Here is a 56,756-nt window from a genome sequence, read left to right as displayed (position 1 = left end):
ACGCAGAAGCACAGGCCAGCGTGCCGCCGATACGCGGGAGGGCCTACGCTTCACGCTCGATCCCGGTGTCGGCAAGCGCCGTGGCCAGGGGTGTAGCGCAACTCCATATCGGCACGGCGCGGCAGAACTTTAGGCGAAGTTGGCGTAGGACGCAAACCGGCCCGCGCGAGGACACGGAGCGCCCTGCCGCTCGTAGTGCGCACGTTGCTGTCGCTTCGTCCTTCAGGTCGTCGTCCTTCAGGTCGTCGTCCCTCAGTTCGGCGCGCCGAAGGCGGCCGGCTGCTCCATGGGCGCTTCGTGCAGGCAGACGCGGTCGCGCCCGCCGAGCTTCGCCGCGTACAGCGCGCGGTCCGCGCGCGTGGTCAGGCGGTCCAGCGTCTCGCCCTGTTCGCGCAACGCGAGCCCGCCGCTGATGCTGTAACGGCACGGGCCGGCCTCCGTGCTCACCGCGTGCCGGCTCGCTTCGCTGCGCAGACGTTCGGCCACGCGCAGGGCGTCCGGAAGCGCCGTGCGCGGCAGCAGGATGGCGAACTCTTCGCCGCCCAGCCGCGCGAGCGCATCGTCGCGGCGCAGATGAACGCGCGTAAGCGCCGCGAACTCGCGCAGCACGGTGTCGCCCACGGCATGGCCGAAGGTGTCGTTGATTGCCTTGAAGCGGTCCAGATCGACGATCAGGAGCGACAGCGGCACGCCGTGCTGGTCCGCCTCGGCGAAACGCCGGCGCGCCATTGCCTGGAAGCCCGTTCGCGACAGCGCGCCCGTGAGGAAGTCGTGGTTCACGGCCTTGCGCGCATCGGCGAGCAGCGCGTCGTGCACCATCAGCATCGCGCACATCGACATCACCGGCATGATGGCGGCGCCCACGCACAGCAGGATGACGTTGACGTTGGTAGTGAACATGAGCGGGCTCGACACGCCCGGCAGCGTGCTGAAGTAGAGCCCGCGCGCGAGTTCGCAGAGCCCGAAGACGGTGGCGAGCGAGGCGGCGGCCACGTACGGATAGCGGGCGCGGTCGGCGCCACGGTTGCGCGCCACGAGAACGGCGGTCGCAAAGCAGATGGCGGCGGCGAAGAACGTGGCGATCATCACGCGCGCCGGGATACTGTCCACGACGTAGCGCCAGTACGCCAGCGCGGGAATGTTCGCGAGCGTGAGGAGCAGCAGCCACGGCCAATGCACGGAGCGGCCCAGAAACCGCGCGAAGCCGGCGTACAGCATCGAACCGGCCAACGCCACGAGGAAGTTGGCCACCACGACGGAAATCCCATCCGGAATGTGGCCGCGGGCGAGCAGCAGCGGCAATGCGGCCGTGAGCACGACGTTCGCGCCAAACCATTCGAGCACGCCCGGCACACCCGAGCGCAACAGCGAGCCGAGCAACACGAGCATCAGCAGGCCGAAAAGCGCGGTGGTGGCGAGAGCGACTGAAACGGCGGCCATAGCGGGAAACAGACAAAAGGCAGATGCCGGCCTGCACATGCAGGAATCCCCTGAAGTTTACGGCTTTTGGCGAGCAAACTTGAGGCGGGGTCGCGCGCGGGCGCGCCGCCACGGTGACGTGCGGGCAATGCCTGGCGGGCTCGGCAAAAAAAACGCCGGCAGCGCCGGCGTAAAGAATTCTGACCCGGGGTGGTCAGTATTCCGAGGAAACATTCCGAAGAACGTTGATGACACGATACCCTGCCGGGTCCCTGGGCAATACCTCGAAGTAGCGGGGTTCTCTGGCCGATTTCGCCCTTTCGGCGGCGGACTGTGCGGTGCCGGACGGTGAGGGGCTGGTCAGACGATTAGGGGTTCGTATGGCGACGGGTTGGCCGGATCAATGCCCCGGCAGCGCTCTACCGCCGGCCCACGGCGGCCGCGAGCCACTCGCCCATCTGGCCGAGCCGCATCTGCTCGCGTCTTGCGAGCAAGGCGTAGGCGTCGCGCAGCGCATCGATGGCGGGTTGCGGCTGGCAGAGGCGCGCAAGCGCCCGTTCGCCGCCGTCCGGGTCCGTGCAGCGCGCGAACCAGCCGGGAAACCCGCCTTCGGTCAGCAGCCGGTCGATGCGCGCGTCCATCGAAAGACCGAACACCGGCACGCGGCTCGCAATCGCCACCACGGCCGCGTGGTAGCGCGTCGTCACCACGCGCGCGGCATGGGCCACGGTGCCCGCGACGTCGTCCAGCGTCGCGGTGCCCCGCGCCATGATCGGCACGTCGAAGGGCACGCGCGCCGCGATGTCCTCGCAGGCGGCCCGGTCGAGCCGCTCCATGGCCACCAGCACGGGCGGAAAGCCTTGCTTGCGAAAGCGTTCGGCCAGTCCGGCGAAGCGTTCGACATAGGCGTCGTACGCCGCCTCCCGCGCGTCGTCCCACGTGTGGAAGTGAAACGGGCCGTAGCGCAGCGGGGAGCTTGCGCGCTGGGTGTCGAGCGCCTTCGCCCGCGCCACGTCCGCGGTGACGGGCCACCAGAACGGATTGTTCGGACACAGCGCCACATAGTTCGCCGGCAACGCCGCCACGCGCGCGGTGCGCACCGGCGTCCAGCTCCAGGCGCAGTCCGCGCCCGGCAGCGAGGCGATGTCGAGCGACGCCAGATGCTCGCGCGCCGCGTCGTTGCGGCAGAAGATGTGCGCGCCTGTTGCCGCCGCCCGCGCGAAGCGGGCCAGGGCGTCCGTCATCTCGCCGCTGTCGATGCCCCATGCCACGCCTCTGACCTGCGCATCGCCGTTCGCTGCGCCGGGCACCCCCGCCGCCCCGGCCGGCCCCACCGCCCCCGCCGCGCTCGCCAGCGCGACGCCGCCGATCAGCATGCCCGAGAGCGAGTCCGAGAATTTCGACGTGTAGGTGGACCCTTCCACGTTGAGCACGAGGTCGTAGTCGGGTATGGCGGCGGCGAACGCATCGGGCACGTAGGGCAACTGCACGGGCATGCGCGGGGTGGCGGCCAGCACCGGGTGATCGAAGAGATCGCCCAGTGCAAAGAGTTCGATCCTCAAGCCCTCGTCGCGCTCGCCGCGCTCGCCGAACAGACGTTGCAGGTGGCGGATGGTTTGGATGGTCCGCAGATCCGCGCCCGTGTTGCCCGCGCCCGCGTAGCTCAACAGCAGCACGCGCAGCGCGCGGCCGGTGCGCGGTCGCGGGGGACAAGGCCGACGGCGGGCGGCCTCGATGCGCTCCAGCATGTCGTCCAGAAATACCGCGTCGGGGTCCGGCGCGTTGACATAGCGTTGCAGCGCGGCCATGGACCGCGTGGCGTCGTCGGCGAGAAACGAACTGAGCGTGGCCGTCATGCGGGCTCGTGGCTAGGCAAGGTTGAGCATCTTCCAGAACGCCGCGGCGGGGTCGTCGGAATGGGCCGGATCGTTTGGGCCTTGCGAGGTCGCGTGGTTGGCCGGCGAGTCCGGCTGTGAGTTCGGCTGTGAGTTCGGCTGTGAGTTCGGCTGTGAAGCGGACTGTGAAGCGGGCTGCTGTGGAGCGCCCTGCGCAGCAGGCCGTTGACCGGCCAACGACGCGTCGGCATCCGCAGCCCCAGCCGCGCCCTCCCCGCCCGCCGCTTCGCGTGCAAGCTTCGCTTCCATGATTCGGCGCGCGCGCACGGCGCCCTTGTCGATGGGCAGCATCGCCGGCCGCATCGACCAGAAGTCGCAATCGCCAATCGCACGCTGCTGCGCTTCCAGCATCGGCAGGTCTTCGTTCCTGAAGGGCTCCATGATTCCTTCGATCGCTTGATCGACGATCGCCTGACCCTCTTCGCCCATTTCGCGCGGCAGCCCGAACGAGAAGAAGTAGTGCGTGGTCGCGGCCGTTTCCGGCGTGAGCCAGTGGGCCGACGGCGAGACCCGCGCGTTTTCCGGTGGCGCGCCCGTTTCGTTGAGGCCCACCGCGATGGCGAGCAGCCCCGGCGCGTTCCAGCGCACGTCGAACCAGCGGTCGACGCTCGCGCCCTCCGCTACGCCGAACGAGCGCGCCATGAATGGCTGCACGATCTCGCGGTGCGCTTCGCGCCTGACCCAGACGGTCTCGTCGTCGCTCGCGAACTGGACGTTGCCGCGCGCCATGGCGTCGCTGCCTAGCGTACCGGGGTGCAGGAACTGGAAATGACTGAGGTCGAGCAGGTTGTCGACGCTCAGCTGATAGTGCGCCTGCGTGCGCAGATAGCCTTCGCTCGTGTAGCGATGTGCCGGATCCAGAAAGCTGAAGTCGGGCAGCGCGCTCGCCTCGGCGCGCGCGGGGTCGCCCGGCCAGATCCAGAGCGCGCCGTAGCGCTCGCGCAGCGGGTAGCTGCGCACCTTCGCGCCCGCGGGCACGCGCCCGTCGCCGTGCGGATTGAGCGTGCATTCGCCCGCCGCGCCGAAGCGCAGCCCGTGATACGGACACTCGATCGAACCGTCCACGCACCGCCCGCGCGAAAGCGGGGCGAAGCGATGCGGGCAGCGGTCGTCGAGCGCAACGGGCGCGCCGCCGGCATCGCGAAAGAACACGATGGGCTGCTCGAGCAGCGTGCGCGCAAGGGGCGCGTCCGGTTTCACCTCGCTGCTGAAAGCGGCCACGTACCAGGCGTTGCGAAGGAATGGCATCGGCTTGTATCGGCAAAAGACGGGATGCTCCCGATGGTACGAACGCGTCCGCTCGGGCATTCTGAAAAAAGCTCAACAGCGCGCGGGCCGTTGCGTTTGGCGAGCCGCCATTGCGCATCGGCGCACCAGCAGGCATGACGCCTTTTCGGAGGCGGCGTTTTCGGATGTCCCTTTTTGCGCGGTTGCGAACCAGGTTGCGAACCGGGCCGCAAACCAGGCCACGAAGGCCGGACGCGAAGCGCGAGACGGGGGCAGCGCAAAAAACCTGCGTGCTATGCTGTTGCAGCGCTACCCCGTGGCGTCACCGGCTGTTGCATGACGGCGAAGCACGCGGACAGCAACATCGGCAATCGAGGCGAACGCCGCAACGATTCCCCAGGGCAAGCGGCCTTCGCGGCCATTGCCAGGGTGAAGCAGCCAGCGGCAGCACGCCCCCATCTGGACACCATGGACTACCGGCATCTTCAGAACCGCAAGAGCATGCATGCACGCATCGTGCAGGAGCTCGGCATCGAAATCGTCAGCGGCAAGCTCAAACCCGGCGAACGGCTGCCCGCCGAACCGATGCTCTGCGAGACCTATGGCGTGAGCCGGCCCGTGCTGCGCGAAGCCACGCGCGTACTGGTGGCGAAGGGGCTGGTGGTGTCGAAGCCGCGCGTGGGCAGCATAGTGCGGCCGCGCGAAGAGTGGCACATGCTTGACCCGGACGTGCTCTACTGGACCATCAGCAGCGTGCCGGAAAGCGCGTTCTTCCATTCGCTGCTGGCCGTGCGACGCATCATCGAGCCGGCCGCCGCGGCGCTCGCCGCCACGGCCGCCACGGAAGAAGACCTCAAGCGCATCGGCTCCGCCTTCGAACGCATGGAGCACGCGCCCACGGCGGGCGACCTGCTCGCGCCCGACCTCGAATTTCATCGCGCCATCATGGCGGCCACGCACAACGACATGCTGGCCTACATCGGCAACATGCTGTCGCTCGCGTTATCGGAGTCCATCAAGCTGACGAGCCGCCACCCGGATACGCATGCGCTTTCGCTGCCGCGTCACAAGGCGATTCTCACGGCGCTGCAAAACCGCGACCCGCTCGGCGCGCGCCATGCAAGCCTCGTGCAGCTCGAAAACGCCCGCGCGGATGCCGACAGCGTGCTCGGCCCGGTCCACATCTAGTGCGAATGGCGGGGCACTTCCGCCCCGCGGCACCCCACGAGGAAATCGAAGTCGCAGCCTTCGTCGGCCTGCAGAACGTGCTCGACGTAGAGCTTGCGGTAGCCGCTCGTATCCGCGGGCAGCGTCTGTTGCGCCGCTTTCCATTGCGCGAGGCGCGCGGCCATGTCGGCGTCCGTGATGTCGAGATGCAGGCGGCCGGTCTCGCAGTCCAGTTCGATCCAGTCGCCGTCGCGCACGACGGCAAGCGGGCCGCCCGCACGTGCTTCCGGCGCCACGTGCAATACCACGGTGCCGTACGCGGTGCCGCTCATGCGCGCATCCGAAATGCGCACCATGTCTTTCACGCCTTCGCGCAAGAGCTTCGGCGGCAGGCCCATGTTGCCGACCTCGGCCATGCCGGGGTACCCCTTCGGACCGCAGTTCTTCATGACGAGCACGGAAGTCGCGTCCACGTCGAGCGCCGGGTCGGCGATGCGAGCCTTGTAGTCCTCCAGGTTTTCGAACACCACGGCGCGGCCGCGATGCTTGAGCAGTTCGGGCGTGGCCGCCGAGGGCTTCAGTACCGCGCCGTTCGGCGCGAGATTGCCGCGCAGCACGCACAGGCCGCCGTCCGCGACGAGCGGGTTGTCGAGCGGTCGAATCACTTCGTCGTTGTAGTTCGGCGCCGCGCGCACGTTGTCCCACAGCGTCTTGCCGTTCGCGGTAAGCGCGTCGGGATGCGGCAGGAGTCCCGCTTCGCCCATGCGCCTCAGCACGGCCGGTAGGCCGCCCGCGTAATAGAACTCTTCCATCAGAAAACGCCCTGACGGTTGCAGGTCGACGAGGGTGGGCGTGTGGCGGCCGATGCGCGTCCAGTCGTCCAGTTCGAGCGGCACGCCCACGCGGCCCGCTATCGCCTTCAAGTGAATGGCCGCGTTGGTGGAACCGCCAATCGCCGCGTTCACACGAATCGCGTTTTCGAACGCGGCGCGCGTGAGCAGCTTCGAGAGTCGCAGATCGTCCCACACCATCTCGACGATGCGCATGCCCGAGAGATGCGCCATCACGTAGCGGCGCGCGTCCACAGCCGGAATGGCGGCGTTGTGCGGCAGCGTGACACCGAGCGCCTCGGCCATGCACGCCATCGTGGACGCCGTGCCCATCGTGTTGCACGTGCCCGCCGAGCGCGACATGCCCGCCTCCGCGGACATGAATTCGTCGAGCGAAATGCGCCCCGCCTTCACGGCCTCGCTCAACTGCCAGACGACGGTGCCCGAGCCGATGTCGTGACCTTCGTGCTTGCCGTTGAGCATCGGTCCACCCGTGACGAGAATGGCCGGCACGTCGCAGCTCGCCGCGCCCATCAGCAGCGCGGGCGTGGTCTTGTCGCAGCCGGCGAGCAGCACGACGGCGTCGATCGGATTGCCGCGAATCGACTCCTCCACGTCCATGCTCGCGAGGTTGCGCGTGAACATCGCCGTGGGCCGCAGATTCGATTCACCGTTCGAAAAGACCGGGAACTCCACCGGGAAACCGCCGGCCTCGTAAATGCCGCGCTTCACGTGCTCCGCGAGTTTGCGGAAATGCGCGTTGCACGGCGTGAGTTCCGACCACGTATTGCAGATGCCGATGATCGGCTTGCCTGCGAATTCGTGGTCCGGAATGCCCTGGTTTTTCATCCAGCTGCGGTACATGAAGCCGTTTTTGTCGGCGCTGCCGAACCATTCGGCCGAACGCAGCTTGCGGGTTTGGTCTGTCATGGAATAGGTCCGTTTTTCCGATGCTGCATTGCGGGGCGCAAATGGTGGGACGATCGCAGTTAATCGCTGTCCTTATCAACAAATAGCATGACTATTTATTCGCGCTAGGTGGGGAAAACACGGATCACGTGCGGCTGTTTCGGTGAATATAGTATGTCTATTAATCGTCCTGGCCATGCCACATTTCGGGACGAAAAAGAGAAAGAAGCAGAAGAAAAAACGCCGGAGAAAAGCGCAGAACAAAGCCGGAATCCGGCAGGCAATCACGCAGCACACCACGCAAGACCCGAGCAACACCCAGGGCAACAACGAAGCAACTGGCAACACAGCAGTCACAGCAGGGCCTGCAGGAACCGGTGCTTGCCGCTGTCGGGCACATAGACCCGACTCAGGACGCGAACGGCGGTGCCGGATACCAACGACACGAACCGGAGACACACCCCATGGAACCCACGAAACGCATGACGCTTCGCGTGCTGCTTGCCGCCGCATTCGCGCTGACCGCCGTCACCAGCCATGCGGACGAGAAAAAGATCACGCTCGGCTTTGCGCAGGTCGGCGCCGAGAGCGCATGGCGTACCGCCAACACGGTCTCGATCAAGAGCGCCGCGAAGGAAGCGGGCATCAACCTGAAGTTCTCGGATGCCCAGCAGAAGCAGGAAAACCAGATCAAGGCGATTCGCTCGTACATCGCGCAAAAGGTGGACGTGATCGCGTTTTCGCCGGTGGTGGAATCGGGCTGGGAGCCGGTGCTGACCGAAGCGAAAGCGGCCGGCATTCCGGTGATCCTCACCGACCGCTCCATCGACGTGAAAGACCAGTCGCTCTACACCACGATGATCGGCTCGGACTTCCTCGAAGAAGGCCGGCGCGCAGGCAAGTGGCTGGAAGACCGTTATCGCAACGATGCCGGTCCCATCAACATCGTCGAGCTGCAGGGCACGGTGGGCTCCGCGCCCGCGAACGACCGCCACGCGGGCCTGATGGAAGTGATCAAGAACGATCCGAAGTTCAAGATCATCGCGTCGCAGAGCGGCGACTTCACGCTGGCCGGCGGCAAGCAGGTCATGGAAGCGTTCGTGAAGACCTACGGCAAGCAGATGAACGTGGTCTACGCGCATAACGACGACATGGCGCTGGGCGCGATCCAGGCCATGGAAGAAGCCGGCATGAAGCCGGGCAAGGACGTGAGCGTCGTGTCCTTCGACGCCACGCACGGCGGCTTCCAGGCCATGGTGGCGGGCAAGATCAACGTGGACGTGGAATGCAGCCCGCTGCTCGGACCGCAGCTCATGACCGCGGTGAAGGACCTCGTGGCCGGCAAGCAGTTGCCCAAGCGCATCGTGACGAACGAAACGGTGTTCCCGCAGAGCGTCGCGGCGCAGATCATGCCGCAGCGCAAGTACTAAGCCACGGCACCCCTATGGCGGCTCACGCGATACTCGAGACGACGGGCGTCAGCAAGTCCTTTCCGGGCGTGCGGGCGCTCAACCAGGTCGACTTCCGGCTCTTTCCCGGCGAGATCCACACGTTGATGGGCCAGAACGGCGCCGGCAAATCGACGCTCATCAACGTGCTCACCGGCGTGCATGCCCACGACGCCGGCGAGATCCGGCTGGACGGCAAGCCCGTGAGTTTCGCGACGCCGCTCGAAGCGGAAGCGGCCGGCATTCGCACGCTCTACCAGGAAATCAACCTGTGCCCCAACCTCTCGGTAGCGGAGAACGTGTTTGCCGGCCGCCAGCCGAAACGGCGCGGCGCGATCGACTGGAAGACCATCAACGCGCGCGCCGCCGACGCGCTGGCTGCCCTCAACGTCACGCTCGACGTGACGCGTTCGCTGGACGCGTATCCCGTCGCCGTGCAGCAGATGGTGGCCATCGCGCGCGCCGTGTCCGTAGACGCGCGCGTGCTGATTCTCGACGAACCCACTTCGAGTCTCGACGACAGCGAGGTGGCGCGTCTCTTCGCGGTGCTGCGCAAGCTGCGCGAGTCGGGCATCGCGATCCTGTTCGTCACACACTTTCTGGAACAGACCTACGCCGTGTCGGACCGCATCACCGTGATGCGCAACGGCGAACGCGAAGGCGAATACCTCGCGAAAGACCTGCCCATGACGCAGCTCGTCGCGAAGATGGTGGGTCATGAAGGCATGAGCGAGCGGCTGGAGCGCGACGTGGCCGAAAGAAAAGCGGCGCCCACGGGCGACGCGCGGCCTTTCGTGGAAATGCGCGGCGTGTCGCGACGCGGGCTCATGAATCCCGTGGATCTCGACATCGCGCAAGGCCAGATCGTCGGGCTCGCGGGGCTGCTCGGCTCGGGCCGTACCGAAACGGCGCGGCTGCTGTTCGGCGCGGAGAAGGCCGACGGCGGCGAAGTGAGCATCGGCGGACGCCGTGTGAAGCTGCGCTCGCCGCACGACGCGGTGCGCCACGGCATTGGCTATTGCCCCGAAGACCGCAAGAAGGAAGGCATCATCGCGGACCTGCCGCTGCGCGAGAACATCGTGCTCGCGTTGCAGGCGCGGCGCGGCTGGTGGCGCGTCATTGGCCGCGCGAAGCAGCGCGAGATGGCGGACCGCTACATCAAGCTGCTCGGCATCAAGGCGCGCGACGCCGAACAACCCATTGGTCTGCTGTCGGGCGGCAACCAGCAAAAGGCGCTGCTCGCGCGCTGGCTCGCCACCGAACCGAAGATGCTGATCCTCGACGAACCCACGCGCGGCATCGACGTGGCCGCGAAATTCGAAATCATGGACCGCGTGCTGTCGTTCTGCGCGAAGGGGCTCGCCATTCTGTTCATCTCGTCGGAAGTAAGCGAGGTGGTGCGCGTGAGCGACCGCATCGCCGTGCTGCGCGACCGTCGCAAGGTGGCCGAGGTCACGTCCGACGCAGCCTCCGAAGATCACGTCTACCGGCTCATTGCGGGAGGCGAACGATGAAACTCGTCAGAACGGCGCTCGCGCATCCGCTCGTGTGGCCGGTGGTCACGCTCGTGCTGCTCACGCTGCTCGATCTCGCGCACAACAGCGCGTTTCTTTCCATCCGTATGCTGGACGGTCACCTGTTCGGCGCGCCCATCGACATTCTCAATCGCGCGGCGCCGCTCGTGATCGTGTCGCTCGGCACGACGCTCGTGATCGCGACGCGCGGCATCGACATCTCGGTGGGCGCAGTCGTGGCAATTGCAGGCGCCGCAGCGGCAACGGTGCTTGCGGACGACCCGTCGCAAGTCGGACTCGCGCTTGCCGCAGCGCTCGGCACCGGCATCGCGGCCGGCGTGTGGAACGGGCTGCTCGTTGCGTTCGTGGGCATGCAGCCCATCATCGCCACGCTGATCCTGATGGTGGCGGGCCGCGGCATCGCGCAATTGCTCACAGGCGGCCAGATCATTCCGATCGGCGCGCCGGGCTACCTCGTTCTTGGCGACGGCTACCTCGCGAGCGTGCCGTGTTCGGTGTGGATCGCGCTGGCCGCCATCGCGGCGACGGCGCTGCTCGTGAACCGCACGGCGCTCGGGCTCTTCATTCGCGCCATCGGCATCAATCCGGTTGCGACGCGTCTGGCAGGCCTGCGCTCGGCCTCCATCGTGTTCGGCGTCTATGTGTTCTGCGGCGTGGCTTCCGCGGTGGCGGGCATTCTCGCCAGTTCGAACGTGCGCAGCGCGGACGGCAACAACGCGGGCCTGCTGCTCGAACTCGACGCGATTCTCGCCGTGACGCTGGGCGGCACGTCGCTCGCGGGCGGGCGCTTCAGCCTGGCGGGCACGGTGCTGGGCGCGCTCATCATCCAGACGCTCACGTACACGACCTACTCCATCGGCGTGCCGCCCGAAGCCACGCTCGTCGTGAAGGCCGCCGTCGTGCTCGTGGTGAGCGTGATCCAGTCGGCCACCATCCGCGCGCTGCTCGCGCGCCATCTCCAACGTGTCCTGCCTTCCGCGCGGACCCGGCCTATCGTCGAGGCATCCGAATGAGCGCCCTCCCTTCCGGCCAGCGCCGCCCGCTGCGCGAGCGCTGGCTGCGTCCGCTGATCGACCCGCGCACGCTGCCCATCGCCGTCACCGTCATGCTGTTCGCCGTGCTGTTCGGCTTCGGGTCGGTGATGTACACGGGCTTCTTCTCGCTGCAGGTGCTGCTCGGCCTGCTCGTGGACAACTCGTTTTTGCTCATCATCGCGATCGGCATGACGTTCGTGATCGTGTCGGGCGGCATCGACCTTTCCGTGGGCGCCGTGCTCGCGCTCACCACGATTCTCTGCGCGGTGGGGTCCGAGCGGCTGCACTGGCCGGTGTGGGCCATCGTGGCCGTGGTGCTCGCGTTCGGCGCGCTCTACGGCGCCGCGATGGGCGCGCTGATCCACTTCCTCAAGCTGCAACCGTTCATCGTGACGCTGGCGGGCATGTTCCTCGCACGCGGCACGTGCTTTCTCATCACGACGCAGTCCATCACGATCAACGACCCGGCCTTTCACGCCATTGCGGGCTTCAGCGTGCGTGCCGGCAGCGGGTCGCTGAACGCGGGCGCGCTGGTCGCGATCGTCACGCTCTTCGTCGCCATCTATATCGCGCACTACACGCGCTTCGGGCGCAACGTCTACGCGGTGGGCGGCAACGAACGTTCGGCGCTGCTGATGGGCCTGCCCGTGGCACGCACGAAGGTGCTCGTCTATGCGTTCAGCGGTTTTTGCTCCGCGCTGGGCGGGCTCGTGTTCACGCTCTACGTGCTCTCGGGCTACGGCTTGCAGGGCCAGGGCATGGAGCTGGACGCGATTGCGGCCACGGTGATTGGCGGCACGCTGCTGACGGGCGGCGTGGGCTACGTGATCGGGTCCGTGTTCGGCGTGGGCATTCTGGGCACCATCCAGACGCTCATCACCTTCGACGGCACGCTCAGTTCGTGGTGGACGCGCATCGTGATCGGCGCCCTGCTCTGCGCGTTCTGCCTGCTGCAACGCGTGATCGAACGGCAGGCGACGCGCCGCAAGTCGGACGGCACGGGTGCCGGCGCGGGCGCGAAGGCGAGCCGCAAGCGGCGCACGGAGCCCGACGGCGGCGCGCTGGCGACCCAAGGCGGGACGGGGGAGCAGTTGGCGGGTTAGGGTTCGGTTCACGCGGTTCGGTTCACGCGGTTCGGTCCACCTCCAATCAGGGCGGCCGCGTTGAATGCGGCGCACCGAAAGCGCTCGCCGTTCATGACGGCTCCAGCCGCAGCAGGAGCCACCATGTGCGCCACGCCAGCAACACGATGTGCAGCGCAAGACCCATCGAAAACACCACGATCAGACACACGGCGGTCTTGCGCGAATCGTAGTGCAGCGCCGCCAGGCGCTCGTGCAAAACGAGCGACACTGCCTCGCGCGCGATGGCGAGCGCATCCGGCACGAACACCAGCGCCACGCACACCGAGAGCACCATGAGCGGCACGACGCGGGCGCGCAGCACCATCCTCACCTGATGCCGCCGCGGCCCCGCGTCGACGGCGCGCGCCGGCACGGGCATTTCCAGCGCCCGCGCGATCTCGGGATACCACAAGCCATACAGCACGGTGACAGCCGCGGTCAGGAGCGACGCGGCGGCAAGCAGGTCGGTCATGCGGGCGGTTCTCCTTTGGGCTGCGGTGGACGTTCCGGCGTGCTGCATGCCGCTGGCTTCATCCGTTGCCCAGATGATCGGTCTGCGGCGGCAGGCCGAGCAGCTTGCACAGTTGCTCGTAGCTCGACGGCCGGATGTCGTAGGTCGACACGCTGCCGCGCCGGCGCGTGACCGGCGTGAGCGTGCCGTCGGCGGCGGCGAGCAGCTTGTTCAGCTCGTCCACGATGTTCGTGTTGTTGAGCACCATGGTGTAGACGCCGCCCTCGCGGTCGTAGGCAAGATTCGTCATGGCCGCCGCCATCGTGGCGCGCAGCGCCTCCTGCAACTGATACTGATATTTCGAGAGCACCGAGCGGATCAACCGCCGGCTTTCCGCCGACGTGGTCTGGAACAGCGCGGAAACGAACTGCTCGTCGGGAATGCGGCCCGCGAGCGCAATCGAAATCAGCAGATACAGCCGGTATTCGAGCATGTCGCTGCCGCGCTTGAGCACCTTCTGTCCGCGGTACATGGAAAGGTATTCGCTCAGCGCGGCTTCGGCATGCCGGCCCAGCACACCGGGCAACGCGGCGGCGTCGCAGCCGAGAATGCGGGCCAGTTCCTGCTCCCCTTGCTGGTCGAGCTGGTCGGGCGGAATCGTCACCGTGATCTGCATGGGCGGCCTCACCTGCTGGAACTTCCAGCTTGCGGTTTATGGAAAATCCTGTATAAATGTACAGTATGCTGCGCGCCGCCGGTTCACATCGAACCAGTATTTTTCAGAGAGAATTTCTGCCGGAAACGGAAGGCCATGGGAGTGCCATGGGTGCGATGGAAACAGGGGTTCACGCTATGCGCAACGGCCATGCCGCGCACGGCTCACGCGACGCCGCGTGTGACGAAGCGCAGCGCGTGCCGCATGGCGCGGCGGCCCACGCGCATCCCATGCCCGAGGTGGCGGCGTTCGTCGCCCAGTTGAGGCAGGCATTCGGCGACGCGGTCATCGAAGAAGCCATCCATCGCGGCAAGGCCGGCGAGCCGGCCTTTTTCGCGGCGGAAAACGGTCGGACGGTCGGCACGCGGGCGCCGGCCTCCTCGCAGGCGTGGACGGTGAACGCCGCGGTACACGACCGGCATTACTGCCCAGGCTGCGACGGTTCGTGTGTGGGAACCGGCGCGCATTGCCGCCGCCCCTGAAGAGGCAACAACGGGCGCTACGGCTACACGGAGAAACAACGTGCGATTCATTCTGACCGGCGCGGTGCTGTGCGCCCTGCTGTTCGACTTCAGCTTGCCGGCGCTGGCCGGCGAGCACTATGTGGAGACGTGGAACCCGCCCGAAGCGCGGCAGCGCCCGCACAAGCCGGCGGCTGGCGCACGCAAGGCGCCGCGCCAGAAGCGCGCGCAGAACACCGACCACACCACGGCGCGCAAGGTCGCAGACCCAGCAGCCGCGGGCTCGGGCAGTGCCGCAGGGACCGGGAACGGAACAGGCGCAGGCCGTACGAAACGGCCGCTCGATCTCGATCACGACATCCCGCGCAAGATCGGGCCGGACGGAAACGTCATGCGGGTTTGAACCCGCAATGGCGCCGCGTCCACGTCGCGCTGCGCTACGGCTGCGCGCTCGCCACATAAAAAAAAGCTCCGGCGCCTTTCGGCGGCCGGAGCGCAGTCCCATGTCAAGGAGTGTCATCAAAAGAGGAGACGGCTTCATCGTAGCCAGTCTCCGCTCGCGTCCACAACCAATGCTTTCGCATATGCTTATCGCGACGCTCGCGGGCCTTCTCTCGCGCTCTCTCGTCCTTCTCTTCCCTCCCTGCCATCCCCCTGCCGCCTCATATCGTTAGAACGAAAAGTCGGTTCGCGCGGCTACCCTCGGTCACTAAGATGGCGGTTCAGGCTCAAGGCCTGCCTTGATTTCGGCTTCGTGCTTCCCCTGTCCGGCCCTCGCCGTCGCGTGTTCCCCACGCGCAGCGAGCGCACCGGCTTCCGCTAACGAAGGAGCATTGCGTTGACCCTTTTAGATTCTTCCCGCCAGCCGCTCATCGTGGGCATTGGCGGCACGACGCGCGCCGCGTCGTCCACGGAGCGCGCGCTCGGCTTTGCGCTGCGCGGCGCGGAAAGCGCCGGCGCACGCACACAACTCTTCGGTGGCGAGTTCCTGCACCGGTTGCCGCACTACGCGCCTGAAAGCGCCGAGCGCACGGACGAGCAGCGCGAACTGATCGAAGCCGTACGCGCCGCCGACGCGCTCGTGATCGCCACGCCCGGCTATCACGGCGGCGTCTCGGGCCTCGTGAAGAACGCGCTGGATACGCTCGAAGAACTGCGCAACGACGAACGGCCCTATCTCGACGGACGCGCCGTCGGCTGCATCGTGACGGCCTATGGCTGGCAGGCAGCAGGTTCGGTGCTGACCTCGCTGCGCTCCATCGTCCATGCGCTGCGCGGCTGGCCTACGCCGTTCGGCGCCGGCATCAACACGCTCGAGACGCGCTTCGACACGCCGCACACGTGCTCGGACCCGAAGGTGGTCGATCAGCTTGCGACAGTGGGCAAACAGGCCGCGCAATTCGCCCTCGCGTTCAACGCGGGGCGCGCCGAAGCAGAGGAAGAGGCGGTCGCATCGGCGGCGCATCGCAGTGCGCGGCTGCTGAGCCTTGCCGGTTGATCCCATGCCGCGGGCGACGGGCGGCGTCCTCTCGCTCGCCCATGCGCGCTCGCGCACGCGAACCAGGCGTTCATCCGCGTCTCTCCCGTCCCTCATGAGCGTTCCACGCCGCCGTTGATTTGCTTGCGAAGAAAGATTGGTTCCTCTGCCTCATGGCGTGCCGTAGGCTGTTCCCAAGCCATCCGATGAAGCAACCTTGCACGCGAGAACCATGAACCGGGCTATCCAATACAAGGGCTACGCGGTCACGCCAATTGCCCAGCGTCTGCCGAACGGCCTCTTCGCCGCCGGCCTCACCATCCAGCGCGTCGCCCTCGAACGTGTCGGCACGGCAATCGCCGCGGCCAACGAAAGCGACGCGCGCTCGTTCGACGCCCTCGACTACTTCTTCGACGAGGAACACGCCCTCGCCTATGCGTCCCGCTGGGGCCGCATGTGGATCGACAACCGCAAACGCGCACCGTAGCCGGAGCACCGCGCCGCGCATTGCCGCCGTCACGGCGCCGCTGCGAGGGGTGTGACAGAATAGGCGGCATTCCCGCCGCCTGCTCTCGCGCTCCATGTCCGATACCCTGTCGCATGTTGCAGAAGACCACGCCGACACGGCGTTCCGCCACTGGACGTTCGATACGCCCGGTCCCGTGCGCATCGGCTCCGGGGAACATCGGCGCATGTTCTGCCGGATGTTGCTCGACACCCACCACCCGTACAAGCCCGCCGTCATCGACTGGCCGCCGCTCGCGCCCGACGCGCTTGCGCGCCTCACGTCGCTGCCCATCTGGGACATGGCCGTGCAGACCGAGGGCCGCGCCTCGGTTCGCGTAAGGACCTACGCGGCCAGCATCCGCGAGCCGCTCCTCGCCGAAGCGCTCACGCTCGACGCCGCCGAGGAAGCCCGCCACAAGGTCGTGCTCTCGAAGCTCGTGCAGGCCTACGGCATCGCGCTCGCGCCCGAGCCCGACTACATCGAGCCACGCGACCCCGAATGGGCCTGGATGCTCACGGGCTACAGCGAGTGCATCGACAGCTTTTTCGCCTTCGGGCTCTTTCGCGCCGCGCGGGAATCGGGCTACTTTCCCGAGCCGCTCGTCGAAACCTTCGAGCCCGTGATCCAGGAAGAAGCGCGCCACATTCTCTTCTTCGTCAACTGGGCCGCCTGGTACCGCCGCAATCTGCCGTGGTGGCGGCGCCCGTGGCACGCGCTGCGCGTGGCCGCGATCTGGATCGCGCTGGTGCGCGAACGGCTTGCCATCGCGCGCGGCATCGACGCCGACGGCGGCGTGCACGACTCCAACTTTCTTGCAGCCAATCGCGGCACGCTCAACGCGACGCTCACGCCGAAGGCGCTCTTCGAAATGTGCCTCGAAGAAAACGAACGGCGCATGAGCGGCTACGACGCGAGGCTGCTGCGTCCTTCGGTGATGCCCGCCGTCGCGCGCTTCGCGCTGCGTTTTCTCAAACGATGACGGACCTGCCGAGGGAGCCCCGCCCATGACGTGGAGCGTCGACACACAACTCGCATTGACCGCGGTACAAGCTGTGCAAGCCATCCAGGCAGGCCACCTGAAGGCAACGGATTACGTCGCGACGCTGCTCGCGCGGGCGCAGGCACTCTCGAATCTCAATGCGCTGACCGAACTCGACGTGGAGGGCGCGCTGGCCGACGCCCGCCGCATCGATGCCATGACGCCCGAGGCGCGCGCCCTGCTGCCGCTCGCGGGCTTGCCTGTCGTCATCAAGGACAACATCAGTACGCGGCAGCTCTGCACGACGGCCGGCACGCCCGCGCTCGCCGGCTTCAAGGCCGCAGACGACGCGCCCTCGGCGAAGCGCCTCTTCGACGCGGGCGCCATCATGCTCGGCAAGGCCAACATGCACGAACTGGCGCTCGGCATTACCAGCACCAACCTGAGCCCGCACGCCGGCCCCGTGCGCAATCCGTACGACCCGGGCCTGATACCCGGCGGATCTTCGGGCGGCACCGCGGCCGCCATCGCTGCGCGCATCGTGCCGGCCGGGCTCGGCAGCGATACCGGCGGCTCCACGCGCATTCCGGCCGCGTTGACGGGCATCGCGGGCTTCCGGCCCTCGGTGGGCGACGGCGGGGCCGCACGCCGCTATCACGATCCGCAAGCCGTGGTGCCCATCTCGCACACGCGCGACACCGTGGGCCCGATGGCGCGCACCGTGGCCGACATCGCGCTACTCGACAGCGTCGTCACGGGCGACGCGACACTGCCCGACGTGTCGCTCGCAACGCTCAGAATCGGCCTGCCCGCGCCGCTGTGGGACGGCCTCGAACGCGCGCTGGAGACCACGGCGCGCGCCGCGCTCGCGCGGCTGGAAGCCGCTGGCGTGACGTTCGTGGAAGTGGACATGGCCGACCTGCTCACGCTCGACGAACGCACGGGCGGCCCCGTTGCGCTCCATGAAGCAGGCGACGACGTGCGCGACTGGCTCGTCGCCAACCACGCGCCCGTGCAAACCGTGGCCGCGCTCGCGGCCCGCATCGCGAGCCCGGACGTGCGCCGCGCCTACGACGCGATACTCGACGGCGGCTGGCGCGACGCGTACCACGAGGCGATTACCGTGTGGCGGCCGAAGCTCCAGCAGCACTATGCCGAGACCTTCGCAAATCACCGGCTCGACGCCCTGCTCTTTCCCACTACGATGCTCGCCGCCGTGCCGCTCGACGAAGTGAACGGCTCGTCGAGCGTCTCCATCGACGGCGGCCCGCCCCTGCACGAGATGAACACCTACCTGCGCAATACCGATCCCGCGAGCAACGCCGGCGTGCCCGGACTCTCGCTGCCGGCCGGCCTCACGTCCGCGAAACTGCCGGTGGGGCTGGAACTGGACGGACCGCTCGGCAGCGACCGCCGGTTGCTTGCCATCGGCATGGCGTTCGAACAGGTTCTCGGCCCACTGCCCGCGCCGGTGCTATGAGCCGCGCGCCCCTTGCCCGATACGCGCCGCGCGCGCAGAACTCGCGCGCCCTCCCGATCGCATTCGCCGCGCTGGCCACAGGCCTCGCCGTGCTGGCGAGCACGGCCTGCACGCACCTGGCGGCCGTCGATTCGAACGCGCTCTGGAAGATCGTAGGCGGCCAGTGCGTGCCGGCCGCGCAGGCGTCGCAACCGCCGGGGCCGTGCACGAAGGTGGATTTGCAGGCGCGCTACGCGCTGCTCAAGGACATCAACGGCGCCGCGCAATACCTGCTGATTCCGACCGATCGCGTGGCGGGCATCGAAAGCCCCGACATTCTCTACGCCGGCTCGCCCGAGTACTGGGCCGACGCATGGAACGCGCGGCACTACGTCGAAACGCGCGTGAAGCGCACGCTCGCCGCGGACCAGATCGGACTCGAAATCAACTCGGCCCACCGGCGGTCACAGAACCAGTTGCATATCCACATCGACTGCATGCGGCCCGACGTCACGCGCGCGCTCGCGACCCACCGAACCGATTCGCCGAATACCTGGCGCGAGATGACGCTGGACGGCAACCGCTACCGCGTGATGCGCGTGACGAGCCTGAAAGACGCGAGCAATCCGTTTCGCGTGGTGGCGCGCAGCCTGCCCGAGGGGCAGGCCATGGACACGCAGACGATCCTCGTGACCGGCGCGGGTTCGGGCGCGGATGCGACTGACGGGTGGATTGTGCTGAACAGCAGCCTGGATGGCGACGACGGGACGGGGACGGCGGAAGGGCTGCTCGATCATGCCTGCAAGGTGGCGAACACGGCAGGGTAACGGCTGTACAGCATGGATGGAACGGCGGCGCCGCCTTCCTCGAACAGCGGGAGCGATCCGAATGAAAAAAGCGCGTTGCTTCGAAAGGCCGGCGGTCCATCGCATTGGGCCATGGCGGCGCCCTACCCGCGTGCTGCCATGGCGCCGGCTGATGCTCGCGGCCGTGTTCATGGCGGGCAGTCACGCCGTCTGTGCGGGCGAGCTGGTTTCCGTGAAGAGCCGCGATGTCACTCAAAACGTCTACATCGATTCGACGTCGGCCTCGCCTGCCTGGATCGTCGTACTGTTCGCGGGCGCCGATGGCGCCGTCGCGCTCGCGGACAACGGACCGACCAGTATGCGGGGAAATTTCGTGGTGCGAACTGCGGCCTACTGGACGAAGGCCGGCGATGCCGCGGTCGTGTTCGACGCGCCATCGGACCACGCCGAAGGCATGGACGACGCATTCCGGTTGAGCGACGCGGCAAGCCAGGACGTTGCCGCCGTCGTCGGCGAGCTGAAAAGACGTTACCCCTCCGCGAAAGTTGCACTGGTCGGGACGAGCCGCGGGACCATTACGGTGGGCAACGTGCTGCTACGCCAACCGGACCTCGCGGACGCCTTCGTGCTGACGTCGCCGATTTCGGTCGCCGTTCGCGGCGAGCCGGGTTTGTCGGGCGTCGCGTGGCCTCGAAACAAGGCGCGCGTGCTGGTGGTATCGAACGAACACGACGGTTGTGTTGCCTCGCCGTTCAGCGCCGCGAAACGCATGGCCGCCGACAATAATTTCGATTTCATCGCCGTATCGAGCACCATGGGCGGAGGCAACAAGCGCGCAGAATGTGGCGCGCAATCGCCGCACGGATACCTGGGAATTGAAGCGAAGGTGCTCGAGGCTATCGATGGATGGCTGAATGGGCGTGGGGTGGAGTGAGGGGGTGTCGGGGCGGGGATGGTTTTTGTCGATCAGTTGGTGACACCCACTTGTCTGGTTGATGGGACGCTGGGGGGTGCGCTGTAGTTTGTTGGCGGCCGAGGCTGTGTGAAAGCTCCCGCCGAACGCACCGCCTGACAAACTCGGCTCGCCAGATCGCCGCATACGGACTTCGAAGCGGTTCGGGAGGGGTAAAGCGACACCCGAAAACCGGGTGCTTTCGCGTTTTCACACAGCCTCAGCCAGAAGCGGCCGTTCCGATCAGTTTGCCAACGTCCGCTAACGATGACTGAGCCGACTCACTCGCGGCGAGCTGCGTGATCAACCGATTCGAAGTATTAGCCCGCCGTAATGTAATCAGACACCTTGCCGTTGCCCAAGGGAACAGCTATGTTACGGTACAGAAATATACTCGAAACAGCGACGGAGCCAAGTGCAACTCATGACTCACAAAGCACTCCAGCAAGTCTTTCAACGTGTCGACTTGTCTAAAGACGATTCGGACTTCACTTACTTTTTCGACTTGCTCTTGGCAGCTGAAGCGCTGGCTAAGACTGTGACGCTTGGAATGGTATCCGCGATCTCAGAAGATAAGGAGCGCAATAAATACCGAGTTGAGCACGCTCTAGCCCGCGCCGACGGAATGGGCGACTGGGGGCGCGCAATTGAGGATGTACTCACGGGACTTGCTTCGCAGTATCTGGTGACAAGCGCCCATCCCGAGCAAAGTGAACTTACTAAACTTTGTCGCGAAGGTGACTGGCAATACCAAAGCGTATCGGCGATGAAATGCGCACTCGATGAATTAGGTATCGAGTCGGAAGATATGCCCGTTAAGTCAGACATGAAACGTTGGTTTCGCTTGCTCTCAACACTCCGAAACAAAACGCGGGCCCATGGCGCAACAAAATCATCTAGCGTCGGCCAATCTGCTGAATATCTAAGAAAAAGCTTGGAATCATTTTCAGAAAACTTTTCGTTGTTTAAACGTTCGTGGGCCTATCTTCATCGAAATCTATCCGGAAAATATAGGGTTTCTTCTATAGCTGGCGATCCTTCGCCGTTTGAGTATTTAAAGAAAGAATCCACGCACGTATTACAAAACGGCATCTACATTTACTGGGATTGCCCTCGACTTGTTTCACTAGCTGAAAGTGATCCGGAGTTGACAGATTTTTATTTTGCCAATGGAAGTTTTTCAGGAAAAAAATACGAATTATTATCTTATTTCACCGACAACAAGCGGTATGGTGACACGCAAGCATTTTCGATTCCGCCTGGGACCCTTCCAGCCAGCGAGACAGATGGGCGTTGGGAATTAATTCCACGTGGAAATTGCTTCTCTAATGCGCCTGAGTCACTTTCCGATTATATCGATCGCAATGAACTGGAGACAGAGCTTCTCTCGTTATTACTTGACGATAAGCGACCAATAATTACGCTCAGGGGTAGGGGGGGCATCGGAAAAACGTCACTTGCGCTTCGCGTACTGGAAGACATATATCTGGACCATCGTTATATGACGGTTGTATGGCTAAGCGCCCGAGACGTTGACTTGCATATGAGTGGGCCGAAACCGGTTCGACCGAATGTAGTTAGTCCCGAAGACATGAGCCGACTTTACGCGAGGCTTGTACTCTCCGAGGACACCAGAGCTACAAAAGGCTTCAATGCACGGCAGTTCCTAGAGGAGCAGCTGCAAAAGTGCGACTCCGGCCCCTGCCTATTTGTTTTTGATAATTTTGAGACCACACAAAATCCGTTGGAGGTATTTACCTGGATCGATACTTATATCAGATTGCCAAACAAAGCATTGCTGACAACCAGGCTTCGGGATTTCAAGGGCGATTACCCAGTCGATGTTAATGGCATGAATCGCGATGAATCGATTAAATTGATTAATCAAGCTTCCGTGCAACTTGGAGTAACTCGCCACCTAACGCCTTCTTATGTCGAAGATTTAATTACGCAGTCCGAAGGGCATCCGTATGTTATCAAAATTTTGCTGGGCGAGGTTGCCAAAACAGGTGTGGCCGGGAATATCCCAAGGCTTGTTGCGGGCAGCGACGAAATATTAACGGCCCTTTTCGAAAGGACGTACGCATCACTTACTCCCTGCGCGCAGCGTGCCTTTTTAACACTATCGGCGTGGAATTCTTTGGTTCCTCGACTTGCGCTAGAAGCTGTTTTAATACGCTCTACTGGAGAGCGGCAACAAGTCGAAAGTGGAATTGACGCGTTGCTTAATTATTCTTTAGTGGAAGCTCATATTGCACCCGCAGATAATCAGGAATTTCTTTCACTTCCACTTGTCGCCAGCATCTTTGGAAAGAAGAAGCTCAATATAAATCCTCAAAAACCATCCATCTTATCTGATTCGGAAATTCTGCAAATGCTAGGTCCGATTCGGCGGGATGGCATGCAATTGGGGCTTGCAAAACGAGTCGAACGTTTTGTGGCGGCAATTGCGAAGCGCTGCGAATCGGGCGATTCTTACGAAAATTACGAAACGATTATCGAGATGATCTGCCGAAATTATCCGGCGGGTTGGCTTCTACTAGCTCGTTGGCACTTAGAGCTAGGTTCAGAAGACGGTCTACAGAAAGCCAAATCAGAGTTGGTGCGCTTTTTAGAGAACGAGCCGGATGAGACTCACGTCGCTGACGCCTGGCGTACGTTAGCCTTCGTGTGTCATCGCCTGGGCGACACTTTGGGAGAGGTTCATGCGTTTGTTGAGCGTGCGCAGCTTTCAGAAGTTCCATTTTACGACGTTTCGAATACTGCGAATCGACTGAATCAATTTTTAAGAGATCGAGGATTGGAGATCGATACTTACGAAAAGCAAGCGCTCGCTCAGCGGCTCGCCATGGTAATGGAAAATCGACAAGAGGAGGCTGACGCAAACGATTTTTCTCGAATGGCGTGGCTCGCGATACACCAAGGCCTCGAAGGCGACGCCCAAAAATATACCTTGGCTGGCCTAGAAAAAGATCCTGAAAATTATCATTGTCGAAAGCTCGCGGGCCGCCTCGGCTTGTTAGATTAGGAACTCTCGCTTTCGAGGAGAGCTTGTGACGGCAATTCCGGCTTCGTACTTTTATAGCGAGCCCGCCACCCGACCGCTGGTCGTCCTGGTAAGCCGGGTAGCAAGCGAACCCCACGGACACGGCATCAGCCGAAACAGCACGATTTCAGTTCTTATTCAAGGCATTTTGAGATTGCTGGAATACCACTTATTTCGTGGGGCTTAACAGCCGTTTACGGACGCACAGAAAACCCGCGGACCGGCAGTGAGTAGTTGGCGATCGCTCACGAGCGGCCGCTTCACGTACGAACAGGGGACGCTCCCCGACGCAGCGTGATCGACCGCTCAGGGTCGAAAACGGCTCCGCCCCCCCCATTCATCGTGCCCCACCTCCCGTATAGTCTAAAAACCTCGCCCCACTAACACGAAGGCCCTATGACGCACCCATTGTCCAGCCTGCGCACCCTCGGGGCCCTTCTGAAAATCCGCAAATCGCGAACCGGCAGCGCCGACGCGGCCAGCCGCAGCAACCCAACCCCATCCGAGTCCACACCGCTCACCACACAAGACGCCCGCCGTGTCGTATCCACCAGCCGCTACGTGATGATGCACGTCACGGTGGACCCGCAGCACGCCACGCCCTTGCGCAAGGCGCTGATTCGCGACTGCTGCGATCAGCCCTGGACGCTGCGTCTCACGTCGCTGCACGCCACCGGCCGCGTGCGGCTGTCGCTGTATCTGCCGAAGTCCGCGGTGAGCGGCGCGATGTTGCGCGTCGCGCATCTCGCGCCGACGGCCGAAATCGGTCGGCTGCTCGAAATTCCGGCCGCGCCCACCGACGCCTGGCAGGACCTCGTCCACGGCGACGCGCGGGCGCGCGCCGAACCGGTCGCGGAGTCATCCGGCAGAGAATTCGCGCAAGCGGGCGCCACGCTCGCGCGGCTACTCTCGCCTGCGCGCGTGCTGCTTGATCTCGACATCGCCGATCGCGAAACGCTGTTCGCACGGCTCGGCGAACTGGCCGAACACAAGGCGGGGCTGCCCGCGGATACGGTCACGGCGGCGCTCGCCGCGCGTGAGGCAATGGGGTCCACCGGTCTGGGTCAGGGTGTGGCCGTACCGCATGGGCAGGTCAAAGGGTTGCGCGAAGCCGTGGCGCTCTACGCGCGGCTCGCCACGCCTATCGCGTTCGATGCGCCGGACGCGAAGCCCGTGCGCGACGTCGTGATGCTGCTCGTGCCCGAGTGGGCGACGAGCACGCATCTGCATCTGCTCGCTGACGTCGCGCAGCGCTTTTGCGATCAGCGCTTTCGGGCGCAGCTCCACGCGTGCGCCGACCCGACAGCGGTGTGCCGGCTCTTCGCCGGCGCATATGAACAACGGTCGGGAACGAAGCCCGCATCGACGTCGCCGCAAACCGAAACGAACGAACGCGGCAGCGCCGACGCATCGGCTCAGCGGGACGCAGCAGTGCTCGGCTCGCCGGTTGTCGTTCCGCTTCCACCCAACCGCCGCGGCAGCGACAGCAACAGCGGCGACCGCAGCGACGCCTGAACGCTGCGCGGCACGCGGCGTAAGCGCCGAATGTGTACAGCGCTTACGCCGTACGCCGCTTCACGTGTCCGACCATTGCTTCGGGCACGGTGGCAATCAGCGTATGAATGGCGAAGTCGAGATCGTCGGGCGAGATGTCGAGTTGCACGCGCACGCCGACACGCGTGCCGTCATGCACGGCTTGCGTATGCGCGACGTAGGCGCCCAGTGCAGAATGAAGCAGCGCCGCGAGTCGCTCGCGCGTCGACGCGGCGTTCGCGCAATCGAGCGTAACGGGCAGCAGGACGCGGGAAGAAGGAAACGGGATGACGTTGTTGCGCGGGGCGCGGGGTTCGTTGCGGTCTGCACCGCCGCCGAAAGCCCGGGCCGGTTGAATCGGAGCCATTGTGTTCTGCGAGGTTGCTCTGCCAGTGGATATGGCTCGAGCATAGTCTTCGTGGAGTAAACAAAACACAAAAATACCGCATCTGGCCGAAAAGAGTGGGCGAACGCGGCAATCGGGCACGGTGCAAACGTGCCCGTGAAACGGCGAGGTCGTGACTAGGCGCTCAGTTCGTTGAGCACGTTTAGCTCGGCAGGCGGCGCCATCAACCGCTCCACGTAGGTGCACGCGGACATGGGCCGGCTGAAGAAGTAGCCCTGCTGCTTGTCGCAGCCGATCGATCGGAGGAATAGCGCCTGTTCGCGCGTTTCCACGCCTTCGGCGGTCACGGTCATACCGAGCGAATGCGCCATCGCCACGACGGCGCTCGTGATGGCCACCGAATCGCGATGATCGGGCAGGCCGTTCACGAACGAACGGTCGATCTTGAGGTTGTGCAGCGGAAAGCGCTTCAGATACGAGAGCGACGAGTAGCCCGTGCCGAAGTCGTCCACGCTGATGTGCACGCCCATGTCCGTGAGCGCCTTCAGCATGGGCAGCACGGTCTCGCTGTCGCGCATCAACAGGCCTTCGGTAATTTCCAGTTCGAGCGCGCTGGGCGCGAGGCCCGTGCGCGTCAACGTCTGCGCGACGTGCTCGACGAGGCCGTCGTTGAACTGGCGCGGCGAGAGATTCACGGCCACCACGAGGTCCGGCGCGAGCGTGCGCCGCCATTCCGCAGCCTGCGCGCAGGCCCGTTCGATCACCCAGCGCCCCATCGGCACGATGAGCCCCGTGTCTTCGGCTACGGGGATGAATTCGGCCGGCGTCACCGCACCCAGTTCCGGATCGTTGAGCCGCAGCAGCGCCTCGGCGCCCGCAGTGCGACTGCATCGCCCGTCGACGATGGGTTGGTAGACGAGGCTCAAATCGCCCGCCGCCATCGCGCGCCGCAGTGCGCGCTCGATCGTGAAGCGGCGTTGCAGGTGCCGGTTCAACTGCTCCGTGAAGAACTGGAATTGATTGCGGCCATGCTGTTTCGCGTGATACATCGCGGCGTCGGCGTTGCGCATCAGCGTGGTCGCATCGCGGCCGTGTTCGGGATAGAGGCTGATACCGACGGAGGCGCCCAGGTAGTACTCGTTGCCCGCCACCGCGAAGGGCACGGCCACGGTGTCCACCACGCGGCGCGCGAGCCGCGCGAGCGACTCCGCGCCGCCGTGATCGGTCACGAGCATCACGAACTCGTCGCCGCCCACGCGCGCGAGCGTGTCCTCCGCGCGCGAGCATGCGGCAAGCCGCTGCGCAACGCTGCAGAGCAACGCGTCGCCCGCATCGTGGCCCGCGGTGTCGTTGACTTTCTTGAAGCCGTCCAGATCGATGAAGATCACCGCCGCGTGATCGGGCTGGGCGGCCTTCGTCGACGCGGCCAGTGAATCGGCCGCGCCTGCGGGATCGAACATCTCGCGCATGCGGTCGGCAAGATACGCGCGGTTGTAGAGCCCCGTGAGCGAGTCGCGCGTGGCGAGATACCGAAGCTGCTGCTGGGCCGCGCGCACGGGGCCGATGTCGTTGAACGAGATCAGCACCGCGCTGGGTTCGCTCTCGCCCGGCTTGATGATGGGCACGACGTTCTCGGTAATCCACACTGTGTCGCCGTCCGCGAGATCGAGCGAAAGCGTGAGGCCCAGAAGCGGCTTGCCGCTCGCGATCACCTGGCGCGTGGGCTGGTCCGCTTCCTCCAGCACGCTTCCGTCTTCGCGGCACGCGCGCAGGATGACGCTGTCGATCTGGCGTCCCACCAGATTGCCGCTTGCATGCAGCATGCGATGCGCGCTGGGATTGCAGGCAATGACCTCGCCGGCGGGCGTCTGCACCACGATGCCTTCGTTGAGATGGTTGACGACGAGCCGGTGGTATTCCTCGCTCTGCGCGAGCCGCTGCGCCATGGCGTCCTGATGGACGGCAAGGCCTACGCTGCTGCTGATGTCGCGCAGGATCGCCTCTTCCTGCGCAGTGGGCCCGCGCGGCGTGCGGTAGTAGACGCCGAATGCGCCCAGCACCTTGCCCGACTCGTCTTCGAAAGGCACGGACCAGCATGCGCGCAAACCATGCGGCAAGGCCAGTGCCTTGAACGGCGCCCACAGCGGATCGGTCGCGATGTCCTCGACGATCACCATGCGCCGCTCGAACATGGCCGTGCCGCACGACCCCACGTCGGGTCCGATGGCGAGCCCTTCGATCGCGTTGCTGTAGTCCTTCGGCAACGATGGCGCGGCACCCACCACGAGACGCCCTTCGGCGTCGAGCAGCAGGATCGAGCATCGCGCCTCGTGGCCGAGCAATGCCTCGGCGCGGCGGCACACCTCCTCGAGCAACGCCGGCAACGGCGTGTTGCGCGTGATGAGGCGCAACACCGTCTGCTCGGAGGCGAGCACTTCTTCGGCAAGAGCCGAACCGTAGCGGGCTTTGCCGGCCCCTGACCCCATGTCCTTGTCTGCGTTCATTGGACGCTTCATATTGGATGGCTCCCATGTCCATTAACGGCAGAATCCCGGCATGGTTGAGTCGGGCTTACACGGATGGTCTCCGCGTCACGGCGATAGTTCGGCGAAATGCGCGCAAAGCGTGTGAAGTATAGGCACTCCGGCTGACAGGCGTTAGCGTCGGTCGTTACGTCCGCGCGATGCCCACACACGGTGCACGCTGCCATCGCTTATTCGTACGACCATACGGTTTTCGCGAGCGATGCCGCGCGCAGCGTTTCGCCGCACGCTCGCGCATGCATCGTGCGGGCGTCGTGCCGGCATGAAGCGCCTCTTGCGCGCCTATCGTGCCCACCATCGCGATGGCAGCCACGCGTGCGCAATGCTACGCTGCACGCTCTTCCATTCAGCTGCATGCGTGCGCCATGACCTCTTCAAGACAAGCCCGATTCGACGACATCGCCGCCACGCTCGGCTATTGCTTCGATGGCGAAATCAAGATAGGCGGACACTACGTGCCGGTCGTGCGCAACGACAACGAGGTCTATGTTTCAGGGCAGATTCCGCGTGTGGAGAACACGGTCGTCGTGACGGGACGCGCAGGCGCCGACGTCTCGCTCGCGGATGCACAGCGCGCCGCGCAGGTCTGCGTCATGCGCGCGCTGGCATTGCTCGCGCGCGAAGCCGGATCGCTCGATCGCATTCGCCGCGTGCTGCGCATCACCGTCTATGTGCAATGCACAGCGGATTTCACGCAGCAAAGCGAAGTGGCCGACGGCGCATCTGACGTGCTGCACGCCGTGTTGGGCGACGCAGGGCGACATACGCGGACGTCGGTAGGCGTGTATCAGCTGCCGAAGAACGCGACCGTGGAGCTGGATCTGGTCGCGGTGGTGGACGGCGGCGGCGACCCGCGCTGAAGGCGATTCAGCGCTGCGCTGAAGGCTCTCGCGTGGCCTGTGCCGTGTTCAACGGCGCGCGCGGTTTCGTGGCATCATCGCCAGACCCCAAACGGAGAAAGGAGGCAGGCCATGGCGACGTACATCGTGTTCACGCGCGAAAGCACGCAGGATCAGGGCGAACTCGACACCTACATGAAGAAGGTGGGCGAGACGTTCAAGGGCCATCCGATCAAGGTGCTGGCGGCATACGGTCCGCAACAGGTGCTTGAAGGCGATGCGCCCGAAGGCGTGGTGATCGTCGAATTCCCCGATACGCAGGCGGCGCGCGCGTGGTACGACAGCCCGGCCTATCAGGAGGTCGCCCAGCATCGCTTCAAGGGTTCGCGCTATCGCGCAGTGCTCGTGGAAGGCGTGAAGGGATAAGCGGTCAGGCAGGCATGCGAGGGCGTGGATGAAAAACCGGCGCGGCCCTCGCACTTCGAACCACATCGATACGTCAGCGCACCGTGGCTTCGCAGAAGCCGTAGAAGTGTGCCGCTGTGCTGCACAGCACCGCACGACGTTCCGCTTCCTCGCTGAAAAGCCGCTGCGCCATGCCGAAGGTCGCGTCGAAGCTCGCGGATGCTTCGAACTGCGTGTGCGGCCAGTCGCTGCCCCACATGAGCCGCTCTACCGTCGCGGCTTCTTTCAAGAGAGACAGCGCCTCGCGCGCGAACGCTTCGCCCGAATCGCCCACGCTGTTGCGGTACGCGGCGGACACCTTGACCCACACCTGCCGGCTTCGCGTCATATCGAGCAATCGACGGAATGCGGGATCTCCCACACCCAGCCCGGGTGCCGGCCGGCCGAAATGATCGACCACCACCTCCACGCCGCGCTCCAGTAGCGGCGCAACGATTCTCTCGATACGTGCCGCTTCCGCATGCACCTCGACATGCCAGCCCAGTTCGCGAACGTGCGCGAGCGTGGCGGGCGCGATGTGCGTCGAAAGCGGCGCGTCGGGCAGGCCGATGAGGTTCAGCCGAATGCCGACGACACCTGCCTCCGCCATTGCAGCGAGCGTATCGAAGCGGCAGTCAGGCTCGATCACGGCAACGCCGCGAAGCCGCTGAGGTTCGCTTCGCAATGCGGCCAACAGATAGCTGCAATCCGTGCCGAGAAAACTGGGCTGCACGAGCACGCCGTGCGATACGCCGCAGCGGTCGAGCTGCGCGAGATACGCCGCGAGCGGCGCGTCGTAGTCGGGCACATACCGGCGTTGCGCGGCAAGCGGCAGGCCGCGTTCGAACACGTGCGCATGCGCGTCGATAGCGGTCACGGCAGACGGTTCGCGTGCGCACGGTACTGCGTCACCGCAAACCGAAGCCGCACCGGACGTTACGATCATCAAGGTTCCTCCACTCCACATGCTTTTGGCGTCGCTGCACGACGCGCGCTGCTCCGGCGAGGCGCTCAGTGACGATGCGCCTGCGAAAACCGATGCGCCCCTTCTGCTTCCGTCACCGCTTCGTCGGTCGAGCCGGCGGACAGACCGCCCAGCGTGCGGCCTCGCGTTTCAGGCAGCATCAGCACCGAGACGACGACGATCGAATAAGCCAGCGCGGCGTCGATGCCGATGGCCGTGCCGAGCGTCATGTTCGCCGACATGTGGCCCACCAGCACGGGAAAGCCCGCCGACACCACGCGGCCGAAGTTATAGCAAAAGCCCACCCCCGTGCCGCGAATGCCGCGCGGATACAACTCGTTGAAGAGCGCACCCATGCTCGCTGGAATGCCGGCCGCGAAGAAGCCCAACGGGAAGCCGAGCACGAGCATGGCTGCGTTGCTGAGCGGCATGAACAGATAGATGACCACCGTGACGACGCAGCAGATCGCAAACGCCAGAATCGTCGTGCGCCGGCCAATGCGGTCGAGCAACTGCGCGCACGCAAGACAGCCCACGAAGAACGCGACGATGACCACTGCCAGATACGCGCCGGTACCCAGCACCGAGAGATGGCGTTCCGTCTTCAGATACGTGGGCAGCCACGTCATGAGCGCGTAGTAGCCGCCATGTGCACCGACGCCGAGCAACGCACCGATCAGCGTCATGCGAAGCACCTGCGGCGAGAAGATGCCGAATACTGCATCCAGTGCCGGTTCATCCGCTGATGCATCGGCATTGCGTACGCCCTGGCCGGTGTATTTCAATGCAGCCGCGTCGGGTTCCTGCACGCCGCGCCTCACATAGACGATCAGCAGTGCAGGCAGGATGCCGAGCGCGAACATGGCGCGCCATGCCGTGGCCGCCGGCAGGATGGAAAACATCAAGGCATAGAGCAGCACCGCGGCGCCCCAGCCCACTGCCCACGCGCTCTGCACGCTGCCCATTGCCTTGCCGCGATGTTCGGCGCGAATGGTTTCCGCCATGAGCACGGCACCCGCGGCCCACTCGCCGCCAAATCCGAAACCTTGCAGCGTCTTCAGCACGAGAAACTGCGGATAGTTCTGCGCGAACGCACACAGAAACGTGAAGACGGCGAAGAAGGCCACCGTCCACTGCAGCGTCTTCACGCGGCCCAGACGATCCGAGAGCATGCCCGCGATCCATCCACCCAGCGCCGACGCCACCAGCGTCGCGCCGCTCACGAGCCCAGCCTCCGTGCGGCTGATCGACCATTGGGCGATGATCGCCGGAATCACGAGGCTGAACATCTGCACGTCGAGTGCATCCAGCGCCCAGCCGCCGAAGCATGCCCAGAAGGTGCGCCGCTCGTTGCCGGATATTTCTCTGAACCAACCGGACATGGCTGTCTCCTGTGTCCTGAATTCCGCTACGGGAATCGTTTGATCGTTGTGGTGGGGTTGCATTTCAGTGCAGCGCATTCGCGTGCACTGAAGCGCACCGAAGCGTCTTGCACGCGCTAGCGAATCTCGGCCTGATAGATGAACTCGCTTGCCGGTCCACGGGAACGCCGCCATTCCAGCGGCTGCCGGTCGTATCCATACGCGAGCCGCTCGATCACGACGGCCGGCGTGCCGGGTTCGATGCGCAGCAGACGCGCATGCAGCGGCCCGATGGCTTCCACCGTGAGCGTCTCCGTGGCCGACGCGATGATCTGATTGCACTGCGCTTCATAGACCGGATAAAGCAGATCGCCGATCTGCTCCAGTTCGAGCTGCATGAACGCGGCAAAGCGGTCGAACGGCAGCCAGATTTCTTCGACCAGCATCGGCACGTCGTCGATCAGCCGCAGTCGCGACATCTGGATCGCTTTGCTGCCGTTCGGAATCTGCAAGGTGGCGGCCACCGCCGACGGCGCTTCGACCACTTCGCGCCGCAGGATGCGGCTCTCGGGAATGCGCCGTTCACCCTGCCGCGTCTGGAAGCGGAAGAACCGGAACAGCGAGCTGTCGAAACTGGCGCGACGCACGAACGTGCCGCGGCCCTGGAAGCGCTCGAGCAGACCTTCCGCCACGAGCAGATCCACCGCCTTGCGCACGGTGCCGACGGCGACGTCGTACTGCTTTGCCAGTGCCTGTTCGGTAGGAATGGCCTCGCCCGGGCGCCAATGGTGGGCGGCGATCAGCGCCACGAGTTCGTCGCGCACTTGCTGGTAACGAGGAAGCCGGTCGTCCGCATGCATCATGGTTCTCCTGAATTCATATATATGTTTGCATGAATCGTTCGCAGCATGCATAGGGAGTAACCCCACCGCTCAGCCTTCTCCAATATGGACGGGTTTATACCCATTGGCTCCCGTACCGATTCAGCTAATCATATATATGAATTTCAATTCCGGAGACCTGCTGTGACCCATTCCGTCCCATCCGAGCAGGCCGTCATGAAAAAGACTGCACGCCGGCTGATGCCGCTGCTCGTGGTCATGTTCCTGATCGCCTTTATCGACCGGCAGAACGTCGGCTTCGCGAAACTGCAGATGGTGCACGCGCTCGGCATGACCGAAACCGCGTATGGCCTTGGCGCCTCGTTGTTCTTCATCGGCTATCTGCTGTTCGAGGTGCCCAGCACGCTGGCGCTTCACCGCTTCGGCGCTCGGCTCTGGCTCGCGCGCATCATGGCGACCTGGGGTGTCATCACGGTCGCGATGGCCTTCACGCATTCCACGACGCTCTTCTATGTATTCCGGTTCGCGCTCGGCGTGGCCGAGGCCGGCTTCTATCCGGGCGTGATCTTCTATTTGACGTTGTGGTTTCCGCAGAGCCAGCGCACCCGCATGCTCGGCTTCTTCACGCTCGGCAGCGCGCTTGCCAACATGCTGGGCTCGCTCGCAGGGGGACTGCTGCTGTCGCTGGACGGCCACCTCGGCTTCGCCGGGTGGCAATGGGTTTTCATGGCGACGGGCGTACCTGCCGTCATCGTCGCGCTGGTTGCACTGCGGTTCCTGCCCGAATCCGTGGAACGCGCACGCTTTCTTTCTGAGGAAGAGAAGCAGGTCGTGCTCGCCGCACTCAAACGCGAGGCGCCCGCCAACACGGTGTCCGGGCATCCGTGGCGCGCGTTCATCGACTGGCGCGTGCTGATGTTCGCCGGCGCCTACATGCTGATGTCGACGTCGCTCTATGGCGTCACGTACTGGCTGCCCACGCTGCTGAAGAGCGGCGGCATCGCGTCGTCTGTGAACGGGCTCTTGAACATGATTCCGTGGGCGCTGGGCGCTCTGCTGCTGCTCTGGCTGCCTGCGAGGCTGAAGCGCGAAGGTGTGGTGCTCAAGGCAATGGCCATCGTGGCGGGCATCGGAGTGATCGGCTTCGCCCTGAGCCTCGTGCTGCCCGGCCTGCCGCTGCGCTTCGCTGCACTCGTGCTGGGCGGCGCATGCATTCCGCTGCTCTACCCGTGCTTCTGGTCGCTGCCGCCGCGCTTTTTCAGCGGCGCACGGGCCGCGGCGAGCATCGCCGCCATCAACTCCATCGGCAATCTTGGCGGCTTCTTCGCCCAGAACCTGATGCCCTACGTGGGCAAGGTGGCCGGCAACACCGGCGCACCGATGCTCGTGCCCGTGGTGTGCCTCACGCTTCTCGGCGCCGGCATGCTGGTGGCCAGCGCCTCCAGCGGACGGCGCGAGCGGATGAGCGTCCCGGCCGGCCAATAACCCGCGAGCGGGAACCGTCTGGCCGCGATCGGCAAACGCGTGACGGTTCCTGCATCGACGCCGTGCGGCCAGGTGCACTGGCTTGCCGCTTCGGCGCGTCAGTGCAGTCGGTGCATCTTCGCGGCGTGTGTTGCATGCGCGCAAGTGCGTGCGGCTACGTCGTCGCTACCAGAAACGACTCGCCGGTGGAAGGCCGCAGCCCATCGCTTCGACCACTGAAATAGCGCGCCGCGATGTCTTCCGTGGACACATAGCGGGCCTCGCGGAAACCGCTTGCACGCGCCAGCTCGAGTATTTCCTCCGGACGGAAAAAGCTCAGGAACGGGGTGCCGGCCGCGCGTGCCCGCTCATACACCATCTCATGCTGGGCGCGCTCGGCGGGGTCGATGAGATCGAGCGGCAAGAGGAACGTCATGGCGAAGGTCGAACCCGGCGCAAGCCCCGCGATCTGCCGCAACATGGCAGCAACCGCGTCGCGCGTGAGATACATCGACCCCCCCGTCGACGCGACGATGGCGGGCCGCCGGGCGTCGAAGCCCGCCGCGGCGATGCGCTCCCACCACGACGCGCCGGCCTCGAAATCCACGGGCACGAGCCGCAGCCACACAGGCACACCGAAGCCGAGTTCTTCCAGACGCTGCCGCTTCCATGCCTGAGCGCCCGGCTGATCGACTTCGAACACCGTCATGCGCGAGGCAATCTCGGGGCGACGCTGCGCGAAGGTGTCGAGCCCCGCGCCGAGCAGGACGTATTGCGTCACGCCCCGCCCGGCCTGTTCGGCGACGAGGTCTTCCACAAAACGCGCCCGCCCGACGATGGACGCCCGATAGCCTCGCGTGCCCTGCGGATGCATGTCCGGCCGTTCGCGCCAGTTCCCGTCCGGGTGAGCCAGTTGCAGCCCGACTTCATCCTCGATGACGTGCGGCGGTGCGTCCACCTCGACGTGCATCGCGCGCCATAACGCGACCCGCACGGCCGTGCTGTCCGGCGCCACAGTCTGCCTGTCATGCATGATCGTTCTCCTCCAGCGAATGAGTCTCTTATCTCGTCGGGCCTGTTGTTGCGCCGTAGTGTAGCGACCGGCACTGTGAGGCATTGGGGCCGGCATTCGCCTGCCGCGCTACGTCTGCGCACTGAATCCGCCCGCAATCAACCTGAACTGTGGTGCAGATTGCCCGCCATTTCCTTCACCATTCGGCACACCCGTTCGACACGCCACTTCTTCCACCCCGGCGGTTCGGCATGCGAACGCATTGCGCCGGACATGCAAGATTTTGCCCCCGCTATAATGCCGGTCCACACCACTTCACTTGCGCCGATGAGCCGACCGTCTTACGCACTGCTTTTCATGCTGGGGATTTGCCTGCACGCCGGTGCCGAAGAGCCCGTGCGTGCGCATGCCCTCGCCAGTGATGCAGCAGCGGCGTCGGCGACGATTGCGGAGAGCCGCGATGCAGCGGCCAGCATGCCGCTGGCATCGGCCGCGAGTGCCGCGGCCTCGGATGCCGGCCTCGCGGCAGGATCCGCAACGGGTCCCGTGGCAGCCCAGATGCACAAGATTTCCGCCATGCTGACGGAGAAGTTCGGCCTTGCGCGCGAGAAGGCTCAGCGCATCTCGTCGGCGGTCATGGCGTCGGCCGAGAAGTATTCGCTGCCGCCGGCACTCGTGCTGGCCATCATCTCGATCGAATCGCGCTTCAAGGAAACGGCACGCGGCGCGCACGGCGCAACGGGCCTCATGCAGGTGGTGCCGGCGGCGCACAGGCAGCTCGTCAAGAACATGGACCTCACCGAGGCCTCGGACAACATCGAAGCCGGCTCGGCCATCCTGCACGGGTATCTGCAGTCCGCGCGCGGCGACGTGGGCGCCGCGCTGAAGAGCTACGGTGGCTCGTCGGCCTACGCGCGCAAGGTGAGCCTGCGCGCGAAGGATTTCGACGTGACCCCTGCCGCAAGCGCCACGGACAGGGCGCAGTAAGTCCGTCCGCCTCGCGCTCCCGAATCGGGCGTCGTTCCACTCGCCTTTTCATTACCTGGATATGGCCGTCTGGCCGCGATAGATCACCGTCGCCATCGGCCGGATTCAGCAGGGTCACGGCTGCGCGCCACGGTCAGCGCTTTCGCGAGCCAGACAGGCGCAGACAAACCATTGCGCCGCAGGAAGACCGCGGCTGCGTCGCCCATCCGCACACCCCGCCGGAAATCCGCAAGCACGACGCCTTCATACTGGGCCGCTGGACGACGAGCGCTACGATGGCTCGTTGCCGTTGTCCGAACGCTCCTTGCTCCATCTAGCCAGCGTGCGGGGCGAAACGCCGAAGTGTCGGGCGACGTTTTTCAGCGACGGTTTCGTGCCGTCGGCCGCCGGCTGCAACGCATTCACCGCCCGCTCCCTGCCGCCGGGAACGAGCCATGCCGGCAACGTTTCCTTCCTGAAAAACTCCGGCGCGCGGGCGTGCGGCGAGATGGTTTCATCGGGGTCGAACGCGAACGCCCGGCTCGCCGGATCGTATGCGCGCTCGTAGATGCTTTGCAGGCACCCCTCGCACACGTGCGCCGTGGGCGCGAAATACGCGATGCCCTGCACGTCCTCTCGGTCGTCCGCCCAACGCAGCGCCTGCTGTTCGGCATGGTGCGCCGTGGTCTCGTCCAGCTTGTCGTAGCGCGAGCGCGGAAAGCTGGGCGCGTCGGCGCCCTTTTGCATCGGCACCACGACGTGGCCCGCCACTAGCGGCTTCACCTGCTCGTCGCTCAGCAGATCGAGCGCGGCCTTGCTGTTGCCCGCCATCCCCAGGCGGTAGCTGCCATCCGCGTGCTTGAAGACGAACGGCAGAAGCGTCGTGTTGGCCGCAAGGCCGCGGTCTCGAAGCACCTTGCGCAACGCCACGCGGGTATCGTCGGCCTGGCTGCGCAACGCGTCGAACGCAGGGCGTTCTTCGGTGCGAACCCCACACAGCAGCTTTCCTTGCACTGGTGCAGCGTCGGGTGGCGACAAAGCCGGAACCGCCGATTCTTCGGGCTTGACGCGAAAGCGCGCGCCATTCCAGGTTGCCGTCCGGGTAGGCGTGGCGTGCGCCTCTCGGGACTCACCGGGCACAACGGCGGCCGCCGCCTGCGAAACGTCGTCCGAAGGCAAGCGCGACCGCTTCTGTGCAAGCGCGGTCAAGTCGGCCGGCAACGCGGGAACGGACGGCGCGCCCGGCGTAGCCAGGGCTTCCGGCGATTCGACCAGCGCGGCAGGATCGGGAACGAAGGCCCCATACCGCGACAAGCCGCTCCGAATACTGTCGGCCATGGGATTCTCCAATTCTCCGGCGCGAAGGAAAAGGAACCCCAGCGTAGCAGCATGCCTGCGGCGCGGACCGGCATCGCGAAGACATGGCCGGGCATGCGAAGCCCGCCGCGAAACTCATGGATTGCACCGTCGCGCCGAACGCCGTGAGGCAAACGCCCCACAAGCCGCAACGGCGCACCAACAAAAAAGGGGCGCCTCAGCGCCCCTTCCCTGTCTGCCCGCACACGCCCCAAGCGGGCGCAGCAACTTACTTCGTGTCGTCCTTGATCTGCGGCAGCGCCGACGCTTCACCCGCAGCGAGCAGTCCGACCTGCGAATAGATGCGCAGCTTGTCGCGCGTGTCCTTGATGTCGAGGTTGCGCATGGTCAGCTGGCCGATGCGGTCGCGCGGCGAGAACGTGGACGCCACCTTCTCCATCGAGAGGCGTTCGGGCTGGTACGTCAGATTCGGCGAACGCGTGCTGAGGATCGAGTAATCGTTGCCGCGACGCAGTTCGATGGTCACTTCGCCCGTGATGGCGCGCGCCACCCAGCGTTGCGCCGTTTCGCGCAGCATGATGGCCTGCGGATCGAACCAGCGACCCTGATACAGCAGGCGGCCCAGGCGGCGGCCGTGATCGCGGTACTGCTCGATGGTGTCTTCGTTGTGGATCCCGGTGACGAGCCGCTCGTACGCGATGTAGAGCAGCGCGAGACCCGGGGCTTCGTAGATGCCGCGGCTCTTCGCCTCGATGATGCGGTTTTCGATCTGGTCGCTCATGCCGAGACCGTGACGGCCGCCAATGCGGTTGGCCTCGAGCAGCAGTTCCACGGCGTCGGTGTAGGTCACGCCGTTGAGCGCCACGGGCTGGCCTTCCTCGAAGCGCACCGTGATCTCTTCCTTCGCGATCTGCACGTCGTCGCGCCAGAACGGCACGCCCATGATCGGGTTCACGATCTTGATGCCGCTTTCGAGGCTCTCCAGGTCCTTCGCTTCGTGCGTGGCGCCCAGCAGGTTCGAATCCGTCGAATAGGCCTTTTCCGCCGACATCTTGTATTCGAAGCCCGAGCGGCGCATGAACTCCGACATTTCCGCGCGGCCGCCCAGTTCGTCGATGAACTGCTGGTCGAGCCACGGCTTGTAGATCTTCAGGTCCGGATTCACGAGCAGGCCGTAGCGGTAGAAGCGCTCGATGTCGTTGCCCTTGTACGTGCTGCCGTCGCCCCAGATGTTGACGCCGTCTTCCTTCATCGCCGCGACCAGCATGGTGCCCGTCACGGCGCGGCCGATCGGCGTGGTGTTGAAGTAGGTGACGCCCGCGGTCGAGATATGGAATGCCCCACATTGCAGCGCTGCGATGCCCTCGGCGACGAGCTGGGTGCGGCAGTCGATCAGCCGCGCGCCTTCGGCACCGTACTGGATTGCGCGCTTCGGGATCGAGTCGTAGTCGTCCTCGTCGGGCTGGCCCAGGTTCGCGGTATACGCGAACGGCACGGCGCCCTTGAGCCGCATCCAGTGCAGTGCCGCGCTGGTGTCGAGGCCGCCGGAGAACGCGATGCCGACCTTCTGCCCGGCCGGGAGACTTTCGAGAATTGTGGTCATACGGATAACCGCTGGAGTCTGGAAGAGGGGAAATGTGCAAGTATCCGCTGTGCAGCGGTTCCCGGCAAGGTTCGACAGGTTGGCGAAAGGAAATTGGGCGGGGCGACGGCACGCGCACCGTCCCGCGCGTTATGGCATCGCCCCTGTGTTTACCCGAATACCGGAGGGCGCCGCGCTGCGCGCCGCCCCCAAATCGGGCGAGGTCCGACCACTGCCGGTCCGTGCCACCTCGTCAGCCAGTTGCCCGCGCACGAAGTCGATATGCCCCTGCATCGCCGTGCGTGCCTCCTCCGGGCGCCCCGAGCAGATCGCCTCGCAGAGCGTGCGGTGCTGTTGCAGCAGCATCGCGGACAGATCCTCGCCCTGCTCGCGCAAGCCCGTGCCGTGAATCGTGATGTGCTCGCGCAGCACGCTCAACACGCTCGTATGCAGATGCAGGAACATCGCGTTGTGCGAGGCGAGCGCGATGGCCTCGTGCAGCCGCGTGTCGGCGCTCGCCTCGCCCGCCTTGTCGTCCGTGGCGCGGCTGCGTTCGAGTTCGGCCAGTTCCGCGCGAATGCGCGCAACGTCCTCCGGCGTCGCGCGCAGTGCCGCGAAGTATGCGGTGGCGCCTTCCAGCACGCGCCGAAACTCGAGAATGTCGTCGCGCAGCGCGGGGTGATCGCCGATCAGTTGACCCCAAGGCGACGCCACGCCCGTGCGCAGCTGCTCGGTGACGAACACGCCGGTTCCGTGCCGGCTCTGTAGCAACCCGCGCGCGGCGAGCCGCTGGATCGCTTCGCGCACCGTGTTGCGCGACACGCCGTACTGCACCGCGAGTTCCCGTTCGGCCGGCAGCCGTGCGCCCGCCGGCCAGCTGCCGTTCAGCAGCGCCGTTTCCATGGTTCGCATCACCGCTTCCACGCGGCCGCGCGCATGTCCTGTTTCCGCCATCGTCACTCCTCGCCAAGGCCGCCATTTTGCCGCGATTTTAAGCAGTGGTCCAACCAGTTTGTCCCAGATGGCGGAACGGAGAATGATGCGCTTCAGTTCGCCGCCGCCCATGCCGGCGGCCTCGCAACCGGATATCAGCGACCATGAAGGAACGGCTCTACCCCGCCACCCCGCCCGCCGACGTCTATCTGTTCGGCACCTGCCTCGTCGATCTGTTCGTGCCCGAGGCCGGCCTCGACGCGGTGCGGCTGCTCGAACGCGAAGGCGTGACGGTTCACTTCCCGCGCAACCAGAGCTGCTGCGGACAGCCCGCGTATAGCAGCGGCTACCCCGACAAGGCGCGCGAAGTCGCGCGCGCCCAGTTGGACCTCTTCGCGAATCCGTGGCCGATCGTCGTGCCGTCCGGTTCGTGCGCGGGGATGATGCGCCACCACTGGCCGCGTCTGTTCGAAAACGACCCGCAGGCGGCACGCGTGCGCGATCTGTCGGAACGCGTGTATGAACTCGGCGAATTCCTGCTGCGCGTGTTGAAGGTCGATTTCAGCGAAACAGCCGCCAACGCATGCGCCGACGAGCGCGTCGTGCTGCACACGTCGTGCGCCGCGCGCCGCGAAATGGGCACGCGCGAGCACGGCGTCGAGCTGGTCGATTCGCTGCCGGGCGTCACGCGCGTGGAGCACGAACGCGAATCCGAATGCTGCGGCTTCGGCGGCACGTTCTCGCTGAAACACCCGGACATTTCCGGCGCGATGGTGGCGGACAAGCTCGCCTCCGCCTGCGCGACGGGCTGCGAACGGCTGGTGTCCGCCGACTGCGGCTGCCTGCTGAACATCGGTCACGCGGCCGAGCACAAAGACGCGCCGTTGAAGGTCGAGCATCTCGCGTCGTTCCTGTGGCGCCGCACGCAGCGCAAGGAGACGGCAGCATGAGCCGCACTTCCGCGCCGCTGCATGAAGCGCCCGCGCTGCCCACTGCGCCCGGCGACTCGAACCGCGCCCGCGCGCGCATGCTGGGCCGCCTGCGCGCGAGCGCGCCTGCGTCGGCCCCCTCGCGAGCCGGCTCGCCGGAGGCCGACATCGCGGCCCGCATCGCCGCCCACTACGCGAGCCAGCGCGCAGGGATAGACGATTCGCAGCCAGCCCGCCTCGATCGCTTCCAGCAGATGCTCGAGGCCGTGCACGCCGACGTCTTCCGCGCGAGCGCCGACACCTGGCCCGCCGAACTCGCGCGCCGGCTCGCGGCAGCGGGCGTGCGGCGCGTGCTGCTCGACCCGAGCCGCGCGGAAGGCACCGCGCTCGTTCGCGCACTGCCCGACAGCGTCGCGGCGCACTCTTATGCGCAACCCATCGAGGCGTGGAAGGACGCGCTCTTCGACACCATCGACGCGGGCTTCACCGTCGCGCGCTCCGGCATCGCCGCGACCGGCACGCTGATCGTCGAGCCGGACGCCGGTTCGCCGCGCACCGTCTCGCTCGTGCCGCCGCTGCACGTCGCGCTCATTCACGCGAGCACGCTGCACATCGACCTGCATGCCGCCGTCACGGCCGAACGCTGGAGCGACGGCATGCCCACCAATCTGGTGATGATCTCAGGCCCCTCGAAGACATCGGACATCCAGCAGACGCTCGCCTACGGCGCGCATGGTCCGCGTGCGCTGTGGGTCGTCATCGTGACCGACGAGGCCGCCGCATGAGCCCCACGCAAGAAAGCCCGCTGCATTTCGTGCCGACCGCCGACTTCCGTGCACGCGCCCGCGCCGCGCTCGACGACCCGCAGTTGCGCAAGAGCTTCCGCGGCGCCATGGACTTTTTGCAGAGCAAGCGTCGCGCGCAATTCCCCGAGGCCGACGAACTCGAACACCTGCGCGACCTCGGCGAAGCCGTGCGCCAGCATGCGCTCGCGCGGCTGCCCGAACTGCTGGAACAGCTCGAAGCAAAGCTGCGCGCCAACGGCGTGCAGGTGCACTGGGCCGAGACCGCGGACGACGCGAACGCCATCGTCCATGCCATCGCGCAGCGGCGCGGCGCGAAGCGCATCGTCAAAGGCAAGTCGATGGCGAGCGAGGAAATCGAGCTCAACCATTACCTCGCCGAACGCGGCATCGACTGCATCGAGTCGGACATGGGCGAATACATCGTGCAGATGGCGGGCGAAAAGCCGTCGCACATCGTGATGCCCGCCATTCACAAGACGAAGAGCGACATCGCTCATCTGTTCGAAGCGCACATTCCGAACACGCCTTACACCGAAGACGTGGACGAACTGATCCAGACCGGCCGGCGCGCGCTGCGCCGCGCGTTCGTGGATGCCGACATCGGTCTCTCGGGCGTGAACTTCGCCGCCGCGGACACCGGCACGCTGTGGCTCGTCGAAAACGAGGGCAACGGCCGCCTCTCGACGACCGTGCCCGACGTGCACATCGCGATCATGGGCATGGAGAAGGTGGTCGCGAAGCTGGAGCATATCGTGCCGCTGTCGAGCCTGCTGACGCGCTCGGCAACGGGCCAGCCCATCACCACCTACTTCAACCTCATCAGCAGTCCGCGCCGCCCGGGCGAACTCGACGGCCCGCGCGAGCTGCACGTCGTGCTGCTCGACAACGGCCGCAGCCAGGCCTACGCCGACGAAGAGCTGCGCGCCACACTGCAGTGCATCCGCTGCGGCGCGTGCATGAACCATTGCCCGGTCTACACGCGCATCGGCGGCCACGCATACGGCACGACCTATCCCGGTCCGATCGGAAAGATCATTTCCCCGCATCTGCTGGGCCTCGATGCCACCGCCGATCTGCCCACCGCCTCGAGCCTGTGCGGCGCGTGCGGGGAAGTGTGCCCGGTGCGCATTCCGATTCCGCAACTGCTCGTGCGTCTGCGCACGGAGTCGAACCGCGCGCCCGATGAGGCGGTGGCGCATCCGCTGCGCGGCCAGGGCGCGCGTCACAGTCGCGGCGAGCAGTTCGTGTGGCGCTTCTGGAGCGGCGCGTTCGCGCATCCGCGGACGTTCCGCGTGCTGCGCTGGGCGGCCACGCGCCTGCGTGCGTTCGCGCCGTCGCAGCAGATGGGCTGGACCCGCCACCGCACGCCGCTCACGCCGGCGCCGCGCAGCCTGCACGATCTGCTGCGCGAACGCGGCCAGCCGGAATAAGCAGCAGGCACCCGACCCACGTGCGGCTCGCGCCCCGTCGATCGCGACGGCCGTGCGCGGGCCGCGCGGGTCGCTGGCGCAGCATGAGCCACTCGAGCCGCCGGAGAACGCGGCACGCGACCCACGATTTCTGAACCACCACTTTGGGAGGAGACCCCGTGCAACCCTGGACCCAGACTTACGACCCGTCAGGCAGCCTATGGCTGTCCGCCGCCATCGCGGCCATTCCGATCCTGTTCTTCTTCGTCGCGCTCGCCGGGCTGCGTCTGAAAGGCCACATCGCGGCCGCCATCACGCTGCTGCTCGCCCTTGCCGTCGCGATCTTCCAATACGGAATGCCCGTGAAAATGGCGCTCGCCTCGGCGGGCGTCGGCTTTGCGTACGGCCTGTGGCCCATCGCGTGGATCATCGTGACGGCGGTGTTCCTCTACAAGATCGTCGTGAAGACCGGCCAGTTCGACGTCATTCGCGCGTCGGTGCTCTCGATCACCGACGACCAGCGGCTGCAGCTGCTGCTGATCGGCTTCTCGTTCGGCGCGTTCCTGGAAGGTGCAGCGGGCTTTGGCGCACCGGTCGCCATCACGGCGGCGCTGCTGGTCGGCCTCGGCTTCGAGCCGCTCTATGCGGCCGGCCTGTGCCTGATCGCGAACACCGCGCCCGTCGCGTTCGGCGCAATGGGCATTCCGATCATCGTGGCGGGCCAGGTGACGGGCCTCGATCCGTTCGTGATCGGCGCGACGGCGGGCCGTCAATTGCCGCTGCTCTCGGTGTTCGTGCCGTTCTGGCTCGTGTTCATCATGGACGGCAAGCGTGGCGTGAAGGAAACGTGGCCGGCCGCGCTCGTCGCGGGCGGCAGCTTCGCCGTCACGCAGTACTTCACGTCGAACCACATTGGGCCCGAGTTGCCGGACATCACGTCGTCGCTCGTCAGCCTCGTCGCGCTCGCCTCGTTCCTGAAGGTGTGGCAGCCGCGCCGTGCAGGTGCGGCAGCGGCATCGCGTATCGGCGTGAGCGCCGGCGCCGCGGCGCTGGGTGGCGACTTCGCCGGCGGCTTCGGCGGCGCGGGCGCGTCGTTCGGCACAGGCTCGCGCGAGGCGTCGCCGTACTCCGCTGCGCAGACGGTGCGCGCGTGGGCGCCGTTCCTGCTGCTGACGGCCATCGTCACGGTCTGGAGCACGAAGACGTTCAAGGCGCTGTTCGCCGCGAAGGGCGCGCTGGCCGGCACGATCCTGAGCCTCCACGTGCCCGCACTCGACAAGCTCGTGATCCGCACCGCGCCCATCGTTTCGTCGGCCAAGCCGTTCGACGCCGTGTTCAAGCTCGACCTGATCTCGGCAACGGGCACCGCGATCCTGCTGACGGCGCTCATCTCCATCGTGCTGCTGCGCATGAAGCCGCGCGCCGCAATCGCCACCTTCTTCGAGACGCTCCGCGAACTGCGCCGTCCGGTGCTGTCGATCGGGCTCGTGCTGGCCTTCGCGTTCGTCGCGAACTATTCGGGCATCTCGTCGACGCTCGCGCTCGCGCTTGCCGGCACCGGCGCCGCGTTCCCGTTCTTCTCGCCGTTCCTCGGCTGGCTCGGCGTGTTCCTCACGGGTTCGGACACCTCGTCGAATGCGCTCTTCGCGTCGTTGCAGAACACGACCGCGCATCAGATCGGCGTATCCAACACGCTGCTGGTCGCGGCGAATACGTCGGGTGGGGTAACGGGCAAGATGATCTCGCCGCAGTCGATCGCAGTGGCCTGCGCGGCGACGGGCCTCGTCGGCAAGGAAGCGTCGCTGTTCCGGTTCACGGTTCGGCACAGCCTGTTGTTCGCGATGATCGTCGGCATCATCACGCTGCTTCAGGCCTATGTGCTGACGGGGATGATTCCGCACTGACGGTCTTCCGGTAGCCGCACAAAACGAAAGAGGCCCGGTGGCAAACGCCGCCGGGCCTCTTCTTTTGAAGCTTTGTTTGAAGCGGAGCAATCGCGCGCTATCCCGCCACGCCCGCGATCAACATCAGATTCGTCCCGGTAATCACGGCGAACAGCGCCCACGCGGCGATCTGCGTCGGCAGGCCGATCGCGTGATCCTTCATCACGGCCCGGTCGCTCACCGAGCGGATCAGCGGCCACATCGCGAACGGCAGTTGCAGACTCAGCAGCACCTGGCTCCAGACCAGCAACTGCCCGACCGCGCCGTCCCCGAGCCACAACACGCCGATGAGCGCCGGCACGAGCGCAAGGCCGCGTGTGATCAGACGCCGCTGGTAGCACGGAATCTTCACGTGCATGAAGCCGTCCATGATGACCTGACCCGCGATGGTGCCCGTGAGCGTCGAGCTTTGTCCCGAGGCGAGCAACGCGAGGCCGAACAGCAACGCCGCGCCGCCGCCCGCAATCGGCGTAATGAGCTTGTACGCCTGCTCGATGTCGTTCACGCCCGTCTGACCCGTGGCATGAAACGCGGAGCCGGCGAGGATCAGGATGGCCGCATTCACGAGCATGGCGACCAGCAGCGACACCCACGTATCCACACGCACCAGTGCGAGCGTTTCGTGCACGTCGCCGCGCACGCCGCCCACCACGCGCCGCGTCTGCACCACCGACGAATGCAGATACAGGTTGTGCGGCATGATCGTGGCGCCCACGATGCCGAGCGCGAGCACGATGGCGTCTTTCCGGTCGTGGGCCGGCGCGCCCGGAACGAGGCCGCGCACGACCGAATGCCAGTCCGGCGGCACGAGCGCGAGCTGCGCGACGAAGCAGAACATCATCGTGCCGATCAACGCGAGCACGATGGCTTCCACCTGCCGGAAGCCTTTGCCCTGCAAGCCGAGCACGATCATCGTGTCGAGCGCGGTCAGCACGATGCCCCAGGCGACGGGCACGCCCAGCAGCAGCTTGAAGGCCAGCGCGCAGCCCAGCACTTCGGCGATGTCGCACGCGATGATCGAAATTTCCGCCGTGATCCATTGCAGCACTTTGCCGAACGGGCCGTAGCGGGTGTAGCTGGCCTGCGCGAGGTCCATGCCCGAAGCGAGACCGAGGCGCGCGGCGAGCATCTGCAGAAAGATGGCGGCGAGGCTCGACATCGCCACCACCCACAGCAGCGCGTAGCCGAATTTCGAGCCCGCTTCGATGTCCGTGGCCCAGTTGCCGGGATCCATGTAGCCGATCGCGACCAGAAACCCCGGGCCGGCGAAGCGGCGGAGCTTGGTCCAGCGGGATACGCCCGCCTCGATGACGATGCTGCCCTTCACTTCCGAAGGACAGAACGGGGCCGTGGGAATGGTCGGAAGCCGCATGCGTTGGGGTGCGTAAGAGGTCGTGGCCGTAGCCGTTGAAGTGCGGCCACATTGTACGCAGGGTGGGGATGGCGAGCGTCGAACCGGTCCCTGCTCTTCACAACCCCGTCATCACGTCGTCATGGTGACGGTGCCGTGAAACCTTGCGCGACGGTTCAATGGCTCTCGCCATTCACAGCTAAATTCATGGCGCATTTCATGTGAATAAGCCTTTGCTTAATTGCACATTGCAGACTAAATTGCCGGAGTCCTAAAACGGGACAGATAAAGTCGGATTCTTTTTCCGCGTCATTCCATATCGTTCACGTCGTTTTATTCACGGGGGATAGGTCCATGGATCGCCAGCCTCAAACCTGCTGTGCCGCACCGAACGCTGCCCGCCGCACCTCGCTCAAAACCGCACTGGGTCTCATGGCGTTCGGCATGGCCGCCGAACTGCTGCCGGGCCTCGCGCAGGCCGCCGCCCTCACGAAGGCGCAGCGCGACGCCATGACGCCCGACGACGTCATCGCCATGATGAAGCGCGGCAATGAGCGCTTTCGCGCGGGCAAACTGCAAACGCACGACTATCTGGCGCAGAAACGCGCCAGTGTGAACGGCCAATATCCGGCGGCCGTCATTCTGAGTTGCATGGATTCGCGCGCGCCTGCGGAAATTATTCTCGACGCGGGTATCGGCGACACTTTCAATGCGCGCGTGGCCGGCAATATCGTCAACGACGACTTGCTGGGCAGTCTCGAATACGCCTGCGCCGTGGCGGGGTCCAAGGTCGTGCTGGTGATGGGCCACACGTCGTGCGGCGCGATCAAAGGCGCCATCGACGGCGCCAAACTCGGCAACCTTACGGGCCTGCTGGACAAGATCAAGCCGGCCGTGGACGCCACGAAGTTCGACGGCGAGCGCACCAGCAAGAACGACGCGTTCGTGGATGCCGTGGCCGCCACCAACGTGCGCCAGGCCATCGACGAAATCCGCCGGCGCAGCGACGTGCTGGCCGGCCTGGAAAAGGACGGCAAGATCAAGATCGTCGGGTCGATGTACCACCTTGTGGGAGGCAAGGTGGAGTTCTACGCGTAATTGATCCGTCGGGCGGCGCGCCCCGCGTGCGCCGCTCTCGTCTGCCGCCACTTCCCCCACCACCCGCACCCTCCGCCCTTCCTGCCGAAACTCCGGATTTATGCGAAAGTGCGTGTTTGCCCGCCGGCTGCCGGGTCCATGTCCCAGACATCCCGGCAAGCACGCGCTGTGCAGGTCCGGCGCGCCGGGCGGTTTATCTGATCGGAGAACGGGAGATACGGTATGGCGGTTTCAGGCTACGCGGATACGCAACTACTGATCAACGGCGAGTGGTGCGACGCCGAAAGCGGCAAAACGATCGACGTCGTGAACCCGGCAACGGGCAAGGTCATCGGCACGGTGGCCCACGCCGGCATCGCGGATCTGGATCGTGCGCTCGCGGCTGCGCAGCGCGGCTTCGAAGTGTGGCGCAACGTGCCCGCCCACGAGCGCGCCGCCACCATGCGCAAGGCGGCGGCACTGGTGCGCGAACGTGCCGACACCATCGCGCGCCTCATGACGCAGGAGCAAGGCAAGCCGGTTGTCGAGGCGCGTATCGAAGTGATGTCCGCGGCGGACATCATCGAATGGTTCGCCGACGAAGGCCGCCGCGCCTACGGCCGCATCGTGCCGCCGCGCAATCTTTCGGTGCAGCAGATCGTGGTGAAGGAGCCCGTAGGCCCGGTCGCAGCCTTCACGCCGTGGAATTTCCCGGTCAATCAGGTGGTGCGCAAGCTGTGCGCGGCGCTCGCCACCGGGTGCTCGTTCCTCGTGAAGGCGCCCGAAGAAACGCCGGCTTCACCCGCGCAGCTGCTGCGCGCGTTCGTGGATGCGGGCGTGCCTGCCGGCGTGGTGGGCCTCGTGTTCGGCAGCCCCGCTGAAATCTCGGCCTATCTGATTCCGCACCCCGTCATCCGCAAGGTGACGTTCACGGGCTCCACGCCCGTGGGCAAGCAGCTCGCGGCGCTCGCGGGCCAGCACATGAAGCGCGCCACGATGGAGCTGGGCGGTCACGCGCCCGTCATCGTCGCGGAAGACGCAGATCTCGAACTGGCCGTGAAGGCCGCGGGCGGCGCGAAGTTCCGCAATGCAGGCCAGGTCTGCATTTCGCCGACGCGCTTTCTCGTCCACAACAGCGTGCGCGAAGAGTTCGCGCGGGCGCTCGTCAAGCATGCCGAAGGTCTGAAGGTGGGCGATGGCCTCGCCGACGGCACGCAGCTCGGGCCGCTCGCGAACGCGCGCCGCCTCACGGCGATGGCGAAGGTGGTGGAAGACGCGCGCGCGGTGGGCGCCACGGTCGCGACGGGCGGCGAGCGTCTTGCGGGCGACGGCAACTTCTTCGCGCCTACGGTGCTGACCGACGTGCCGCTCACGGCCGACGTGTTCAACAACGAACCGTTCGGCCCCATCGCGGCAATTCGCGGCGTGGACTCGCTCGAAGAGGCCATCGCCGAAGCGAACCGTCTGCCGTACGGGCTTGCGGGCTATGCGTTCACGCGCTCGTTCCGCAACGTGCATCTGCTCACGCAGCGGCTCGAAGTGGGCATGCTGTGGATCAACCAGCCGGCCACGCCGTGGCCCGAAATGCCGTTCGGCGGCGTGAAGGACTCGGGCTACGGTTCGGAAGGCGGCCCGGAAGCGCTCGAGCCGTATCTCGTCACGAAGTCCGTGACGGTGGCGGCAGTCTGAAGCGCCAGGCCTTTTCGATGTGAATACGCGACGACACGCCGCCCCGCAGTAGGGCGGTCATGTCGTCGCGTTTCAGGCATAACTTGCGCCGCGAACACGCGGCGCTTTCTTTTTCCGCGTGCGGTTCTCCTCTCGTGCGTCTTGCTCCGGCACGCGGCCATCACGTGAAGTTCATGCAGGCTTCATGCGGCCTGCACTTCGATGCGGCGCGGCCTGGCCTCGTCGCGGCGCGCAATCGTGAGCTTCAGCACGCCGTTCGCGAGGTTGGCTTCGATCGTCGACGTATCGAAATCCGGGCTCAGCACAAACGTGCGCGCGAAATGCGGTTCGCGCATTTCCGCGTGCTGCACGCGCAGATTCGATGGCACCGGCACCACCGCTTCGGCCTCGATGGAGAGATTGCCGTCTTGCACGCTCACGTTCAGCTTGTCCTTGCTCACGCCCGGCAGGTCGGCCCACAGCGTCACACCGTGGCTGTCTTCGTAGATGTCGACGGGCGGGATCAGCGTGACGCGGCGCGCGGGCTGCCCGGCTTCGTTGCGCGCAACGGCGTTGTCTTCACGCGGGGCGAGTTGAGAATTGTCGCTCATGATGTGCTCCTCGAATGCTCGTATCAGGGGAACATTACTGAACGGTGATGGCGCGCGGCTTCGACGATTCGCGCTTGCCCACGCTGATGGTGAGGCAGCCGTTTTCGTAGCGCGCCGTTACCTTGTCGGGATCGGCGGTTTGCGGCAGTTCGATCACGCGCCGGAACGTGCCCGAGAAACGCTCTTCGGCATAGGTGCGCGTCTCGTCGCCGGACGCGGGCCGCACGCGCTTGCGCTCGCCGCTGATGGTGAGCAGCCCTTTGTCGATAGACACGTCGAGCGCCGACGCATCGAGCCCCGGCGCGAACGCGACGATCTCGATGGACTCGTCGGTGGAGCCGATGTTGATGTGCGGGAAAGCGCCGACGCGGCCGGCGCGAATGCTGGAGCTGGAGGGCAAGCTGCCGAAGAGACTCGCCATCTGGCGTTGCAGGCGGTCGAACTCGCCGAACAGATCGCTCCCGAAGAATAGATCGCTCATGGTGCATCTCCGTGAAGTCCGGCCGGCAGGCGAGGCATCCGGCGGGCGCCCGAACGGGGCCCTCCGGCTGGGGCTCTTGCGGATCAGGTCCTTGGGAAGCCCACACTCGTAGCCCATTCGCCTGCCCAACCGTGGGTTGCGGTTAGCAAACAAATCGGAAACACGTGGTGCGCCGCGGTGATCGCCGCGCGTCAGTGTCCGGGCGACATCCAATATAAAAGCCGCAGCCCTGTTTTCAAGGGGTGATTTGCACGAAATCGAATGCGCGGGGCGTTCTTGAAAAACGCGGGAGCCATCCCTATAGTCGCGCCACAACAGCGTTCCCCCAACGCACCGATGGAGGACTCGATGGATTTCGACACCGATTGGCTCACGCTGGGCCGGCACCGTGTCAGGGTGCGGTCCACGCGAGGTTTTCCCACCGAAACCATGCGCACCGTAGTGGAGGTCGCGCGACTCGCCGTCGACAGCAACATGAGCGCGCGAGCGCGGCTGGTCGAGGTGGTCTGCAGCGAGGAAAAGGTCTACGACATCGCGGTAGGCACCACGATGGCGGAGGACAAGACGTGCGCGCCGCAACTCGCGGCGGCCATCGCCACCGTGCTCGGCCTGCTGCCGAAGCAGGTCAACCTGACGGTCACCGTGGTTTCGCAGCGTGACGTGGATCTGCACTTCGGGGTGTACGAACGCATGCTGGCAGAGCGACTCCAGGCGGCCTCGCCGATCCAGTGACCGGTGCGCCGCAGGGCGCCGTAGAGGGCGCAGTAAAACGCGCAGTCAGGCGCCGGATGCGGGCAAACCGGCGGCTCGCAGCAGACATCGGGCCGCCACGATAAGATCGAACCCCGCCCTCCCGCTGCCTCTGCCTATGCCGCCCATCGCCACTGCATCCGTGCGTACCGTCCCACTGCGCAGCATCGCGTTCGTTCTCGCGTCCATGTTCTGCTTCGCCGTCGTGGATGCGCTCGGCAAGTTCGTGGCGCTCGCGTACCCGGCCAACGAGGTGACGTTCTTCCGGATGCTGTTCGGCCTCGTTCCGGCGCTCGCGCTCTGCATGCGCGGCAAGCCCTTGCGCAAGCGGCTCGGAAGCATGGACGTGCGCGGGCAGACCATCCGGGCCGTCACGCTGCTGGGCGCGTCGGCCCTGTTCTTTGCGGGTCTGCCGTATCTGCCGCTCGGCGAAGCGGTCTCCATCGCGTATTCGGAAACGCTGCTCGTCATCGTGCTCGCACCGTTGCTTCTCAAGGAACCGCTCGCGGCGCGCGACGCCCTCGCCGCGCTCGTCGGCTTCGCGGGCGTGCTGCTCGTGGTGCGGCCCGGCGGCGGCCAGTCGAGCTGGCTCGGTCCGGTGCTGCTGCTGTGCAGTGCGCTGTGCGGCGCGCTCTCGATCATCCAGATCAAGCGCATTCATGCACGCGACGATTCCGCGCTCACCGTGCTCTTTTTCACGTCGGTGGGCACCGTGGTGATGGGCGCTTCTCTGCCTTTCGCGTGGCGCGCGCCGACGCTCGAAGGCCTCGCCGTCATGGCGCTGCTGGGTGCATTCGCAACCGTCGCCCAGTACCTCATGACCGTGGCGTTTCGCGAGGCCGATGCAAGCGTGCTCGCGCCCTACAACTACACGAGCGTGGCGTGGGCCGCGCTCTTCGGTTACGTGGCGTGGGGTGAAGCGATCGGCGCGGTGTCGCTCGCCGGCATCGCGCTGATCGTGGGCAGCTCGATCGCCGTGGCGATTCGCAGGCGGCCACCCGAAGGACCCCAGTTCTGACGCGCGAACATGCAAAGCGAATGGCAACGTGCCCGACGGTAAAGGGTTCATTCCCACAGGCATGTGTTCTGCTGGGTTTGTCTACTGGCATAGCGCCAAAGGAATTGATATAACCCTTCTGGTAACTCGCGCAGGCACGCGAGTCGTGCTCGCAGGCCGTGTAACAACGCTTTTTGCGAGGTAACGCATTTGAGCCCCACGAACAAGGCGTCTGCGTCGGATGACCCGGTTGCCAAGGCCGCCAGGGTGCCCGTCGACGAGCGCTATCGCATCCTCGTCGAGACGGTGCGCGAGTACGCCATCTTCCTGCTCGCGCCGGACGGCACCGTCGCGACCTGGAATCCCGGCGCCCAGCGCATCAAGGGCTATCGTGCCGAGGAAATCGTGGGACGCCACTTCTCCGTGTTCTACCCCGAAGAGGACGTGGCCGCCGGCAAGTGCGAGCATGAACTGCGCACGGCGGCAACCGAAGGCAGCGTCGAAGACGAAGGCTGGCGCGTGCGCCGCGACGGCTCGCGTTTCTGGGCCAACGTGCTGATCACGGCCGTGCGCAGCCCGTCGGGCGAACTGCTGGGTTTCGCGAAGGTGACGCGCGACATGACCGAGCGCAGGCGGCTGGAAGAACTCGAGCACGCGCGTCTCATCGCGGCTCGCATCGACCAGGTGCGCGAAAGCGAGCAGACGCGCATTGCGCGCGAGTTGCACGACGACCTGGGCCAGCGCATCACGGCCATGAAAATGAGCCTCGGGCTGCTGGAAGGGCAACTCGGCGACGACCAGCACGCCCGGCAAACGCGCGACGCATTGACCGACCTCGCAGGCGAGATGGACGGCATGGCCGTCGCGCTGCGGCGCATCGCGTCCGACCTGCGTCCGCCCATACTCGACGACCTCGGCCTGGAGGCCGCGCTCGAATGGATGGCGGAGAACTTCACGCGCCGCTACGGCGTGCACGCCACGCTGCACTTCGACGCCGACGACGTCGCGTTCAACGAAGTGGCCGCCACCGCGATCTTCCGCATGACCCAGGAGGCGCTCACGAACGTGGCGCGCCACGCACACGCGAAGCACGCGCACGTGGAACTGGTTGCGTCCGGGAACGCATGCAGCCTGCGCATCGACGACGACGGCGTGGGCATGGCGCCCGACGCGCAACGCAAGGAACGCTCGTTCGGCCTGCTCGGCGTGCGCGAGCGCGCGCGGCTGCTGGACGGCGACGTGTCCGTCGATACCGCGCCGGGCAAAGGCTTCCGGCTCGCGGTGAGCCTGCCGCTTGCCGCCGTGGGTCCGGCAACGGACGAATGACGGCGAGGCTTTCCGTTCGCCTCGCGCTTCGTCGCCGTCCTTTCACGCCCCTCTTCATTTGCTCTTTCTGCGCGCGCGCAAAAGCTTTGCACAACAAATTGGTTCCGCCTGCACCGTGCGCTCCGTAGGATCGCCCGCATGGCGAACTATCTGGACACCGATCAGCGCGACGCACTCGCGCGCCTTGCCCGCAGCTGGACCTGGCGCACGCGCTGGCCGACGTGGCTCGCCATCGGCGTCATTTACGGCGGATGGTTCGGCACCGCCCTGCACGCCAGCACGCTGGGCTTGCCGCTCGCGACCGTGCTGCTCGTCGTGTTCGGTGCCGGGTATCTGTCTCTGCAGCACGAACTGCTGCACGGCCATCCCACGCGCTGGCGCCGCGTCAACGCGATCATCGGGTTCGCGCCGCTCGCCGTGTGGCTTCCGTATGCGATCTATCGCGACTCGCATTTGCAGCATCACGACGACCCGCATCTCACGCATCCCGGTGCCGATCCCGAAAGCTGGTTCGTGACGGCCGACGCCTGGCGTCGCGCGTCGCCGCTCGTCCGCGCGCTGCTGATGACGAGGAACACCTTCGCCGGTCGCGTGTTGACCGGTCCGGCGTGGTCGATCGCCGGGACGGCGGCGAGTGCCGTGCGCAAAATTGCGCGCGGCGATTGTGGCGACGTGCCGGCGTGGCTCGCTCACGGCGCGGCGCTCGCTGTGCTCGCGAGCTGGCTCGAGCGCCGATGTGCGATTCCGCCATGGCTATTCGTTTTCGTGATCGGCTACGGATCGCTCGCGCTTGCCGCCGTGCGAGCGTTTCGCGAGCATCGGCCGCATCAGGCGCATGAGCATCGGTCGGTGATCAACGAAGCAGGGCTGTTCTGGCGCCTGCTGTTTCTCAACAACAACTACCACCTCGTTCACCACGACTTGCCGCATGTCCCCTGGTTTGCGCTTCGCGACGTCTACCTGACGTCCCGCCGGCAATACATCGAGCGCTCAGGAGGCTTTCTGATAAAGGGTTACGGCGCGCTTGCGAAGCGTTATGCATTCACGCCGATCACGCATCCAATCCACGGCGGTCGATCCGATATCATCCGCGGAAATCTGCCTGCTTCCGCCCATTCCGCGGGTAAATTGCGGGTGAAATCCATGGTAGTTATCCGTCGAGGAGAACGCCATGAAATTGACCCACCCCATGCTGCTGAACGCGAAACCGCGAGCCAGGCCCTATAAGCTGCGTGACGCGACTCCATGTATCGGCTGTTTCGGGGGCAGTGACTGTGTCCCCGATCATTCTGCCCTCTGGACGACGGGCGCGCCGAAGCGGTAACTCGATACCGTGATTTTCCCCATGAAGTCGCTCTGGTGATAGACGCGCGTGCCGATATCGTTGCCCGCAGCGCCCACCGCGACCATCAGGGGAATCAGGTGATCCTCACGCGGGTGTGCGGCACGGGCTGCCGGCGCAGCACTCCAGTTCATCAGACGTTGCCGCCGCTCGTCTGGAGGCGACCCCACCAGCGTGTCGTTGAGCCATCGGTCAAAAGTGGCCGAAGTCTCGGCGCCCGCGCCGCTCCTCATTCCTTGCGTGTCGTGGTAGCTGAACCCGCTGCCGATAATCAAGCCGTTGCCGCACGGGCGGCCATCGTCGCCTTAGCCCACCAGACGAGTTCGTCGAGTGCGGCTGTGGCTGCAGGTAAGAGACCCGCCTCGATCTCCTCGATTGCCTTATTCCCGCCCATCGGCAACACGGCCATGAAGTCGCTTCCGCCAATGTGGACCGCGCTTCGCGTCGAGACCATTTGCAATTCCACACCGATTCCGCGCAGATGTTCGACTGCGCGCGCTCCACCCAGACCGCCATAGCCAATTGCGGTGAAGGGCTTGCGGTTCCATTCCTTATATGCCTGATCGAGCGCGTTTTTGAGTACGCCGGTGATCGAGTGGTTGTACTCGGCGACAACGAAAATGTAGCCGTCGAATTTGCCGATGGTTTGCTGCCACCGAACGGCTTCGGGATCCTGGCTCGGCGCGCGTAGATTCGACGCCACCTCGGAGAAAAAAGGCAGAGGATGGTCGCGTAGATCGACCACTTCGACTTCGATGTCATCGCGGGCCCTGGCTTGCCTCAGCATCCACTGAGCCGGCTTGTCAGCGAATCTGGTCGGGCGCGTCGAGCCAATGATAAGGGCGATACGGGGCTTAACAGTCATGGTTTACTCATGTAATTTAGAGTCGCTAACACAAGTCGTCAACGAAGCGTGAACAGATAACGGCAGCCGCCAGGGAAAGCAACGCCATATGAATGTCGAGACGCCGTTCGAAACGAATGCGCAATTTGCCGAAACCGGCAAACCAGGCATGCGTGCGCTCGACCACCCAGCGATGCCGTCCGAGCCGCTCGCGGCTTTCCACCCCGCGTCGGGCGATACGTGCCGTGATGCCGCGCTGCTTCAGATAATGCCGACAACGTGCAAAGTCATATCCCTTGTCCGCATGCAGCTTGTCTGGGCGCTTACGGGGCGCGCCATTGAGGCCCGAGACTGCCGGAATGGCATCGAGCGTGGGCTCGAACGCCATCGAGTCGTGGCGGTTGGCACCCGTGACCGTGATGGCCAGAGGAATACCGCGTGCATCTACGACGATGTGCCGTTTCGACCCGAGCTTGCCCCGGTCTGTCGGGTTCGGGCCGGTTTCCTGCCCCCCCGGGGGCTGGAAACGCTAGCGGCATCAAGGCTCGCCCGCTCCCAATCAATCTGGTCATGCTCACGCAACCGGCGAAGCATCGCCAGATGCAGTTGCTCCCATACGCCTTCGGCCTGCCAGTCCCGCAGTCGTCGCCAGCATGTCATCCCGCTGCCGAAACCCAGTTGCTGCGGCAGGTCTTCCCACGGGATGCCTGTTTGCAGGACATACAGGATGCCGTTCAATGCTGCACGGTCATCAACCGTGCGGCGTCGGCCACCTTTGGGCGACGGCTCGAACAACGGAATCAGCGGCTCCAACGCCGCCCATAGTTCATTACTGATTTTTCGTCTGGACATCACGCCAGGATATGGCTTTCATGGCTGCATGTCCAGGTTGTGTTAGCGACTCTTAGTCACTAAACGAAACCAGACTACGAGGATCCCAGTGAGCGCACAAGAAGGCACCATTTCGAAACCACGTGACCAAAAGGATCCTGCTGCGTGCGAACACATCAGCCGGATGCTCGCGCGTATCTGCGATAAATGGACCGTGCTTGTGGTCCGAACATTAGGACGCGGGCCCCGCAGGTTCAATGCGCTTCGTCGAGACATAGGGGAGATCAGTCAGAAGATGCTGACGCAGACGCTAAAGGAGCTCGAGGAGAATGGCTTCGTGACACGGACCGTCACGCCCTCCAAGCCACCTCAGGTCGAATACGCCCTTACCGCGCTTGGCGAAGATTTCTTGTGTCCCGTTCGTGGTCTTGCCGAATGGGTTGCGGCAAACTCTGAACAGATAACGGCAGCGCGGAAAGCGTACGCATCCGATCTTGAATGAGCAACCACGCGGGCGCGGCAATACCAGATCGTGGGGAGGATCCTAAAAGCCACGCCTCTACCCTGAACCGCCATTCCGGGTGCGCTCTATAGGCGACCACTTTGGCCGATGCGCCGCTCCGCAAATCCAGGAAACAGGCGCTGTTACTCCTGGCGGATTCAAACGGCCGTTGCAATCATAGGTCGCTGGCGGCGGTTGCGGGTCAAGGGCGCGTGAGCTGAGGGGCTCGTGTGTCGTGCAAAGGTATGAAGCGGTCCACAAGGGACGGTCGGCTTCCTACGAAGCGGACATTAAAACAAAC

The 56,756-nt window shown here is 65.3% G+C and carries 51 protein-coding genes; 30 read left to right on the top strand and 21 right to left on the bottom strand.

Annotated features, from left to right (window positions below; genetic code table 11):
* Window positions 1-252: 252 nt before the first annotated feature.
* From U0042_RS07485 to U0042_RS07475, 3 genes are all read right to left on the bottom strand, one after another.
* The gene (locus U0042_RS07485; RefSeq protein WP_114810408.1) at window positions 253-1,440 is read right to left on the bottom strand and encodes a GGDEF domain-containing protein; all 1,188 of its coding nucleotides are present in this window, start codon (window positions 1,438-1,440) and stop codon (window positions 253-255) included.
* 398 nt (window positions 1,441-1,838) lie between these two features.
* On the bottom strand, window positions 1,839-3,275 hold the full coding sequence (locus U0042_RS07480; protein ID WP_327205045.1) for a polysaccharide pyruvyl transferase family protein: 1,437 nt from the start codon (window positions 3,273-3,275) through the stop codon (window positions 1,839-1,841).
* 12 nt (window positions 3,276-3,287) lie between these two features.
* Window positions 3,288-4,562 (bottom strand): Rieske 2Fe-2S domain-containing protein, encoded by a 1,275-nt coding sequence (locus tag U0042_RS07475; protein ID WP_114815434.1) that lies wholly within the window; start codon window positions 4,560-4,562, stop codon window positions 3,288-3,290.
* A gap of 447 nt (window positions 4,563-5,009) precedes the next feature.
* On the opposite strand from U0042_RS07475, the gene U0042_RS07470 reads away from it, so the two are divergent.
* Window positions 5,010-5,729 carry a FadR/GntR family transcriptional regulator gene (locus tag U0042_RS07470; RefSeq protein WP_114815435.1) on the top strand — a complete coding sequence of 240 codons (720 nt, stop codon included), beginning with the start codon at window positions 5,010-5,012 and terminating at the stop codon, window positions 5,727-5,729.
* Here U0042_RS07470 and U0042_RS07465 read toward each other — a convergent pair.
* Complete coding sequence (locus U0042_RS07465) at window positions 5,726-7,468, bottom strand: IlvD/Edd family dehydratase (protein WP_114815421.1); 1,743 nt, start codon at window positions 7,466-7,468, stop codon at window positions 5,726-5,728. The genes U0042_RS07470 and U0042_RS07465 overlap by 4 nt on opposite strands.
* Before the next feature lie 461 nt (window positions 7,469-7,929).
* Here U0042_RS07465 and U0042_RS07460 point away from each other — a divergent pair, with 461 nt between their 5' ends.
* From U0042_RS07460 to yjfF, 4 genes are read left to right on the top strand one after another with little or no spacing between them, the layout of a single operon-like run.
* Entirely contained in the window at window positions 7,930-8,877 is a 948-nt protein-coding gene (locus U0042_RS07460; RefSeq protein WP_419150520.1) for an ABC transporter substrate-binding protein, read from the top strand.
* Window positions 8,878-8,891: 14 nt separating this feature from the next.
* The gene (locus U0042_RS07455; protein WP_114815423.1) at window positions 8,892-10,409 is read left to right on the top strand and encodes a sugar ABC transporter ATP-binding protein; all 1,518 of its coding nucleotides are present in this window, start codon (window positions 8,892-8,894) and stop codon (window positions 10,407-10,409) included.
* Window positions 10,406-11,443, top strand: coding sequence for an ABC transporter permease (locus U0042_RS07450; RefSeq protein ID WP_114815424.1), 1,038 nt, complete (start codon window positions 10,406-10,408; stop codon window positions 11,441-11,443). The genes U0042_RS07455 and U0042_RS07450 overlap by 4 nt, the downstream gene beginning before the upstream one ends.
* Entirely contained in the window at window positions 11,440-12,567 is a 1,128-nt protein-coding gene (yjfF, locus tag U0042_RS07445) for a galactofuranose ABC transporter, permease protein YjfF (protein WP_114815425.1), read from the top strand. The genes U0042_RS07450 and yjfF overlap by 4 nt, the downstream gene beginning before the upstream one ends.
* Window positions 12,568-12,658: 91 nt before the next feature.
* Here the strand turns inward: yjfF and U0042_RS07440 are convergent, their stop codons facing one another.
* Together U0042_RS07440 and U0042_RS07435 are read right to left on the bottom strand one after the other, a co-directional pair.
* On the bottom strand, window positions 12,659-13,060 hold the full coding sequence (locus tag U0042_RS07440; RefSeq protein ID WP_114815426.1) for a hypothetical protein: 402 nt from the start codon (window positions 13,058-13,060) through the stop codon (window positions 12,659-12,661).
* A 58-nt stretch (window positions 13,061-13,118) separates the two neighbouring features.
* Window positions 13,119-13,715 (bottom strand): hypothetical protein, encoded by a 597-nt coding sequence (locus U0042_RS07435; protein ID WP_114815427.1) that lies wholly within the window; start codon window positions 13,713-13,715, stop codon window positions 13,119-13,121.
* A 65-nt stretch (window positions 13,716-13,780) separates the two neighbouring features.
* Here U0042_RS07435 and U0042_RS29955 point away from each other — a divergent pair, with 65 nt between their 5' ends.
* The 10 genes from U0042_RS29955 to U0042_RS07385 all read left to right on the top strand — a co-directional run bounded on the left by U0042_RS29955 (window position 13,781) and on the right by U0042_RS07385 (window position 24,957).
* Window positions 13,781-14,236 (top strand): hypothetical protein, encoded by a 456-nt coding sequence (locus U0042_RS29955; protein WP_419150500.1) that lies wholly within the window; start codon window positions 13,781-13,783, stop codon window positions 14,234-14,236.
* A 40-nt stretch (window positions 14,237-14,276) separates the two neighbouring features.
* A complete protein-coding gene (locus U0042_RS07425) occupies window positions 14,277-14,618 on the top strand; it encodes a hypothetical protein (RefSeq protein WP_232833663.1) in 342 nt (113 codons plus the stop codon).
* Between the two features lie 435 nt (window positions 14,619-15,053).
* Window positions 15,054-15,713, top strand: a complete 660-nt coding sequence (locus U0042_RS07420) for an NADPH-dependent FMN reductase (protein WP_114815428.1) — start codon at window positions 15,054-15,056, stop codon at window positions 15,711-15,713.
* Between the two features lie 211 nt (window positions 15,714-15,924).
* On the top strand, window positions 15,925-16,179 hold the full coding sequence (locus U0042_RS07415; RefSeq protein ID WP_114815429.1) for a transcriptional regulator: 255 nt from the start codon (window positions 15,925-15,927) through the stop codon (window positions 16,177-16,179).
* Between the two features lie 94 nt (window positions 16,180-16,273).
* The gene (locus U0042_RS07410) at window positions 16,274-17,179 is read left to right on the top strand and encodes a ferritin-like domain-containing protein (protein WP_114815430.1); all 906 of its coding nucleotides are present in this window, start codon (window positions 16,274-16,276) and stop codon (window positions 17,177-17,179) included.
* Window positions 17,180-17,204: 25 nt separating this feature from the next.
* Window positions 17,205-18,659 (top strand): indoleacetamide hydrolase, encoded by a 1,455-nt coding sequence (gene iaaH / locus U0042_RS07405; RefSeq protein ID WP_114815431.1) that lies wholly within the window; start codon window positions 17,205-17,207, stop codon window positions 18,657-18,659.
* Window positions 18,656-19,465 carry a CDP-diacylglycerol diphosphatase gene (locus tag U0042_RS07400; RefSeq protein ID WP_114815432.1) on the top strand — a complete coding sequence of 270 codons (810 nt, stop codon included), beginning with the start codon at window positions 18,656-18,658 and terminating at the stop codon, window positions 19,463-19,465. Before iaaH ends, U0042_RS07400 begins: the two co-directional genes overlap by 4 nt.
* A gap of 16 nt (window positions 19,466-19,481) precedes the next feature.
* The gene (locus U0042_RS07395; protein ID WP_327205044.1) at window positions 19,482-20,378 is read left to right on the top strand and encodes a hypothetical protein; all 897 of its coding nucleotides are present in this window, start codon (window positions 19,482-19,484) and stop codon (window positions 20,376-20,378) included.
* A 442-nt stretch (window positions 20,379-20,820) separates the two neighbouring features.
* Window positions 20,821-23,424, top strand: a complete 2,604-nt coding sequence (locus U0042_RS07390) for an NB-ARC domain-containing protein (protein WP_114815156.1) — start codon at window positions 20,821-20,823, stop codon at window positions 23,422-23,424.
* A 414-nt stretch (window positions 23,425-23,838) separates the two neighbouring features.
* The gene (locus U0042_RS07385) at window positions 23,839-24,957 is read left to right on the top strand and encodes a PTS sugar transporter subunit IIA (RefSeq protein WP_232833625.1); all 1,119 of its coding nucleotides are present in this window, start codon (window positions 23,839-23,841) and stop codon (window positions 24,955-24,957) included.
* A gap of 43 nt (window positions 24,958-25,000) precedes the next feature.
* On the opposite strand, the gene U0042_RS07380 is transcribed toward U0042_RS07385, so the two are convergent.
* Together U0042_RS07380 and U0042_RS07375 are read right to left on the bottom strand one after the other, a co-directional pair.
* Window positions 25,001-25,342 (bottom strand): hypothetical protein, encoded by a 342-nt coding sequence (locus U0042_RS07380; protein ID WP_114815157.1) that lies wholly within the window; start codon window positions 25,340-25,342, stop codon window positions 25,001-25,003.
* A gap of 155 nt (window positions 25,343-25,497) precedes the next feature.
* On the bottom strand, window positions 25,498-27,825 hold the full coding sequence (locus U0042_RS07375) for an EAL domain-containing protein (protein ID WP_114815158.1): 2,328 nt from the start codon (window positions 27,823-27,825) through the stop codon (window positions 25,498-25,500).
* Between the two features lie 404 nt (window positions 27,826-28,229).
* Between U0042_RS07375 and U0042_RS07370 the strand changes: the two genes are divergently transcribed.
* The gene (locus tag U0042_RS07370) at window positions 28,230-28,724 is read left to right on the top strand and encodes a RidA family protein (protein WP_198665440.1); all 495 of its coding nucleotides are present in this window, start codon (window positions 28,230-28,232) and stop codon (window positions 28,722-28,724) included.
* A gap of 111 nt (window positions 28,725-28,835) precedes the next feature.
* Window positions 28,836-29,129, top strand: a complete 294-nt coding sequence (locus tag U0042_RS07365; RefSeq protein WP_114815159.1) for a DUF1330 domain-containing protein — start codon at window positions 28,836-28,838, stop codon at window positions 29,127-29,129.
* Between the two features lie 73 nt (window positions 29,130-29,202).
* On the opposite strand, the gene U0042_RS07360 is transcribed toward U0042_RS07365, so the two are convergent.
* The 3 genes from U0042_RS07360 to U0042_RS07350 form a co-directional block, all read right to left on the bottom strand.
* Window positions 29,203-30,093, bottom strand: coding sequence for an amidohydrolase family protein (locus U0042_RS07360; RefSeq protein WP_114815160.1), 891 nt, complete (start codon window positions 30,091-30,093; stop codon window positions 29,203-29,205).
* A 65-nt stretch (window positions 30,094-30,158) separates the two neighbouring features.
* Complete coding sequence (locus U0042_RS07355) at window positions 30,159-31,493, bottom strand: MFS transporter (RefSeq protein WP_114815161.1); 1,335 nt, start codon at window positions 31,491-31,493, stop codon at window positions 30,159-30,161.
* A gap of 116 nt (window positions 31,494-31,609) precedes the next feature.
* A complete protein-coding gene (locus tag U0042_RS07350; RefSeq protein ID WP_114815182.1) occupies window positions 31,610-32,332 on the bottom strand; it encodes a GntR family transcriptional regulator in 723 nt (240 codons plus the stop codon).
* A gap of 198 nt (window positions 32,333-32,530) precedes the next feature.
* Here U0042_RS07350 and U0042_RS07345 point away from each other — a divergent pair, with 198 nt between their 5' ends.
* A complete protein-coding gene (locus U0042_RS07345; RefSeq protein ID WP_114815162.1) occupies window positions 32,531-33,799 on the top strand; it encodes an MFS transporter in 1,269 nt (422 codons plus the stop codon).
* Between the two features lie 154 nt (window positions 33,800-33,953).
* Here the strand turns inward: U0042_RS07345 and U0042_RS07340 are convergent, their stop codons facing one another.
* Window positions 33,954-34,811: a class I SAM-dependent methyltransferase gene (locus U0042_RS07340; RefSeq protein ID WP_114815163.1), complete on the bottom strand. Its 858-nt coding sequence runs from the start codon at window positions 34,809-34,811 to the stop codon at window positions 33,954-33,956.
* A 306-nt stretch (window positions 34,812-35,117) separates the two neighbouring features.
* On the opposite strand from U0042_RS07340, the gene U0042_RS07335 reads away from it, so the two are divergent.
* Window positions 35,118-35,777, top strand: coding sequence for a transglycosylase SLT domain-containing protein (locus U0042_RS07335; protein ID WP_419150499.1), 660 nt, complete (start codon window positions 35,118-35,120; stop codon window positions 35,775-35,777).
* A gap of 270 nt (window positions 35,778-36,047) precedes the next feature.
* Here U0042_RS07335 and U0042_RS07330 read toward each other — a convergent pair whose 3' ends face one another.
* From U0042_RS07330 to U0042_RS07320, 3 genes are all read right to left on the bottom strand, one after another.
* Window positions 36,048-37,094, bottom strand: coding sequence for a hypothetical protein (locus U0042_RS07330; protein ID WP_114815164.1), 1,047 nt, complete (start codon window positions 37,092-37,094; stop codon window positions 36,048-36,050).
* Window positions 37,095-37,341: 247 nt separating this feature from the next.
* Entirely contained in the window at window positions 37,342-38,676 is a 1,335-nt protein-coding gene (gene argG, locus U0042_RS07325; RefSeq protein WP_114815165.1) for an argininosuccinate synthase, read from the bottom strand.
* 129 nt (window positions 38,677-38,805) lie between these two features.
* Window positions 38,806-39,609, bottom strand: a complete 804-nt coding sequence (locus tag U0042_RS07320) for a FadR/GntR family transcriptional regulator (protein WP_114815166.1) — start codon at window positions 39,607-39,609, stop codon at window positions 38,806-38,808.
* A gap of 143 nt (window positions 39,610-39,752) precedes the next feature.
* On the opposite strand from U0042_RS07320, the gene U0042_RS07315 reads away from it, so the two are divergent.
* The 4 genes from U0042_RS07315 to U0042_RS07300 all read left to right on the top strand — a co-directional run bounded on the left by U0042_RS07315 (window position 39,753) and on the right by U0042_RS07300 (window position 44,636).
* Window positions 39,753-40,538: a (Fe-S)-binding protein gene (locus U0042_RS07315; protein ID WP_114815167.1), complete on the top strand. Its 786-nt coding sequence runs from the start codon at window positions 39,753-39,755 to the stop codon at window positions 40,536-40,538.
* A gap of 77 nt (window positions 40,539-40,615) precedes the next feature.
* The gene (locus U0042_RS07310; RefSeq protein WP_232833627.1) at window positions 40,616-41,302 is read left to right on the top strand and encodes a LutC/YkgG family protein; all 687 of its coding nucleotides are present in this window, start codon (window positions 40,616-40,618) and stop codon (window positions 41,300-41,302) included.
* Entirely contained in the window at window positions 41,299-42,753 is a 1,455-nt protein-coding gene (locus tag U0042_RS07305; protein WP_114815169.1) for a LutB/LldF family L-lactate oxidation iron-sulfur protein, read from the top strand. Before U0042_RS07310 ends, U0042_RS07305 begins: the two co-directional genes overlap by 4 nt.
* Window positions 42,754-42,911: 158 nt before the next feature.
* Window positions 42,912-44,636 carry a lactate permease LctP family transporter gene (locus tag U0042_RS07300; RefSeq protein ID WP_114815170.1) on the top strand — a complete coding sequence of 575 codons (1,725 nt, stop codon included), beginning with the start codon at window positions 42,912-42,914 and terminating at the stop codon, window positions 44,634-44,636.
* Window positions 44,637-44,733: 97 nt separating this feature from the next.
* Here the strand turns inward: U0042_RS07300 and U0042_RS07295 are convergent, their stop codons facing one another.
* Window positions 44,734-46,047 carry an Nramp family divalent metal transporter gene (locus U0042_RS07295; RefSeq protein ID WP_114815171.1) on the bottom strand — a complete coding sequence of 438 codons (1,314 nt, stop codon included), beginning with the start codon at window positions 46,045-46,047 and terminating at the stop codon, window positions 44,734-44,736.
* 333 nt (window positions 46,048-46,380) lie between these two features.
* On the opposite strand from U0042_RS07295, the gene U0042_RS07290 reads away from it, so the two are divergent.
* Window positions 46,381-47,124, top strand: coding sequence for a carbonic anhydrase family protein (locus U0042_RS07290; RefSeq protein ID WP_114815172.1), 744 nt, complete (start codon window positions 46,381-46,383; stop codon window positions 47,122-47,124).
* Between the two features lie 222 nt (window positions 47,125-47,346).
* On the top strand, window positions 47,347-48,792 hold the full coding sequence (locus U0042_RS07285; RefSeq protein WP_114815173.1) for an NAD-dependent succinate-semialdehyde dehydrogenase: 1,446 nt from the start codon (window positions 47,347-47,349) through the stop codon (window positions 48,790-48,792).
* Between the two features lie 182 nt (window positions 48,793-48,974).
* On the opposite strand, the gene U0042_RS07280 is transcribed toward U0042_RS07285, so the two are convergent.
* Window positions 48,975-49,382 (bottom strand): Hsp20/alpha crystallin family protein, encoded by a 408-nt coding sequence (locus U0042_RS07280; protein WP_114815174.1) that lies wholly within the window; start codon window positions 49,380-49,382, stop codon window positions 48,975-48,977.
* Between the two features lie 34 nt (window positions 49,383-49,416).
* Window positions 49,417-49,863 (bottom strand): Hsp20/alpha crystallin family protein, encoded by a 447-nt coding sequence (locus U0042_RS07275; RefSeq protein ID WP_114815175.1) that lies wholly within the window; start codon window positions 49,861-49,863, stop codon window positions 49,417-49,419.
* A 348-nt stretch (window positions 49,864-50,211) separates the two neighbouring features.
* Between U0042_RS07275 and U0042_RS07270 the strand changes: the two genes are divergently transcribed.
* The 4 genes from U0042_RS07270 (at window position 50,212) to U0042_RS07255 (ending at window position 54,163) form a co-directional block, all read left to right on the top strand.
* A complete protein-coding gene (locus tag U0042_RS07270) occupies window positions 50,212-50,595 on the top strand; it encodes a hypothetical protein (RefSeq protein ID WP_114815184.1) in 384 nt (127 codons plus the stop codon).
* A 136-nt stretch (window positions 50,596-50,731) separates the two neighbouring features.
* Window positions 50,732-51,631: a DMT family transporter gene (locus tag U0042_RS07265; protein WP_114815176.1), complete on the top strand. Its 900-nt coding sequence runs from the start codon at window positions 50,732-50,734 to the stop codon at window positions 51,629-51,631.
* A 189-nt stretch (window positions 51,632-51,820) separates the two neighbouring features.
* Window positions 51,821-52,936, top strand: a complete 1,116-nt coding sequence (locus tag U0042_RS07260) for a PAS domain-containing sensor histidine kinase (protein ID WP_114815177.1) — start codon at window positions 51,821-51,823, stop codon at window positions 52,934-52,936.
* A gap of 138 nt (window positions 52,937-53,074) precedes the next feature.
* Window positions 53,075-54,163 (top strand): fatty acid desaturase, encoded by a 1,089-nt coding sequence (locus U0042_RS07255; protein WP_114815178.1) that lies wholly within the window; start codon window positions 53,075-53,077, stop codon window positions 54,161-54,163.
* A gap of 57 nt (window positions 54,164-54,220) precedes the next feature.
* On the opposite strand, the gene U0042_RS07250 is transcribed toward U0042_RS07255, so the two are convergent.
* The 3 genes from U0042_RS07250 to U0042_RS07240 all read right to left on the bottom strand — a co-directional run bounded on the left by U0042_RS07250 (window position 54,221) and on the right by U0042_RS07240 (window position 55,974).
* Window positions 54,221-54,553 carry a hypothetical protein gene (locus U0042_RS07250; RefSeq protein WP_232833626.1) on the bottom strand — a complete coding sequence of 111 codons (333 nt, stop codon included), beginning with the start codon at window positions 54,551-54,553 and terminating at the stop codon, window positions 54,221-54,223.
* Entirely contained in the window at window positions 54,550-55,143 is a 594-nt protein-coding gene (locus U0042_RS07245; protein ID WP_114815179.1) for an NADPH-dependent FMN reductase, read from the bottom strand. The genes U0042_RS07250 and U0042_RS07245 overlap by 4 nt, the downstream gene beginning before the upstream one ends.
* Before the next feature lie 25 nt (window positions 55,144-55,168).
* Window positions 55,169-55,974 (bottom strand): IS5 family transposase gene (locus U0042_RS07240; protein ID WP_155773625.1). Its coding sequence is split into 2 segments (ribosomal slippage): window positions 55,169-55,644 and window positions 55,644-55,974, totalling 807 coding nucleotides; the frame shifts between segments, so codons are not numbered across the junction.
* A gap of 88 nt (window positions 55,975-56,062) precedes the next feature.
* Here U0042_RS07240 and U0042_RS07235 point away from each other — a divergent pair.
* Window positions 56,063-56,455, top strand: a complete 393-nt coding sequence (locus tag U0042_RS07235; protein ID WP_232833623.1) for a winged helix-turn-helix transcriptional regulator — start codon at window positions 56,063-56,065, stop codon at window positions 56,453-56,455.
* The last annotated feature ends 301 nt before the right edge of the window (window positions 56,456-56,756 follow it).

This window comes from Paraburkholderia kururiensis (assembly GCF_034424375.1).
Lineage (GTDB): Bacteria > Pseudomonadota > Gammaproteobacteria > Burkholderiales > Burkholderiaceae > Paraburkholderia > Paraburkholderia kururiensis_A.
Note: the sequence above shows the minus strand (reverse complement) of the source record. Positions and strands in the feature narration are given on the sequence as shown.

What these genes read in the sequence shown, in the direction of transcription:
- U0042_RS07485 (WP_114810408.1), bottom strand. Translation starts at nt 1,440, where the DNA reads ATGGCCGCCGTTTCAGTCGCTCTCGCCACCACCGCGCTTTTCGGCCTG.
- U0042_RS07480 (WP_327205045.1), bottom strand. Translation starts at nt 3,275, where the DNA reads ATGACGGCCACGCTCAGTTCGTTTCTCGCCGACGACGCCACGCGGTCC.
- U0042_RS07475 (WP_114815434.1), bottom strand. Translation starts at nt 4,562, where the DNA reads ATGCCATTCCTTCGCAACGCCTGGTACGTGGCCGCTTTCAGCAGCGAG.
- U0042_RS07470 (WP_114815435.1), top strand. Translation starts at nt 5,010, where the DNA reads ATGGACTACCGGCATCTTCAGAACCGCAAGAGCATGCATGCACGCATC.
- U0042_RS07465 (WP_114815421.1), bottom strand. Translation starts at nt 7,468, where the DNA reads ATGACAGACCAAACCCGCAAGCTGCGTTCGGCCGAATGGTTCGGCAGC.
- U0042_RS07460 (WP_419150520.1), top strand. Translation starts at nt 7,930, where the DNA reads ATGACGCTTCGCGTGCTGCTTGCCGCCGCATTCGCGCTGACCGCCGTC.
- U0042_RS07455 (WP_114815423.1), top strand. Translation starts at nt 8,892, where the DNA reads ATGGCGGCTCACGCGATACTCGAGACGACGGGCGTCAGCAAGTCCTTT.
- U0042_RS07450 (WP_114815424.1), top strand. Translation starts at nt 10,406, where the DNA reads ATGAAACTCGTCAGAACGGCGCTCGCGCATCCGCTCGTGTGGCCGGTG.
- yjfF (WP_114815425.1), top strand. Translation starts at nt 11,440, where the DNA reads ATGAGCGCCCTCCCTTCCGGCCAGCGCCGCCCGCTGCGCGAGCGCTGG.
- U0042_RS07440 (WP_114815426.1), bottom strand. Translation starts at nt 13,060, where the DNA reads ATGACCGACCTGCTTGCCGCCGCGTCGCTCCTGACCGCGGCTGTCACC.
- U0042_RS07435 (WP_114815427.1), bottom strand. Translation starts at nt 13,715, where the DNA reads ATGCAGATCACGGTGACGATTCCGCCCGACCAGCTCGACCAGCAAGGG.
- U0042_RS29955 (WP_419150500.1), top strand. Translation starts at nt 13,781, where the DNA reads ATGCTGCGCGCCGCCGGTTCACATCGAACCAGTATTTTTCAGAGAGAA.
- U0042_RS07415 (WP_114815429.1), top strand. Translation starts at nt 15,925, where the DNA reads ATGAACCGGGCTATCCAATACAAGGGCTACGCGGTCACGCCAATTGCC.
- U0042_RS07410 (WP_114815430.1), top strand. Translation starts at nt 16,274, where the DNA reads ATGTCCGATACCCTGTCGCATGTTGCAGAAGACCACGCCGACACGGCG.
- iaaH (WP_114815431.1), top strand. Translation starts at nt 17,205, where the DNA reads ATGACGTGGAGCGTCGACACACAACTCGCATTGACCGCGGTACAAGCT.
- U0042_RS07400 (WP_114815432.1), top strand. Translation starts at nt 18,656, where the DNA reads ATGAGCCGCGCGCCCCTTGCCCGATACGCGCCGCGCGCGCAGAACTCG.
- U0042_RS07395 (WP_327205044.1), top strand. Translation starts at nt 19,482, where the DNA reads ATGGAACGGCGGCGCCGCCTTCCTCGAACAGCGGGAGCGATCCGAATG.
- U0042_RS07390 (WP_114815156.1), top strand. Translation starts at nt 20,821, where the DNA reads ATGACTCACAAAGCACTCCAGCAAGTCTTTCAACGTGTCGACTTGTCT.
- U0042_RS07385 (WP_232833625.1), top strand. Translation starts at nt 23,839, where the DNA reads ATGACGCACCCATTGTCCAGCCTGCGCACCCTCGGGGCCCTTCTGAAA.
- U0042_RS07380 (WP_114815157.1), bottom strand. Translation starts at nt 25,342, where the DNA reads ATGGCTCCGATTCAACCGGCCCGGGCTTTCGGCGGCGGTGCAGACCGC.
- U0042_RS07375 (WP_114815158.1), bottom strand. Translation starts at nt 27,825, where the DNA reads ATGAACGCAGACAAGGACATGGGGTCAGGGGCCGGCAAAGCCCGCTAC.
- U0042_RS07370 (WP_198665440.1), top strand. Translation starts at nt 28,230, where the DNA reads ATGACCTCTTCAAGACAAGCCCGATTCGACGACATCGCCGCCACGCTC.
- U0042_RS07365 (WP_114815159.1), top strand. Translation starts at nt 28,836, where the DNA reads ATGGCGACGTACATCGTGTTCACGCGCGAAAGCACGCAGGATCAGGGC.
- U0042_RS07360 (WP_114815160.1), bottom strand. Translation starts at nt 30,093, where the DNA reads ATGATCGTAACGTCCGGTGCGGCTTCGGTTTGCGGTGACGCAGTACCG.
- U0042_RS07355 (WP_114815161.1), bottom strand. Translation starts at nt 31,493, where the DNA reads ATGTCCGGTTGGTTCAGAGAAATATCCGGCAACGAGCGGCGCACCTTC.
- U0042_RS07350 (WP_114815182.1), bottom strand. Translation starts at nt 32,332, where the DNA reads ATGCATGCGGACGACCGGCTTCCTCGTTACCAGCAAGTGCGCGACGAA.
- U0042_RS07345 (WP_114815162.1), top strand. Translation starts at nt 32,531, where the DNA reads ATGAAAAAGACTGCACGCCGGCTGATGCCGCTGCTCGTGGTCATGTTC.
- U0042_RS07340 (WP_114815163.1), bottom strand. Translation starts at nt 34,811, where the DNA reads ATGCATGACAGGCAGACTGTGGCGCCGGACAGCACGGCCGTGCGGGTC.
- U0042_RS07335 (WP_419150499.1), top strand. Translation starts at nt 35,118, where the DNA reads ATGAGCCGACCGTCTTACGCACTGCTTTTCATGCTGGGGATTTGCCTG.
- U0042_RS07330 (WP_114815164.1), bottom strand. Translation starts at nt 37,094, where the DNA reads ATGGCCGACAGTATTCGGAGCGGCTTGTCGCGGTATGGGGCCTTCGTT.
- argG (WP_114815165.1), bottom strand. Translation starts at nt 38,676, where the DNA reads ATGACCACAATTCTCGAAAGTCTCCCGGCCGGGCAGAAGGTCGGCATC.
- U0042_RS07320 (WP_114815166.1), bottom strand. Translation starts at nt 39,609, where the DNA reads ATGGCGGAAACAGGACATGCGCGCGGCCGCGTGGAAGCGGTGATGCGA.
- U0042_RS07315 (WP_114815167.1), top strand. Translation starts at nt 39,753, where the DNA reads ATGAAGGAACGGCTCTACCCCGCCACCCCGCCCGCCGACGTCTATCTG.
- U0042_RS07310 (WP_232833627.1), top strand. Translation starts at nt 40,616, where the DNA reads ATGCTGGGCCGCCTGCGCGCGAGCGCGCCTGCGTCGGCCCCCTCGCGA.
- U0042_RS07305 (WP_114815169.1), top strand. Translation starts at nt 41,299, where the DNA reads ATGAGCCCCACGCAAGAAAGCCCGCTGCATTTCGTGCCGACCGCCGAC.
- U0042_RS07295 (WP_114815171.1), bottom strand. Translation starts at nt 46,047, where the DNA reads ATGCGGCTTCCGACCATTCCCACGGCCCCGTTCTGTCCTTCGGAAGTG.
- U0042_RS07290 (WP_114815172.1), top strand. Translation starts at nt 46,381, where the DNA reads ATGGATCGCCAGCCTCAAACCTGCTGTGCCGCACCGAACGCTGCCCGC.
- U0042_RS07285 (WP_114815173.1), top strand. Translation starts at nt 47,347, where the DNA reads ATGGCGGTTTCAGGCTACGCGGATACGCAACTACTGATCAACGGCGAG.
- U0042_RS07280 (WP_114815174.1), bottom strand. Translation starts at nt 49,382, where the DNA reads ATGAGCGACAATTCTCAACTCGCCCCGCGTGAAGACAACGCCGTTGCG.
- U0042_RS07275 (WP_114815175.1), bottom strand. Translation starts at nt 49,863, where the DNA reads ATGAGCGATCTATTCTTCGGGAGCGATCTGTTCGGCGAGTTCGACCGC.
- U0042_RS07270 (WP_114815184.1), top strand. Translation starts at nt 50,212, where the DNA reads ATGGATTTCGACACCGATTGGCTCACGCTGGGCCGGCACCGTGTCAGG.
- U0042_RS07265 (WP_114815176.1), top strand. Translation starts at nt 50,732, where the DNA reads ATGCCGCCCATCGCCACTGCATCCGTGCGTACCGTCCCACTGCGCAGC.
- U0042_RS07255 (WP_114815178.1), top strand. Translation starts at nt 53,075, where the DNA reads ATGGCGAACTATCTGGACACCGATCAGCGCGACGCACTCGCGCGCCTT.
- U0042_RS07245 (WP_114815179.1), bottom strand. Translation starts at nt 55,143, where the DNA reads ATGACTGTTAAGCCCCGTATCGCCCTTATCATTGGCTCGACGCGCCCG.